At 60.4% G+C, this 57671-nt stretch carries 48 protein-coding genes (1 of these 48 running past the window's edge); 36 read left to right on the plus strand and 12 right to left on the minus strand.

Annotated elements, in window-relative coordinates; all coding sequences use genetic code 11:
* Window positions 1-254: 254 nt before the first annotated feature.
* Entirely contained in the window at window positions 255-527 is a 273-nt protein-coding gene (locus tag ACV1FX_RS31930; protein ID WP_473121513.1) for a hypothetical protein, read from the minus strand.
* On the opposite strand from ACV1FX_RS31930, the gene ACV1FX_RS31935 reads away from it, so the two are divergent.
* Both ACV1FX_RS31935 and ACV1FX_RS31940 read left to right on the plus strand, forming a co-directional pair.
* Window positions 518-1492, plus strand: a complete 975-nt coding sequence (locus tag ACV1FX_RS31935) for a tyrosine-type recombinase/integrase (RefSeq protein ID WP_473121514.1) — start codon at window positions 518-520, stop codon at window positions 1490-1492. The genes ACV1FX_RS31930 and ACV1FX_RS31935 overlap by 10 nt on opposite strands.
* A 1482-nt stretch (window positions 1493-2974) precedes the next feature.
* Window positions 2975-3277 (plus strand): DUF6894 family protein, encoded by a 303-nt coding sequence (locus tag ACV1FX_RS31940; RefSeq protein WP_473121515.1) that lies wholly within the window; start codon window positions 2975-2977, stop codon window positions 3275-3277.
* A gap of 216 nt (window positions 3278-3493) precedes the next feature.
* Here the strand turns inward: ACV1FX_RS31940 and ACV1FX_RS31945 are convergent, their stop codons facing one another.
* From ACV1FX_RS31945 to ACV1FX_RS31965, 5 genes are all read right to left on the minus strand, one after another.
* Window positions 3494-3937, minus strand: a complete 444-nt coding sequence (locus ACV1FX_RS31945; RefSeq protein ID WP_473121516.1) for a hypothetical protein — start codon at window positions 3935-3937, stop codon at window positions 3494-3496.
* A gap of 222 nt (window positions 3938-4159) precedes the next feature.
* On the minus strand, window positions 4160-5716 hold the full coding sequence (locus tag ACV1FX_RS31950; protein ID WP_473121517.1) for an AMP-binding protein: 1557 nt from the start codon (window positions 5714-5716) through the stop codon (window positions 4160-4162).
* Window positions 5717-5799: 83 nt separating this feature from the next.
* Window positions 5800-6771 carry an NAD(P)H-dependent flavin oxidoreductase gene (locus tag ACV1FX_RS31955; protein ID WP_473121518.1) on the minus strand — a complete coding sequence of 324 codons (972 nt, stop codon included), beginning with the start codon at window positions 6769-6771 and terminating at the stop codon, window positions 5800-5802.
* A gap of 97 nt (window positions 6772-6868) precedes the next feature.
* Window positions 6869-8083 (minus strand): ABC transporter substrate-binding protein, encoded by a 1215-nt coding sequence (locus tag ACV1FX_RS31960; protein WP_473121519.1) that lies wholly within the window; start codon window positions 8081-8083, stop codon window positions 6869-6871.
* 528 nt (window positions 8084-8611) lie between these two features.
* Window positions 8612-10018, minus strand: a complete 1407-nt coding sequence (locus ACV1FX_RS31965) for a helix-turn-helix domain-containing protein (RefSeq protein WP_473121520.1) — start codon at window positions 10016-10018, stop codon at window positions 8612-8614.
* Between ACV1FX_RS31965 and ACV1FX_RS31970 the strand changes: the two genes are divergently transcribed.
* From ACV1FX_RS31970 to scpA, 6 genes are all read left to right on the plus strand, one after another.
* Window positions 10012-10731, plus strand: coding sequence for a biotin transporter BioY (locus ACV1FX_RS31970; RefSeq protein WP_473121521.1), 720 nt, complete (start codon window positions 10012-10014; stop codon window positions 10729-10731). The two genes, ACV1FX_RS31965 and ACV1FX_RS31970, sit on opposite strands and share 7 nt — an antisense overlap.
* Window positions 10724-12256: an acyl-CoA carboxylase subunit beta gene (locus ACV1FX_RS31975; protein ID WP_473121522.1), complete on the plus strand. Its 1533-nt coding sequence runs from the start codon at window positions 10724-10726 to the stop codon at window positions 12254-12256. The genes ACV1FX_RS31970 and ACV1FX_RS31975 overlap by 8 nt, the downstream gene beginning before the upstream one ends.
* Window positions 12257-12263: 7 nt before the next feature.
* Entirely contained in the window at window positions 12264-14279 is a 2016-nt protein-coding gene (locus ACV1FX_RS31980; RefSeq protein WP_473121523.1) for an acetyl-CoA carboxylase biotin carboxylase subunit, read from the plus strand.
* Window positions 14280-14332: 53 nt separating this feature from the next.
* Window positions 14333-15442, plus strand: coding sequence for a CaiB/BaiF CoA transferase family protein (locus ACV1FX_RS31985; protein WP_473121524.1), 1110 nt, complete (start codon window positions 14333-14335; stop codon window positions 15440-15442).
* A gap of 82 nt (window positions 15443-15524) precedes the next feature.
* Window positions 15525-17390, plus strand: a complete 1866-nt coding sequence (locus tag ACV1FX_RS31990) for a methylmalonyl-CoA mutase family protein (RefSeq protein ID WP_473121525.1) — start codon at window positions 15525-15527, stop codon at window positions 17388-17390.
* 47 nt (window positions 17391-17437) lie between these two features.
* The gene (gene scpA, locus ACV1FX_RS31995) at window positions 17438-19591 is read left to right on the plus strand and encodes a methylmalonyl-CoA mutase (protein WP_473121526.1); all 2154 of its coding nucleotides are present in this window, start codon (window positions 17438-17440) and stop codon (window positions 19589-19591) included.
* A gap of 453 nt (window positions 19592-20044) precedes the next feature.
* On the opposite strand, the gene ACV1FX_RS32000 is transcribed toward scpA, so the two are convergent.
* Window positions 20045-21586, minus strand: a complete 1542-nt coding sequence (locus ACV1FX_RS32000) for an acyl-CoA synthetase (protein ID WP_473121527.1) — start codon at window positions 21584-21586, stop codon at window positions 20045-20047.
* Window positions 21587-21862: 276 nt separating this feature from the next.
* On the opposite strand from ACV1FX_RS32000, the gene ACV1FX_RS32005 reads away from it, so the two are divergent.
* Window positions 21863-22537, plus strand: coding sequence for a TetR/AcrR family transcriptional regulator (locus ACV1FX_RS32005; protein WP_473121528.1), 675 nt, complete (start codon window positions 21863-21865; stop codon window positions 22535-22537).
* A gap of 755 nt (window positions 22538-23292) precedes the next feature.
* Here ACV1FX_RS32005 and ACV1FX_RS32010 read toward each other — a convergent pair.
* Genes ACV1FX_RS32010 through hglS form a run of 3 tightly spaced genes read right to left on the minus strand, consistent with a single transcriptional unit; the run spans window position 23293 to window position 27574 of the window.
* Window positions 23293-24567 (minus strand): pyridoxal phosphate-dependent aminotransferase, encoded by a 1275-nt coding sequence (locus ACV1FX_RS32010; RefSeq protein WP_473121529.1) that lies wholly within the window; start codon window positions 24565-24567, stop codon window positions 23293-23295.
* An 11-nt stretch (window positions 24568-24578) separates the two neighbouring features.
* Complete coding sequence (gene amaB, locus ACV1FX_RS32015) at window positions 24579-26141, minus strand: L-piperidine-6-carboxylate dehydrogenase (RefSeq protein WP_473121530.1); 1563 nt, start codon at window positions 26139-26141, stop codon at window positions 24579-24581.
* Between the two features lie 35 nt (window positions 26142-26176).
* Window positions 26177-27574 carry a 2-oxoadipate dioxygenase/decarboxylase HglS gene (gene hglS, locus ACV1FX_RS32020; RefSeq protein WP_473121531.1) on the minus strand — a complete coding sequence of 466 codons (1398 nt, stop codon included), beginning with the start codon at window positions 27572-27574 and terminating at the stop codon, window positions 26177-26179.
* Between the two features lie 152 nt (window positions 27575-27726).
* On the opposite strand from hglS, the gene ACV1FX_RS32025 reads away from it, so the two are divergent.
* The 27 genes from ACV1FX_RS32025 (at window position 27727) to ACV1FX_RS32155 (ending at window position 56029) form a co-directional block, all read left to right on the plus strand.
* Entirely contained in the window at window positions 27727-28629 is a 903-nt protein-coding gene (locus ACV1FX_RS32025; protein WP_473121532.1) for a LysR family transcriptional regulator, read from the plus strand.
* A gap of 539 nt (window positions 28630-29168) precedes the next feature.
* A complete protein-coding gene (locus ACV1FX_RS32030; RefSeq protein WP_473121533.1) occupies window positions 29169-30728 on the plus strand; it encodes an AMP-binding protein in 1560 nt (519 codons plus the stop codon).
* A 12-nt stretch (window positions 30729-30740) separates the two neighbouring features.
* Entirely contained in the window at window positions 30741-31550 is an 810-nt protein-coding gene (locus ACV1FX_RS32035; protein ID WP_473121534.1) for an enoyl-CoA hydratase/isomerase family protein, read from the plus strand.
* Window positions 31551-31673: 123 nt separating this feature from the next.
* Window positions 31674-32729 carry a hypothetical protein gene (locus ACV1FX_RS32040; protein ID WP_473121535.1) on the plus strand — a complete coding sequence of 352 codons (1056 nt, stop codon included), beginning with the start codon at window positions 31674-31676 and terminating at the stop codon, window positions 32727-32729.
* 44 nt (window positions 32730-32773) lie between these two features.
* Window positions 32774-33835, plus strand: coding sequence for an ABC transporter substrate-binding protein (locus ACV1FX_RS32045; protein ID WP_473121536.1), 1062 nt, complete (start codon window positions 32774-32776; stop codon window positions 33833-33835).
* A gap of 72 nt (window positions 33836-33907) precedes the next feature.
* Window positions 33908-34738 carry an ABC transporter permease gene (locus ACV1FX_RS32050; protein WP_473121537.1) on the plus strand — a complete coding sequence of 277 codons (831 nt, stop codon included), beginning with the start codon at window positions 33908-33910 and terminating at the stop codon, window positions 34736-34738.
* A gap of 76 nt (window positions 34739-34814) precedes the next feature.
* Window positions 34815-35546, plus strand: coding sequence for an ABC transporter permease (locus ACV1FX_RS32055; protein ID WP_473121538.1), 732 nt, complete (start codon window positions 34815-34817; stop codon window positions 35544-35546).
* A 10-nt stretch (window positions 35547-35556) separates the two neighbouring features.
* On the plus strand, window positions 35557-36675 hold the full coding sequence (locus ACV1FX_RS32060) for an ABC transporter ATP-binding protein (RefSeq protein ID WP_473121539.1): 1119 nt from the start codon (window positions 35557-35559) through the stop codon (window positions 36673-36675).
* Window positions 36676-36679: 4 nt separating this feature from the next.
* Window positions 36680-37492 (plus strand): IclR family transcriptional regulator, encoded by an 813-nt coding sequence (locus ACV1FX_RS32065; RefSeq protein ID WP_473121540.1) that lies wholly within the window; start codon window positions 36680-36682, stop codon window positions 37490-37492.
* Between the two features lie 96 nt (window positions 37493-37588).
* Window positions 37589-38518 (plus strand): LysR family transcriptional regulator, encoded by a 930-nt coding sequence (locus ACV1FX_RS32070; protein ID WP_473121541.1) that lies wholly within the window; start codon window positions 37589-37591, stop codon window positions 38516-38518.
* 558 nt (window positions 38519-39076) lie between these two features.
* Window positions 39077-40225, plus strand: coding sequence for an acyl-CoA dehydrogenase family protein (locus ACV1FX_RS32075; RefSeq protein ID WP_473121542.1), 1149 nt, complete (start codon window positions 39077-39079; stop codon window positions 40223-40225).
* A 29-nt stretch (window positions 40226-40254) separates the two neighbouring features.
* Complete coding sequence (locus tag ACV1FX_RS32080) at window positions 40255-41430, plus strand: acetyl-CoA C-acyltransferase (RefSeq protein WP_473121543.1); 1176 nt, start codon at window positions 40255-40257, stop codon at window positions 41428-41430.
* Window positions 41431-41454: 24 nt separating this feature from the next.
* The gene (locus ACV1FX_RS32085) at window positions 41455-42216 is read left to right on the plus strand and encodes an SDR family NAD(P)-dependent oxidoreductase (protein ID WP_473121544.1); all 762 of its coding nucleotides are present in this window, start codon (window positions 41455-41457) and stop codon (window positions 42214-42216) included.
* Window positions 42213-43388 carry an acyl-CoA dehydrogenase family protein gene (locus ACV1FX_RS32090; RefSeq protein ID WP_473121545.1) on the plus strand — a complete coding sequence of 392 codons (1176 nt, stop codon included), beginning with the start codon at window positions 42213-42215 and terminating at the stop codon, window positions 43386-43388. Before ACV1FX_RS32085 ends, ACV1FX_RS32090 begins: the two co-directional genes overlap by 4 nt.
* Window positions 43385-44452: a phosphotransferase family protein gene (locus tag ACV1FX_RS32095; protein ID WP_473121546.1), complete on the plus strand. Its 1068-nt coding sequence runs from the start codon at window positions 43385-43387 to the stop codon at window positions 44450-44452. The genes ACV1FX_RS32090 and ACV1FX_RS32095 overlap by 4 nt, the downstream gene beginning before the upstream one ends.
* Window positions 44449-45225 carry an enoyl-CoA hydratase/isomerase family protein gene (locus ACV1FX_RS32100; protein ID WP_473121547.1) on the plus strand — a complete coding sequence of 259 codons (777 nt, stop codon included), beginning with the start codon at window positions 44449-44451 and terminating at the stop codon, window positions 45223-45225. The genes ACV1FX_RS32095 and ACV1FX_RS32100 overlap by 4 nt, the downstream gene beginning before the upstream one ends.
* Before the next feature lie 13 nt (window positions 45226-45238).
* A complete protein-coding gene (locus tag ACV1FX_RS32105) occupies window positions 45239-46402 on the plus strand; it encodes an acetyl-CoA C-acetyltransferase (RefSeq protein WP_473121548.1) in 1164 nt (387 codons plus the stop codon).
* Window positions 46399-47394 carry an NAD(P)H-dependent flavin oxidoreductase gene (locus ACV1FX_RS32110; protein WP_473121549.1) on the plus strand — a complete coding sequence of 332 codons (996 nt, stop codon included), beginning with the start codon at window positions 46399-46401 and terminating at the stop codon, window positions 47392-47394. Before ACV1FX_RS32105 ends, ACV1FX_RS32110 begins: the two co-directional genes overlap by 4 nt.
* A gap of 36 nt (window positions 47395-47430) precedes the next feature.
* Complete coding sequence (locus ACV1FX_RS32115) at window positions 47431-48228, plus strand: ABC transporter ATP-binding protein (RefSeq protein WP_473121550.1); 798 nt, start codon at window positions 47431-47433, stop codon at window positions 48226-48228.
* On the plus strand, window positions 48225-48938 hold the full coding sequence (locus ACV1FX_RS32120) for an ABC transporter ATP-binding protein (protein WP_298875186.1): 714 nt from the start codon (window positions 48225-48227) through the stop codon (window positions 48936-48938). Before ACV1FX_RS32115 ends, ACV1FX_RS32120 begins: the two co-directional genes overlap by 4 nt.
* Window positions 48939-48950: 12 nt before the next feature.
* On the plus strand, window positions 48951-49829 hold the full coding sequence (locus ACV1FX_RS32125) for a branched-chain amino acid ABC transporter permease (RefSeq protein ID WP_473121551.1): 879 nt from the start codon (window positions 48951-48953) through the stop codon (window positions 49827-49829).
* Window positions 49830-49831: 2 nt separating this feature from the next.
* On the plus strand, window positions 49832-50851 hold the full coding sequence (locus ACV1FX_RS32130; protein WP_473121552.1) for a branched-chain amino acid ABC transporter permease: 1020 nt from the start codon (window positions 49832-49834) through the stop codon (window positions 50849-50851).
* Between the two features lie 21 nt (window positions 50852-50872).
* On the plus strand, window positions 50873-52084 hold the full coding sequence (locus ACV1FX_RS32135; RefSeq protein ID WP_473121553.1) for an ABC transporter substrate-binding protein: 1212 nt from the start codon (window positions 50873-50875) through the stop codon (window positions 52082-52084).
* Window positions 52085-52246: 162 nt separating this feature from the next.
* The gene (locus ACV1FX_RS32140) at window positions 52247-53392 is read left to right on the plus strand and encodes an acyl-CoA dehydrogenase family protein (RefSeq protein ID WP_473121554.1); all 1146 of its coding nucleotides are present in this window, start codon (window positions 52247-52249) and stop codon (window positions 53390-53392) included.
* Window positions 53393-53460: 68 nt separating this feature from the next.
* A complete protein-coding gene (locus ACV1FX_RS32145) occupies window positions 53461-54438 on the plus strand; it encodes an NADPH:quinone oxidoreductase family protein (protein ID WP_473121555.1) in 978 nt (325 codons plus the stop codon).
* A 34-nt stretch (window positions 54439-54472) separates the two neighbouring features.
* Window positions 54473-55144 carry a nitroreductase gene (locus ACV1FX_RS32150; RefSeq protein ID WP_473121556.1) on the plus strand — a complete coding sequence of 224 codons (672 nt, stop codon included), beginning with the start codon at window positions 54473-54475 and terminating at the stop codon, window positions 55142-55144.
* A gap of 108 nt (window positions 55145-55252) precedes the next feature.
* Window positions 55253-56029: an enoyl-CoA hydratase-related protein gene (locus ACV1FX_RS32155; RefSeq protein WP_473121557.1), complete on the plus strand. Its 777-nt coding sequence runs from the start codon at window positions 55253-55255 to the stop codon at window positions 56027-56029.
* A 256-nt stretch (window positions 56030-56285) separates the two neighbouring features.
* On the opposite strand, the gene ACV1FX_RS32160 is transcribed toward ACV1FX_RS32155, so the two are convergent.
* Together ACV1FX_RS32160 and ACV1FX_RS32165 are read right to left on the minus strand one after the other, a co-directional pair.
* Window positions 56286-57464 (minus strand): cytochrome P450, encoded by a 1179-nt coding sequence (locus ACV1FX_RS32160; RefSeq protein WP_473121558.1) that lies wholly within the window; start codon window positions 57462-57464, stop codon window positions 56286-56288.
* A 15-nt stretch (window positions 57465-57479) separates the two neighbouring features.
* Window positions 57480-57671, minus strand: the end of a protein-coding gene (locus ACV1FX_RS32165) for an ABC transporter substrate-binding protein (RefSeq protein ID WP_473121559.1). The gene runs 1020 nt beyond the window's last position; 192 of the gene's 1212 nt are visible here — the last part of the coding sequence; its start codon lies off the right edge, out of view; its stop codon occupies window positions 57480-57482.

A 57671-nucleotide genomic window follows, 5' to 3' on the forward strand; every position in this document is an offset into this window, starting at 1 on the left:
AAGCTGATGTACCTGTGGACGGCCGGCATTCGACCCGCGGCTGGATGATAGAAGCCGGATGAAGCGCGAGTTTCATGTCCGGATTCGTGAGGGCGGAGAGGTGAAATTCCTCTCCGCTACTCGACTGATGATCGTGTCGCCGCGATCCTGAAAGCCGTCGTGTCGCCGATCAGCACCGCAGACTTTCCGCCCGTCGATCTGGTCGGCTCGATTCGGAGCCTCAGTCCCGGTGCCGCCGCAGGGAAACTGTTCGATCATCCGAGTGCGTTGAAACTGACTTGAAGGGCGTTCGCCAGATCAGCGTTCCTCATGTTGCCAACTTCCCGCCGCAGCCGGTTTTCGTCGGCGATCCAAGCATCGCGAAGGAAGATCAAACCGGCTTGGCGGAAAAAGATGCCCCCGCGGAAGAGAGGAGCGATGATGTCTTGGACACGATTGCGGAAGGCGGCACGCTGGCTCCATTCGGACAGTTCACTCTTCCACGCATCGATAATTTCTTTTGGAACGCGTTCGAGCAATGCGGGCATTTGTCGGGAAGCTCTCCTCAAATACATCGCCCGCAAGATGGCATGCTGGGCTGTTGCATGCTCAGGCAGAAACGAGAACTGCACAGATTTCGGAGCGAGACCTGAAGGCGCGATGCAAGCCCATCCGAGGCATGGAGCTCACCAACATCACAGTGAACGACGTGCTGGGGATTCTGTCTCCCATCTGGATGACGATCAACCGCACGGCCCGCGAAACGCGCAGCCGGATTGAGCGCGTGCTTGACGCCGCCGAGGCCAGGGGCTTTCGGTCGGGGAAAAACCCCGCGATGTGGAAGACCTTGAAGCCGCTCTTGCCAAAGTCGAAGCGGTCGAAGCGTCATCATAGGGCTGCGCCCTACAAGGACGTCCCTAGAATCGTCCAGATGCTGCAAGCCAAGCACGACGGGGCCGATACAACGGTCAATCTCGCAGCTGAATACATCATCTTGACGGCGGTGCGGACCGGCGAGGCTCGATTGATGCGCGTGCGCGAGGTGAACTTCGCGGAGCGGCTTTGGACCATCCCGGCGGAGCGGATGAAGACAGAAGACCACCCCGAAGGCCAAGATTTCGAAGTACCGCTCTGCGACCGCGCAATCGAAATCCTGAACGCCGTCATCCCAAAGAATGCGGCTCGCGATGCCTACATGTTTGCCGGACAATGGTCAAAGGACCATACGAAGCCGCTTGGCATGAATGCCGTGCTCCACGCGCTCAAGGCGGTTTATCCCGCGATGACCACGCATGGCTGCCGGTCCAGCTTCCGCGATTGGGCGGGTGACGAAACGCGTTTCGAGCGCGAAATTGCGGAAATGGCATTGGCCCACAAGGTGGGCGATGAGACAGAGCAGGCCTACCGCCGTGGCAATGCGTTGAAGAAGCGGCGGCACTTGATGGACGCTTGGGGCCGATACGTCGCAAGCGGTTCTAACGTGATCCGATTTGCTCGTCGGGAGTCAATATAGCTCCTCCCGGCATCAGCACCGGTTTTCGGCTTAGCAGCCATCATTCGATTGCGAGCGAATGGACCGCTCGCATGAAGCGCATAGCAAATCTCGTGACTGGCTTGCTAGATCATTTCCCCGGCACATACCAGAGCATCGCCGAAGTATCCCCGCATCCTCCCATGGCTCTCGAGTGGTTGGATTGGGCGGTCGCCCGAGAGCAGCCGCCGAGCAACTGACTTTCCGACATCAGATCAGCTATTGCCACAATCACTCGTGAGGCGGATCCGGACGACGCATGTGCGAGGTTGGATCCATCCGATACCGGACACCAACCAGCACGCGGCGCTGGTGCCGGGCTAGTAGTTGTCCTTCCGAGAGCAGCTTGCCCGTAATCCCGACGATCTTACGGGTGTGAGCGTACTGGCGCGGCCGATATCGCTGCCGTCGGTGAATGAGCTCAACCATTGCTGTCCGGGCCGAGCTCTCCCGACTGAGGCTTCAGCCTTTGAGTGCAGGCAGACGGCGGGTCCTCGTCCAAGGAAGCGCGTGCATGACGAAGGCCGGCCTGACGAAACAGGCCTTGCGCTGCAATCTGGACAAGTAGCTCGACTTAGAACAGACCGGGGCTCAGATCTAACCCATACGTCATTGCAGCCGCCAGCGAGAGTAGCAGGCCGATCCCGCAAAAAATAACAAGCGTTTTAAGTGTTTCAACATCAACGTTCGTTCCGGTCGTGCGGGATAGTACCTTAGCTATTTCCGCAATCATTGCTCAACTCCGAAGGGCGACGCAGTTGCCGTTCTTGTAGGTCGATTTTCAAGTTCGTTTCGAGGCCGGCAAAGTTCGTAGATACCGCGAACGCCTGCCGCCGGGTCGACTTGAATTGCCTTATTCGTTCCAGGAAGTTGCACACCAAGACGAAGAAGCCCCCTCCGCCGCCCGACGATAATTAGAACCGTTCCTGTGTTCGCACTATGCGTTTTTGCGTTGGCCGTGCAGTATTTGTGCTCTGAGTCAGGTGTGTGGCGCGGGAAAGCGTCATTGACCTAAGCTCGAGGAATTGGCGCGCAATGCTTAGGCGGCCTACAAAACGCAGCCGCTCAAGCATCTCAATCCTATAATCGTTTGCGTCCTCATCGCCGCGAGGCGGCGAGCGGCTCCCTAATCGTGCCGGAAAAATGCATTTGTTCATAGCAACAGCAGTGCACTCGATTCAAATAATAATCTATGTGTTGGCCGGACAGGCGGTGACGGCAGCGAACGCTGCTCTCACTCTGCGATGCAATCGAGCGCGATGCATGTCCAATCACGACCTTGTCTCGGGAAGTCTCCTGGCGCTGACAGCGTCTGGCATTGCGCTCCTTTGCTCTAGTCCGCTCGCCTTTGCCTTGATTTAAAGCCAACATACCGACTGCCTTTGACGCGGCAGGAAATGATTGGCGCTCGGCCACGCAGCAGAGCCTCACAGGCAGATCACCTGAAACTGCACGAGTTGTTCGATGATCTCTGGTGAGTCGGTTGCAATGAAGAGATACTATTTTGATATCCGCGACGGTAGCCAATTCATCCGTGACGATGAAGGAGTAGAGCTGCCGGACATCGGGTCTGCACGGCACGAGGCGAGCGCAGCGCTTTCGGAAATAACCCGCGAATGGAGGAGAGGCGGGCCCCAGCATCAAATGGCTGTTGAGGTTCGCGATGATCGTGGCCCAATCTTGAAGGCAAGATTTAGCTTCGGGATCGAAGAGCCCGACCTGACAGCCCCCGATTGGAATCGAAATGCAGTATCGGACGCCGATTGACCGTCGAATTCGCGGATCTATAAGTACGCTCGTGCAGCCAAGGCCCATCCCAGGGCCTCCTCGATCTGAGACCTCAGGCGATCCAGCACGTCCTTCCATGCCGCTCTTAAGTCAAGTCGGCGTTGTCGCCAACGTCAAGCTGCACCAAAAGCCTGAAACGGCTTTCCATCTCTGATGCCCAGGAACCGCGCCAGCCATTGGGACCGTAGGCGTCAATTATGAAGCGTCCTTGCCCGGCTCGTCGCGCCTAAGCTGTTGCTGCTTGTATTCTGCTTTGACGGCAGGATCATCGTTGCTCCCCCGAACGATATCGGCATCGCCGGCACTGCCATCAAGGCCTTTGGTCGCCGCTATATGCTCTTTAAGGTCGGGCAGGACGAATGTATGGCTCAAGATACTTGTCGAGGATGCTCTTGCCGGGATCGTCGAGCTCTTTCGTGAGCGCTTGCAGGTATTCGGTCTTGTCGGTCGAAGCCCAATCGATGCTGAAGCCGGGGCGTTGTGCCAAGACCGTGTGAATGCCATGATCGTCCGCCCATTGCCGTCCAGAAACGGATGTCCGTGGGCGAGATAGCCCATGATCTCTCCAGGCTTCGGATTGTTGCCGATCTTCAAAGCATGCTCGATCGCGTTTTGAATGTACTTGGGATGTGCGAACAAAACGCCGCCCCGGCTTACGGCGGCTTGGCGCCGACGGCCTGGAACAATTGTGGCCCCCGGAGCCCCTGCTGGCTTCTGAAATGGTTCCGATGAGACTTACGCGGGCGTGCTCCAGAACGTGGCATCAATTTCTTGCTGTTTGCCGGTCGAACGTAGTTCAAGAAAAAGGCGCGTCACCGGCATCATATGGCGGTCGGCCGAAGGGGTGCCTTGCTGAGCGGGCTATCCGACCATGCGATCGCGTCCTGTCCAGAAGTTTGCTCGTAGAATCTTCTTGTCGACTTTTCCGACGCCGGTCATCGGCAACTGTTTGACAAACTGGACTTGCTTCGGCGCATGAGCAGAGCCCTTGCGTGATTTGACCAGGTTGATCAACTCGTCCGGACTGGGGTTTGAACCTTCGCGCGGAACGATGATCGCGGTGACTGCCTCTCCCCATTTTTCGTCGGGAATGCCCACCACCGCGACCATCGCGACATCTGAATGCTCCGACAGGACGTCTTCAATCTCACGCGGGAAGATGTTGAAACCACCGGAAACGATCATGTCCTTCTTGCGATCAAGGATGAACATGTAACCACGCTCGTCTTGGCGAGCGATGTCGCCGGTATGCAGCCAGCCGTTTTTCAGCGTTTCGGCCGTGACGTGGGGCTGTTTCCAGTATTCCGCCATCACATGCGGTGCTCGAACGCAGATTTCCCCCGCTTCGCCCGTTACCACCTCTTGATTGTCGTCGTCAAGAATCTTGACGTCGCACGATGATATCGGGAAGCCGCAGGACAAAAATAGCTCCGGCGTCTTCGGATCGTGATCGGCTTTTCGCAGCACCGAAACAGGATAGCACTCGGTCTGTCCATAAAGCTGAGAGAAGACAGGTCCGATCCGCTCGATGCCTTCGACCAGGCGGCTCGTGGACATCGCGGATGCGCCATATAGCAACAGCTCCAGTGATGAAAGGTCGGTTCTGGAAAGCGCGGGATGATCGAGTAGCACATAGATCATGGTCGGCACGAAGAGTGTGAAGTTGATACGCTCACGCTGGATCGTCAGCAGCACAGCTTCCGGATCGAATCCTTTCAGCAAGTGAACAGTGCCGCCGGTCATCAAGGTCGGAAGCACCTTGGTTCCTGCGACATGGCTGATCGGAGCGGCGGCAAGATACCGAGCTGCCTCCGGAATCTCGAAGTCGGCCAGGATCGCGCCGGCAAAGCCGCCATATTGGCGGTGGTATCGAAGCGCTCCTTTCGATCTCCCTGTGGTCCCGCCCGTGTAGTTGAGAATTGCGATGTCGTCGGGTCCGGCGAAGCTGCGCGGGGTTACGTGTCCGACGGCTTCGATGGCCTTCAGCAGATCGGTACCGTATTGAGCGCGACCTACGGTAAACACCGCTTTCAGCCCGGCGGCGCTCGCCGCGAGCTCGCCGCCTCGATCGTGGAACGCAGCCGCGTCGACGACCAGTATCGCGGACTCTGAGTCCTCAAGCTGAAATAGTTGATCTTGAAGGGAGCCGAGCGGGTGCAGCCAAGTCATGCCCAACCTGGCGAGCTGCGCCGCGACGCCCGCGCACCACATGTCTGCCCGGTTGGCGGTCAGGAGTGCGACGCGCGATCCTGGAGGCAGATTCATCTGCATAAAGACGCTCTGCATGCGTCCGATCAGATCGAAAGCGCCTCGATAGCTCAGTGTCCCCTCCGGCCAGCTAAGGGCTGTTCGGGAGGGGTAGCGTGCGAGCGCTCGCAGGGTTTGCTCGCAGACCGTAGGGAAAGCGTGGAGTGACATGTTTCCACCTCGTCTTGGTTGTTTCTTTTCTGGCCCTACTCATCCAAGGAAGCTGGGCGAAGTCTTCGTTTGCGGGGCGCGGATCATCGCGCCCGGCCGGCACCGCGGAACTCCGTGATGGTCTGCGCGATCAAATCATCAACGGACAGGATATTTCTGACTCCGGAAGTTGAATGCCCGCCGCTCCAGATGTCCCGCCACCTCTTCGGTCGAGCTTCCCGCGCGGCGATGTCGATGTCGTTGCCGATTTCGATCGAACCGTGTTGCGGCAGGTTGTCCGGATCGAGGCCCGCTGCTTCGATCGATGGCCTCAGCATGTTGGTCTGCAATCCCGTGAAAGCGGTAGTCAGAAGGATATCGTCCGCAGAGCTCTCTACGAGCATCTGCTTGTGTCTCTGATCAGCCATGCTCTCGCGAGTCGCGATGAACTTCGTTCCCATGTAAGCGAGATCACAGCCCAGTGCCTGCGCCGCTCGCAGAGCGACACCGTCGCTAATGCCGCCGGCGAGCACGATCACACCGTCGAAAAACGTGCGGACTGCGCGGACGAACGCGAACGGATTGAGCCAGCCGGTCTGGCCGCCAGCCCCCGCCGTCAACAGCACGAGACCGTCAACGCCTGCTTCTGCTGCTCGTTCTGCGTGCCGAATGGACGCCACATCGGCGAGAACCAACGCACCCGAGTCCCGGAGCGGCTGCAGTATCGGTTTAGGGGACCCAACCGATGTGATGACCATCTCCGGCTGGTGCTTAAGGACAACCTGCAGATCGTCTGCGAGGCGAGCATTGGACTTATGGACGATCAGATTTGGGCAGACCGGCGCATGTCGTCTCCCGGCCTCGCAGTCGTGGCGGTGCAGGCGGTCGTTGATCCGGGTTAGCCAGTCATCGAGCTCGTCGGCGCTGCGGCAATTCACCGTCGGAAACGAACCGATCACGCCGTTTCGGCTGGCCGCGACGACCAGCTCGATGCCCGAGACGAGAAACATCGGGGCTGCGATCAAGGGCAAGGCTAGGCGATCCCGAAACGGTGCCAGTTGCTTCGACGAGTCCACCTTCTCTCCTAACGATCGCATTTGGTAAGTAGCCATCTGAGAATGGAGGGTAGCCAAAAGCCGCACGGACTTCCAAATCCGTGCGGTTCGGATGCGCCTAGTTGGACAACCTGCCTTCTATGATCGGACCAAAAGTGACCCAATTGTCTCCTTCAAACTTCATCAACTGCATCTGTTCGATCGGGAAATGATCGGTAGGCGACGTGTTGAGAGTGATTCCGGGTAGCAAAGTCGAGGGTGCGAAACCATTCAGGCTTTCGGAGACCTTCATGATGTTCTCCCGGGTCAGATTATCCCCCGCCTGCTCGAGAATATATTGCAGCGTTTGAAGAGCTGCATAGGAGTAAGTAACGAGACTGCTATTCCGGTCTGCATCAGGTGCATACTTCTGCAAGAAGCGTTCGCATTCCTGAATGCCAGGGTCGTCCTTCCAACGAGGGTCTGTCGGGTCTTTGTAATACCCTGCGCTGATGATGCCTTGCGCGTAATTGAGGCCGGCTGGTTTGATCACCGCTCCTACGGAGCTCGAAACGTTGTTGAGGATATGGACAGGCTTCCAATCCAACTCTCCCATCTTCCGAATCGCCATCGCGGCAAACTTGGGCTGGCTGAGATTGAGCAGCAGATCTGCTCCTGACGCCTTCAGCTTGACGATCTGCGAATCGATCGTGGGGTCGCTAAAGTCGTAGGTCGCCTCAGCGACGATCATCGAGGTCTTGTCGCCGAGCCCGTCCTTGACGCCTTTGTATATATCTTTGCCGTACTCGTCGTTGACGACGAGGACGGCCACCTTGGCGGTGGGATGCTCCTTTACAATCCATTTTGCATAGATTCGCCCTTCCGATTGATAGGATGCATTGAAGGGCATCGTCCACGGAAACGCTTTCGGATCCTCGCCGAACCTCGTGCCCCCGGTGGCGAGCATGAGCTGCGGCACCTTCTTCTGGTTCATGTACTTCATGATGGCAAGATTCGGTGGAACGCCGAGCGTCTGGTAGAGGAATAGGACTTCGTCGCTTTCAACCAGCTTGCGGGCCTGCTCGACCGTCTTCGGTGGGCTGTAGGCGTCGTCATATGAGATCCAATTGATCTTCCGTCCGTGGATTCCGCCCTTTTCGTTGATCATCGTCACGTAGGCGGAAGCGATCTTTCCCACGATGGCGTAGGCGGAAGCGGGTCCGCTGTAGGGCAGGATATTTCCGATCTTGATCTCGGTATCGCTCGCGCCCGGGCCGTACTGCTTCTGGGCAAATGCTTCGTGCGAACCGATTGTGATGCCGGCGGCGACGGCAAAAAGTATCAAACCACGCATATTCAGCGCTCCTCCTGTCTCGTTTTTGCTTGATCGTTTGGACGCCTAGACGTCCGGCAGCTCTCTCAAAGCGGCGCCATTGTCGTTGTTGACTTCGGCATCAAAGCTTCTTCTGGTGCTGAAATTATCATGCAATATCAAGGTATTGCAGATATTTTACAGCAAGAAAAATTATGACACTGACATCATGTTACTAGAGTTGGGCTTTTGGTCAAGCACGCTGCCCGTGCGCGTGTTCTCAACTCGCTACTAAAGTGGAGGCACAACTGATGACTGCCGTAATCGAAAAGCTCGAAGTTCGGCGCGCCGGAGCCAAGCTTGGCGGCAGCAAGAAGCGCATCGAGGCCCAGCATGTCCGCGGCAAGCGGTCGCGCCCGGCATGATCCGGGCGGCCAAGATTGTCCTACGCGCGAGAAAGTCCGCTCCGTCCCCGACGTTCTCGCAGGCCTGTCAGACGCGAACCCGAATTGACGCCTCTAGGTCTCGCTTCGAGTCTCACGCAGAGATCAGCGGGCCGATATTCAGGACTTAGGAAATTTCATACGGCAGAACGTTTCGCCGATTGCGGTGGACCGTTAGCCTGCTTTTCAATGGAGGAACGGCGCGTTGCGCACAATCCGCACGTTCGCAGATGCGACAAGAGATTCCGATCGGATCGTAAGCGCCTTTGCTCGTCAGATCGAGTCCATCGGCATACACGAAATCTCGTGCGTAGGAGATTTCACATCCGAGGGCGATCGCATAGCGCGGCCGCAGCGTTCCGAACCCACCGTGTCCTTTGGCGAGTTCGGTCGCGATGCAGAGAAAGCGCACGCCGTCCGGTGTCTCGGCGAGCTGCCGAATGATGCGGCTCGGTGACTCGAACGCTTGATGTACATTCCATAGCGGGCACGCTGCGCCATAGCGCGCGAACTGCAATTTCGCCGCGCTATGGCGCTTTGTGATATTTCCCGCGCGGTCAACGCGCGCAAAAAAGACTGGTACGCCCTTTTGACCCGGCCGTTGTAGCGTGGAGAGCCGGTGGGCAACTTGCTCCAGGCTCGCGCCGAAGCGGGCCGCGATCAGGTCAAGGTCATGGCGCAACTCTTTCGAAGTTGTGAGGAATGCCTGATACGGCAGGATCAGCGCCCCTGCATAATAGTTGCGCAAGCCGGCCTTGCACACCTCGCGCCCGTCAGCAGTGCGAAACTCGGCGCGTTTCGCAATTTTTTCAATCTGGTCTTCTTGCTCGAGCGCGGCGATCTGAAACGCCATTTGAAAGCTGCGGGTCGCGGCAGGCAGATATGGGCTCAAGAAGAGGGTTCGTGATGCAGTGTCGAAACGCCTTAAGAAGCTGTCGCCAGGATCCGTTCTCCGGATCAGCACGCCGTGTCGGTTCTCCAAATGCTTTGCGAGCGCTGCGTTTGCGTCGCTGTTGGCGATGTCGAGCTCGAGTGCCAGACTCTCGGCTGAAACGTCGAGATCGTGAACATAGTTGTCGATGAAGTGAAAGAAGTCGCGAACCTCCTCATAGGGGGTTGGTTCGGTGCTCCAGCCGCCGATGTGGTCATCCAGGCTTGCGAGTTGTTCGCTATTGCGCCGGTAAGCCTGATGGCAACTGAGCAGCGCCTGCGCAAAGCTGGGTGCGTTCTGAACGACGAGCTTCAGTTCCTGGAGGCTGGGGGAGTGGGGGGAGAAAACGGGATCGGCCAATGCTTCCGATAGCATTGCGATGAGCCGATCGCTGTCGTTCGTCGATATGGAACTGAGATCTATCCCAAATCGCTCGGCCAGAAGAACCAGAACCGAGGCCGAGACCGATCGCTGGTTGTTCTCGATCTGGTTTATATAACTAACGGAAATACCTAATCTTTCCGCGAATGCCGTCTGAGTCAGCTTCGCCGCTTCGCGGACCTCGCGAACCCTTCGGCCGATATAGAGCTTGCCAGTTGACATTTTTGCAGCTTCGCAATTTACGTTTTGCAAATTTGTATCATGTGCAGTTGTGCCTCTTCAAGCCTTTCGCGAAGGCGCTTTGCCTCGTACGGAGACCGCTCCGTTCTCCAATCGAGCTCATGATGACGATTTACAATCCTGGCGTGCTCCGCAGCGCACCGCGCCGCATTTGCTTCGACTTGGCGATGGTCGTAAGTGCTTCGCTGCTCATTGCCGTCTCAGCGAAGGTTCAGGTCCCGTTCTATCCGGTGCCAATGACCATGCAGACCTTCGTGGTCTTCGGCATCAGCCTGACCCTCGGTCCGATCCGAGGCGGTCTTGCCGTACTCGCCTATCTTTTCGAGGGCATTGCAGGGTTTCCTGTCTTTGCCGGCTCTCCCGAAAAGGGCATCGGTCTCGCCTACATTCTGGGACCGACGGGTGGCTACCTGCTCGCTTGTCTCCCGGCAGCGCTGTTGGCTGGCTACCTCGCTGAGCGCGATCGGAATGGCACATTCCTCTCGATCGTAGCGAGCGCCGGGGTCTTCCTGGCAACTATTTATGTTTCGGGTCTCCTATGGCTTGGGATCGTCATCGGCTTCGATGCCCCACTGCTTCAGCTCGGCTTCTTTCCATTCATCACCGCTGACTTGCTGAAAGTGACTGCAGTCGCCCTCGCATTCCACTTCTCACGAGGTTGGACGAACAACGGCCGGGGCCAAGCCGATGCTTGAAGTGATCGAAATGCTCGAAGACCGTCGTGCCGGCGCAAAGCTCGGCGGCGGCGAGAAGCGCATCGAGGCGCAGCACGCCCGCGGCAAGCTGACCGCGCGCGAGCGCATCGAGCTCTTGCTCGACAAGGGATCGTTCGAGGAGTTCGACATGTTCGTCGAGCATCGCTCCATCGAGTTCGGCATGGAGAAGAGCAAGGTGCCGGGCGATGGCGTCGTCACCGGCTGGGGCACCGTCAATGGCCGCAAGACCTTCGTGTTCGCCAAGGATTTCACCGTGTTCGGCGGCTCGCTGTCCGAGACCCACGCGCTGAAGATCACAAAGCTCCAGGACATGGCGATGAAGGCGAGGGCGCCGATCATCGGCCTCTATGACGCCGGCGGCGCGCGCATCCAGGAGGGCGTCGCGGCGCTTGCGGGCTATTCCTACGTCTTCCGCCGCAACGTCATCGCCTCCGGCGTGATCCCGCAGATCTCCGTCATCATGGGCCCCTGCGCCGGCGGCGACGTCTATTCGCCGGCGATGACCGACTTCATCTTCATGGTGAAGAACACCAGCTACATGTTCGTTACCGGCCCCGACGTCGTGAAGACCGTGACCAACGAGGTCGTCACCGCCGAAGAGCTGGGAGGCGCCTCCGTGCACGCCACGCGCTCCTCGATCTCCGACGGCGCGTTCGAGAACGACGTCGAGGCGATCCTCCAGATGCGCCGCCTGATCGACTTCCTGCCCTCGAACAACTCGGACGGCGTGCCGGAATGGCCGAGCTTCGATTCGATCGAGCGGATCGACATGTCGCTGGACACGCTGATCCCCGACAATCCGAACAAGCCCTACGACATGAAGGAGCTGGTCCTGAAGGTCGTGGACGAGGGCGACTTCTTCGAGATCTCGGAGGCCTTCGCCAGGAACATCGTCACCGGCTTCGGCCGCATCGCGGGCCGCACCGTCGGCTTCGTCGCCAACCAGCCGATGGTGCTCGCCGGCGTGCTCGACAGCGATGCGTCACGGAAGGCGGCGCGCTTCGTTCGCTTCTGCGACGCCTTCAACATCCCGATCGTGACCTTCGTCGACGTGCCGGGTTTCCTGCCGGGCACCGCGCAGGAATATGGCGGCCTGATCAAGCACGGCGCAAAGCTGCTGTTCGCCTACTCGCAATGCACCGTGCCGCTGGTGACGATCATCACCCGCAAGGCCTATGGCGGCGCCTTCGACGTCATGGCGTCCAAGGAGATCGGCGCCGACATGAACTACGCCTGGCCGACCGCCCAGATCGCCGTGATGGGTGCCAAGGGCGCGGTGGAGATCATCTTCCGCGCAGATATCGGCGACCCCGACAAGATCGCGGCGCGAACGAAGGAATACGAGGACCGCTTCCTGTCACCGTTCATTGCGGCGGAGCGCGGCTACATCGACGACGTCATCATGCCGCATTCGACGCGGCGGCGGATCGCCCGGGCACTGGCGATGCTCAAGGACAAGAAGGTGGAGATGCCCGTGAAGAAGCACGATAATTTGCCGTTGTGAGATAGCAGTGTTCAAACGCATCCTGATCGCCAATCGCGGCGAAATCGCCTGCCGGGTCATCAAGACCGCCCGCAAGATGGGAATTCAGACGGTTGCCGTCTATTCCGAGGCCGACCGCGACGCCCTCCATGTCGAGATGGCTGATGAGGCCGTCCTGATCGGGCCGCCCGCGGCGGCCGAGAGCTATCTGGTGATCGAGAAGATCGTTGACGCCTGCAAGAAGACCGGCGCCGAGGCCGTGCATCCCGGCTACGGCTTCCTGTCCGAGCGCGAGGCGTTTCCGCGCGCGCTGGAAGCCGCCGGCATTGTCTTCATCGGGCCGAACCCCGGCGCGATCGCCGCGATGGGCGACAAGATCGAATCCAAGAAGGCGGCCGCGAAGGCCAAGGTCTCGACCGTGCCGGGTTATCTCGGCGTCATCGAGGACGACAAGCACGCGGTCAAGATCGCCGACGAGATCGGCTACCCCGTGATGATCAAGGCCTCCGCCGGTGGCGGCGGCAAGGGCATGCGCATCGCGCATTCGAAGGCCGAGGTCGCTGAGGGCTTCAACCTCGCCAAAGCCGAGGCCAAGGCCTCGTTCGGTGACGACCGCGTCTTCGTCGAAAAGTTCATCGTCGATCCCCGCCACATCGAGATCCAGGTGCTGGGCGACAAGCATGGCAACGTCATCTATCTCGGCGAGCGCGAATGCTCGATCCAGCGCCGCAACCAGAAGGTCATCGAGGAGGCGCCGTCGCCGCTGCTCGACGAAGCCACCCGCCGCAAGATGGGTGAGCAGGCGGTCGCGCTGGCCAAGGCGGTGAATTATGACTCCGCCGGCACAGTCGAGTTCGTCGCAGGCCAGGACAAGAGCTTCTTCTTCCTGGAGATGAACACGCGCCTGCAGGTCGAGCATCCCGTCACCGAGCTCATCACCGGCGTCGACCTTGTCGAGCAGATGATACGCATCGCCGCGGGCGAGAAGCTCGCGCTCACGCAGAAGGACGTTACGCTCACCGGCTGGGCCGTGGAATCGCGCCTCTACGCCGAGGACCCGTTCCGCAATTTCCTGCCGTCGATCGGGCGTCTCGTGAAGTATCGCCCGCCGGCGGAGGTGAGCAAGGACGGCATCACCGTGCGCAATGACACCGGCGTGCAGGAAGGTGGCGAGATCTCGATCCATTACGATCCGATGATCGCCAAGCTCGTCACGCATGCGCCGTCGCGCGCCGCGGCCATCGAGGCGCAGGCGACTGCGCTGGACTCGTTTTACGTCGACGGCATCAGGCACAACATTCCGTTCCTGTCGGCGCTGATGCATCATCCGCGCTGGCGCGAGGGCAATCTGTCGACCGGCTTCATCGCCGAGGAATTCCCCAAGGGCTTTGCCGTGCGCGTGCCCGAGGGCGAGGTCGCGCGTCGCATCGCCGCGGTCGGCGCCGCCATCGATCATGTGCTTGGCGAGCGCAAGCGGCAGATCTCCGGCCAGATGGGCGGCCGTGTCGTGCAGCGCGAGCGGCGCCGCGCGGTGTGGCTCGACCGGCAGGAGATCTTGCTCGAAGTTGCCCGCGAGGGTGATGCAATCGCCGTGCGCTTCCTCCACGCCGACGGCAAGGCCGGAACTGCGCATCTGTTGCAGTCCGCCTGGAAGCCGGGTGATCCGGTGTGGCAGGGCACCATCGACGGCCACTTCATCGCGGTTCAGGCGCGACCGATCGCCAATGGCATTCGCCTTGCACATCAGGGCGTCGAGGTGCCGGTTTATGTCTGGACCGAGGCCGAAGCGGCCTCTGCACGGCTGATGCCGGTGACGACGGCGTCCGATACCGGCAAGAAGCTGCTGTGCCCGATGCCTGGGCTCATCGTCTCGATTGCGGTGACCGAAGGGCAGGAGGTCAAGGCTGGTGAGACGCTGGCCGTGGTCGAAGCCATGAAGATGCAGAACGTGCTCCGCGCTGAGCAGGACGGCACGGTGAAGAAGATCCACGCCAGCGCCGGCGCGACGCTCGCGGTGGACGCGCTGATCCTGGAGTTTGCGTAAGCGCACTGTCCACGAGAGCCATCGACGATCAAAAAATTGACGGGAAATACAACATGGCAGCTGCTTCGGGCTCACAGACGGTCGGGGCAAATGGCCCTCTTGCCGGCATTCGTATCGTAGAATTCGCCGGCATCGGTCCCGGCCCCTTTGCTTGCATGATGCTCGCCGACATGGGCGCCGAGGTTGTGACCCTTGATCGTGTCGGTGCTGCCAGGAACTTGAAGGGAATTGCGGCGCGTGGTCGCAAGTGGGTCAATGTCGACCTGAAGGATGATAAGAGCAAAGGCGATGTCATCGAGCTTCTCGGTACGGCGGATGCCCTGATCGAGGGCTTCCGTCCGGGCGTGATGGAACGCCTAGGGCTCGGCCCCGACGTTGTTCTCAACCGCAATCCTCGAATTGTGTACGGGCGGATGACCGGTTGGGGGCAACATGGTCCCCTCGCGAACGCAGCGGGTCACGACATCAACTACATCTCGATCACGGGCGCGCTCTCCGCAATCGGGACACGCGAAAGGCCGATCCCGCCGCTTAATCTGGTTGGCGATTTCGGCGGAGGTGCCCTCTATCTCATCGTCGGAGTTCTTGCAGCGCTGATGGAGGCGAAAAGGTCGGGGAGGGGACAAGTCGTGGACGCCGCAATGTGCGACGGAGCAGCCTCGTTGATGACCATGTTTTTCGACATGAGCGCTGCTGGGGACTGGGTGAAAGGCCGCGAGCAAAACATGCTGGACGGAGGGGCGCATTTCTATGGCGTCTTCGAATGCGCTTGCGGCAACTTTGTTTCGATTGGATCCATTGAGCCGCAATTCTACGCGCTGTTACGACAGTATGCAGGCCTGCTTGAACCGGACTTCGATGCTCAGATGGACCGCGCAGCCTGGCCAAAGCTGAAGCAAAGGCTTGCGGCAGTTTTCAAGAGCAAGACACGCGAGCAGTGGTGCGAGATCATGGAAGGGACCGACATTTGCTTCGCTCCGGTCTTGACGATGACGGAAGCCTCGCGCCACGAGCATATGGTTTCGCGGAAGGTCTTCCTTACGCGTCACGGAGTTCTACAGCCTGCTCCGGCGCCGCGGTTCTCGAGGACCCCCTCAATGGCCTGCGACCCAGAGGAACTGTCGCTTGCGGCGGTCATGGGCTCCTGGAAGAATCGCCAGTAGGTCAATTTTCGTAACGGAGATCGTCGATGCCCTGCAGACCCGAGCCGCAATTTTGCGCCCTTGCGCAAGGGGGGCTGAGATCGTGACGCCGGATGGCCTGCCGCTGGCGGCAGAGTTTCCCAAGGCGACGGAGGCGGACTGGCGCAAGCTGGTCGACGGCGTGCTGAAGGGCGCGCCGTTCGAGAAACTGGTCGGCAAGACCCATGACGGATTAAAGATCGAGCCGCTCTTTCCGCGCGCCAAGGGCGTCGCGCCGGTGGTGGGACGGCCGGCGGCCGCGCAGTGGCAGATTATGCAGCGGATCGATCATCCTGATGCGGTGGCCGCAAATGCGCAGGCGCTGATTGATCTCGAGAACGGCGCGACGGGACTTGCATTGGTGTTCGCCGGCGGCAGTTGCAGCCACGGCTTGGGCCTGGAACCCACGGCCGATGCTGTCGCGAAAGTGTTGAAGGAGGTTTATCTCGACGCCGGCATCGGCATCGAGCTCCAGGTCGGCCCGCAATCGCGGATGGCTGCGATCCATGTCGCGGAATATGTGAAGAGCAAGGGCATCGATCCCGCCGTCTGCGACATCCGCTTCGGGCTCGATCCGCTTGCGGCCGGTGCGGTGTGGGGGCATAGCCCGTTTGCCTGGCAAGAGATCGTTCCGGTCGTCACCGGCGCGATCAAGGGTCTTGCTGAGCTCGGCTTCAAGGGACCGTTCGTCTCCGCCGACGGACGCGTGATCCACGATGCCAGCGGCTCCGAGGTTCAGGAGCTTGCCTTCGTGCTCGCCTGCGGCGTCGCTTATCTGCGTGCGATCGAAAGCGCCGGCGTTCCGCTGGAGCAGGTGCAGGGCATGGTCTACGCGCGGCTTGCCGCGGATGCCGACCAGTTCCTGACCATGGCAAAGTTCCGCGCGCTGCGATTGTTGTGGGCGCGCATCGAGACAGCCTGCGGGCTGACGCCAAAGCCGCTGTTCATTGCCGCCGATACGGCCTGGCGCATGCTCACGCAGCGCGATCCCTATGTGAACATGCTGCGCGCGACGATCGCGACATTCGCGGCGGGGCTCGCCGGCGCCAACGCGATCACCGTATTGCCGCACACGCTAGCACTCGGGCTGCCCGATCCGTTCGCGCGGCGCGTGGCCCGCAATACGCAGCTCCTGCTGCTGGAGGAGAGCAACCTTGCGAAGGTCAGCGATCCCGCTGCGGGCGCGGGCGGCATCGAGACGCTGACGGCGCAGCTCTGCGACGCCGCCTGGGCGTTGTTCCAGGAGAGCGAGAAAGCGGGCGGCGCCTTCGCGGCCCTTCAGCAGGGCCTGTTTCAGGACAAGATCGCAGCAACGCGCAAGGCGCGCGAGGCCAACATCGCCAAGCGCCGCGACGTGCTGACCGGCGCCAGCGAGTTTCCGAACCTGCATGAGAGCGAGACGGCGGTGCTGAAGGCAAGGCCGATCGCGCTCGCGCCTTACGGCGAGCAGAAGTACAAATTCGATCCACTGCCGCCGATCCGGCTGGCGCAGCCGTTCGAGGCGCTGCGCGACAAATCCGATGCGGCGCTGAAGGCGCGCGGCAAACGGCCAAGCGTGTTCCTGGCCAATCTCGGCACGCCCGCCGATTTCACCGCGCGCGCGACCTTTGCAAAGAGCTTCTTCGAGGCCGGCGGCATTCTGGCTGTCGACAGTGACGGCTTTACCGATCTGGCTGAGCTTGCGGCTGCGTTCAAGGCATCGGGCGCCGCGATTGCCTGCCTCTGTTCCAGTGACAAGGTCTATGCCAACCAGGCGGAAGCCGCAGCTAAGGCGTTACAAGCGGCCGGCGGCCGACACACCTATCTGGCAGGCCGCCCAGCCGAAGCGGAGACGGCACTGCGTGCGGCCGGCGTCGCGGGCTTCATCTTTGCCGGCACTGATGCGCTCGCAACACTGCAGGACCTCTATCAGCGGACCGAACAGGTATAAGGCAAGATTCTGCGCCTTGTGCGCTCAACGGCGATATGGACGAAACGATGACCCGTATTCCCAATTTCGGTGATGTTGCGTTCGAGAAGGTCGCAAGCCCCGCACCCGCGGGTCACGCTGAGCCGTGGCTAACGCCCGAGGGCATTCCGGTGAAGAGTGCCTACGGCGAAACCGATCTTGCGGGGCTCGATTCCCTCGACACCTATCCGGGCATCGCGCCGTTCCTGCGCGGCCCCTATCCGACCATGTATGTCAACCAGCCCTGGACGGTCAGGCAATATGCCGGCTTCTCCACGGCGGAGGATTCCAACGCGTTCTACCGCCGCAATCTCGCGGCTGGGCAGAAGGGCCTCTCGGTCGCTTTCGACCTCGCCACCCATCGCGGCTATGACTCAGATCATCCGCGCGTCGGCGGTGACGTGGGCATGGCGGGCGTGGCCATCGATTCCATCTACGACATGCGCACGCTGTTCGCAGGCATTCCGCTCGACCAGATGAGCGTGTCCATGACCATGAACGGCGCGGTGCTGCCGATCCTCGCGCTCTATGTTGCCGCCGCCGGCGAACAGGGCGTGGCGCCGGAAAAGCTGTCGGGCACCATTCAGAACGACATTCTGAAAGAGTTCATGGTGCGCAACACCTACATCTATCCGCCCGCGCCCTCGATGCGGATCATCTCAGACATCTTCGCCTACACCTCGCAGAAGATGCCGAAATACAATTCGATCTCGATCTCCGGCTATCACATGCAGGAAGCCGGCGCGACGCAGGATCTCGAGCTCGCCTATACGCTCGCCGACGGCGTCGAGTACTTGCGCGCCGGCCTTGCCGCCGGCCTCGACGTCGACCGCTTCGCGCCGCGACTATCGTTCTTCTGGGCGATCGGCATGAACTTCTTCATGGAGGTCGCCAAGCTGCGCGCGGCGCGCCTGCTCTGGGCGAAGCTGCTGAAGCCGTTCAATCCGAAAGACCCGCGCTCGCTGTCGCTGCGGACGCATTCGCAAACATCCGGCTGGTCGCTGACCGCCCAGGATGTCTTCAACAACGTGATGCGCACGACCGTCGAGGCGATGGCGGCGACGCAGGGCCACACGCAGTCGCTGCACACCAACGCGCTCGACGAGGCGCTGGCGCTGCCGACCGACTTCTCGGCGCGCATCGCCCGCAACACCCAGCTGTTCCTGCAGCAGGAGAGCGGGACCACCCGCATCATCGATCCCTGGGGCGGCTCCTATTATGTCGAGCGGCTCACGCGCGATCTCGCCGCGAAAGCCTGGGGCCACATCCAGGAGGTCGAGGAGCTCGGCGGCATGGCCAAGGCGATCGAGGCCGGCGTGCCCAAGCTGCGCATCGAGGAGGCATCGGCGAAGACCCAGGCCCGCATCGATGCTGGCAAGCAGGCGGTGATCGGCGTCAACAAGTACAAGCCATCAGATGAAGCCGCCATCGACATCCTCAAGGTGGACAACACCAATGTCCGGCGCCTGCAGATCGACAAGCTGACGCGGCTGAAATCCGAGCGCAGCCAGAAGGACGTCGAGGCCGCGCTCGCTGCGCTGACGCGCTCGGCCGGCGAAGGCAACGGCAATCTGCTCGCACTCGCCATCGATGCGGCCCGGGCGAAAGCGACCGTCGGTGAGATTTCGGAAGCGATGGAGAAGGTGTTTGGCCGGCATCGCGCCGAGATCAAATCCATCACCGGCGTCTACAAGCGGGAAGCATCCAGCATTGGCAACCAGGTCGAGAAGGTTCAGGCGCTGATCGACGCGTTCGAGGAGGCTGAGGGCCGTCGCCCGCGTATCCTGGTCGCCAAGATCGGCCAGGACGGCCACGACCGCGGCCAGAAGGTGATCGCCTCGGCCTTCGCCGACATCGGCTTCGACGTCGATATCGGGCCGCTGTTTGCGACCGCCGACGAGGCGGCGCGGCAGGCCGTCGAGAACGACGTGCACATCCTCGGCGTTTCCTCGCTCGCCGCGGCCCATCTCACTGCCGTGCCCGAACTGAAGGTCGCGCTGAAGAAGCAGGGCCGCGAGGACATCATGATCATCGTCGGCGGCGTGGTCCCGCCGCAGGATTACGACGCGCTCTATGCCGCCGGCGCCGAGGCCATCTTCCCGCCGGGCACGGTGATCGCGGACGCGGCCGAAGAGCTGATCCGCAAGCTCAATGCCCGGCTCGGACATAGCGAGGCGGCATAGCGCCCTGCCAAGCCGCTGCCACATTGAGGTTGCGCTTCGATCTATCGGTTCTGAGCAGAAAAATAGTCATCATGTCGACTCTTGAATCGATACGTCACGAGATAGATCGTGCGCGCCTTCAGGTTGGGCGTCTTCGCAGAGAGATCGCCCGTCTCCGACGCGCTGGGATACGTGTCGATGCGGCGGAGGCAATTGTGGAAAGAATGCTGGCGAAGATCGAGGAACTGCGCCTCCAACGGAACGAATTGGCAAAAGCCCGACCTAATCCTGCGAAGGGCAGAGTCGGCCACCGAAGATGCTGAGACGGACGGGGCCCGTCGCCTGCTAGGCTACAAAACACGCGACCTGCCCGCACGTACGTCGAGCTTGCCGGCCATCCGTGCGTGCAACTTATGATCCGTGGCTCGTGCGCAGCCGTCGCACGTTAGGCCTCGGTTGCCGTCTCAGCGGTTGTCAGCCCGTCTTCTCGGGCCAATAGCGCTTGCGTAACTCCTGCTTCATAAGCTTGCCCGTCTGCGAACGCGGGACCTCACGCACGAAGTCGACGCTCTTGGGCGCCTTATAACTGGCAACCCGAGCCTTCACGAAGCCGATGACTTCTTGCGCCAAGCTGTCGTTGCCTTCGATGCCGGGCATGAGTTGCACTATTGCTTTGACCTGTTCGCCCATTTCAGGATCGGGAATCCCGATAACGGCTACGTCTGCGATAGCAGGATGAATGACCAGGACGTTTTCGATCTCTTGAGGGTAGATATTGACCCCACCGGAGATGATCATGAATGCCTTGCGGTCGGTCAGGAACAGATAGCCGTCCGCATCGACATGTCCGATATCACCGACCGTCGTCCAATACGGATGTGCAGGATGTTGCGCGCCTTGTGTCTTCTCGGGCTCGTCGTGGTAGACAAACGGCATCCCGTCGCGTTCGAAATAGATGACGCCCGTCTGCCCCACTGGGACTTCGCTGCCTTCCTCGTCGCAGATATGAATTGTCCCCAGCACGGCGCGACCGACCGAGCCGGGCTTTCTGAGCCACTCCTCGGGCCCAATCACGGTCATCCCGTTCATTTCGGTGGCGGAGTAGTATTCCCACAATACCGGACCCCACCACGTCATCATCTCTCGCTTGACTTCAACGGGACACGGTGCGGCGGCGTGAATAGCGACCTGCAAACTGCTGACGTCGTATCGAGCCCGGGCTGATTCAGGCAGTTTGAGCATCCTGACGAACATGGTCGGAACCCACTGACTGTGGGTCACCTTATAGTCTTGGATGGCAGCCAAAGCCGCGTCGGCATCAAACTTGTCCATGACCAGCGCGGTACCCCCGAGCGCTTGGACGGTGGCACAGGTTCGGAGTGGTGCTGCATGATAGAGCGGCGCGGGAGACAAGTAGACGGTCCTCTCGTCGAAACCGAAGTTCGACGAGAACATCTGCACCATCGTATCGCCTGGATCGGAAACCTGCCGCTCCGGCAGCGCATGCTTTACGCCTTTGGGTCTGCCGGTTGTGCCGGAAGAATACAGCATGTCGGCGCCACGAGGTTGGGAAGATGGCATGGTGGCGCGCGCGGTTTTCAGTAGATCCTGGTATGGCTCGTAACCAGGCAGATCCCCTTCGAGGCTGATGCGACGCTTGAGACGCTCGTGTGTACCAAGTCTTGAGGCCGTCTCGACTCCACCGTGACCCACGAACAGCGCGGCAGCGCCGGAGTTGGCGAGCATGTAGTCGACTTCATCAGAGCTCAACCGATAGTTTATCGGCATCAGATACAGACCCGAACGCTGAGTGGCCCAATAGATGTCGAAAATCCAAGAGCTGTTGTCGGAGAGTACGCCGACCACATCGCCGGGCCGCAGGCCCGCGTCGAAGAGCCAATTTGCAACTCGCTGTGAACGATCCTCCAGTTCGGCATAGGTCACGACCTCACCAGTCGCGGTCATGATGAGGGCAGGGCGGTCCGGATTTGTAAGTGCATGGGTCCCCGGATACATAATCACTCCCTGGATGCCGCCCTTCCGACGAAGACGCGGAGTTGGATTTCGAGCGAAATTGGCTGGGCGAGGTTCGTGATCATCGAGCTGGTCGCCCGAGGTCGGCTCGCCCTTGCAACGGCGTTGACTGGATCTATTTCGGCAAGTCAGGCGATGCCTTTTGCGTCTTCCCGCCCTTGATTTGCTTGAAGTTCGAGCTTGAACAAGAACTGATATTGATGTCACATTACCGATTGCGAGCTGGTGGTCAAGGGACCGCGATGCTATGGATGGCAAATGCTGGAGACCGATGATTCTGCATTAGAGCCGCTGGCCCCCGCGACGGCGAAGGGGGCCGCGATGCGTGAGCGGCTGCTCAACGCCTCGGCACGCGTATTCGCTCGCAAAGGATATGAGGCCACCCGGGTCGAGGACATCGTCAAGATTGCCCGCACCTCTTACGGCAACTTCTATCGGCACTTCCGAAACAAGGATGAGATTCTACTGGCCGTTTTGAAGCCACTGGTCGACGAGATCTACGTCGCGAGCAAGCGCAGGATTGGCCGCTCGTTGAAGGCAACCGAAGCGGAGTTTGTTGAGAATACCATCGCTTATCTCAAGATCTATGCCAGGCATCGCAAGCTATTGCGTGTCATGCGGGAGGCGGCAGCTCGCGGCGAGAAGGCGACATTTCTGTCTCTCTATGTCACGGAACGTAGCCGCTTCGTTAGGCGCACCTCCACTTGGCTGACACGGCTTCAAGGGCTAGGCGAACTAAGTCGCGAACTCGATCCTGAAATGGCGGCCGAAGTGCTCGGCGCCACGATGGAGCAGGTTTCCTACATGAAACTTGATCTCGCCTCGGCGGATCCAAGCGACGCCGAGGTCGAGCACATAGGATCGCACTGCGGAAAGATCTGGTACCGAGGTGTGTTTGGCGCGGTCAAAGAAGACGCCGCTGTTCCAACCTAGGGCGTGCGTCCACGAACGCTGGTTTCTGATGGCAGGTGGAAGTCGCTCCGCTTGGCTGCATCGGCGGTCAAAGAACTATCATCTCTCAGCGTGAGGCCGGTGTGTCATGAAAAAGAGCGACGTCGTTTGTTCTGAGTGCGGCGCTGGTTTTCGTCGTCTTGAACTATCGTCACAGCCGGGCGAAATAGGCGAGTACCGCTGTCCGGTCTGCGATTCCTCCCTGGAAGTTTTCGACGGTAGCAAGTTAGTTGCCTACCGGCTGACAATTGAGCCGAGCACGAGAGCAATACGCGACCAAGGCAGCGTAACCGCGCAAGATTGCCGCCGCGCCATCGATTGATCCGGGCGCCACGTTGCCGCTGCTGGCGAGCGGCGCGTGCGGATTGTCCGCACCGACGGAAGGCGACGCGCATGGCGATAGGTGGCGAAGACGAACGTTAAAGCGACATCCCACCCGTCGCGCCGCCGGATCTTCGGCTCCGCGGCGAGCGGCCACCTTTCACCTGCCTCTCGCACAAGATCCTGATCGGTCTCGGCGCGGTGTCGGCCCTCGCTTCGCTGGAGGACTCGCCCACGCACTGCAAACCGGTAACAAGCAGCAAGCCGGCCAGGAGTTGCTCAGCACCCAGAATAGTCCTTCGGCCGAGGGCCTGGCCGCCTTGCCGAAGGACTATACTGGCCTGCCACGACCATATGTTTCGGGGCTATTGTGTATCCGCGTTGGTCGCGAGATACGACCAGGATGAGCACACCATTCAATGAGGTCGCAATTTTCTGCGCTTCGCGTCTTCCTTGCAGTCTCGCGAAAGTCTAGCGGTTGCGTGCGCAATGCGCTGGCATGCGTCCTCCAGCTCAGCTAAAGACGTCGCGTAGGAAATCCTGAAATAGGGGGCAAGCCCGAAAGCAGAACCGGGCACCACCGCAACGCCGGCGCCGCGCAGCAGATACTCGACAAAGTCCCTGTCGTTCTCCAGCGTTCGCCCGTCAGGAGTGATCTTGCCGATCATGCCGGCACAGCTTGCAAATGTGTAGAAAGCGCCCTCGGGCACGCGGCAGGTGATACCGTCGATCCTGTTCAGCGCGCCGACCACAAGATCGCGCCGCTCCTGGAACGACCGGCAGCAATCGCGGACAAAATCCTGCGGGCCATTCAACGCTTCTATGGCTGCGGCCTGGCTAACCGAGGAAGGGCAGGAGGTCGACTGGCTCTGGACGACGGCCATGGCACGGATCAGCGCGCTGGGGCCGCCACCATAGCCGATGCGCCAGCCGGTCATTGCGTAAGCCTTCGAGACACCGTTGACGGTCAGCGTCCGGTTGCGCAGCGCCGGCTCGATGGCCGCAGGCGTTGCGAAGCGAAAGCCGTCATAGACGATGTGCTCGTAGATATCATCCACCATCAGCCAGACCTGCGGGTGGGCGAGGAGGACGTCGAGGATCGGCCGATAATCGGCCTCCGAATAGGCCGCGCCGGATGGATTCGACGGCGAGTTTAGCATGACCCATCGCGTGCGAATCGTAATGGCGCGCTCGAGGTCGTCGGCCGTCAGCCGAAAGCCATTGGTCTCGGAACATTGCACCAGCACCGGCGTGCCGCCGGCGATCGCGACGATGTCGGCATACGTCACCCAGAATGGCGTCGGGATGATGACCTCGTCGCCGGGGTTGATGGTGGCCATCATGGCGTTGAAGAGCACCTGCTTGGCGCCGGCTGACGCGGTGATCTCGTCCTGCGCGAATTCGAGCCCATTGTCGCGCTTGAACTTCGCACGAATGGCGGCCTTGAGTTCCGGCGCGCCATCCAATGCGGTGTACTTGGTCGCGCCGGCGCGCATCGCGCGCTCGGCTGCATCCTTGATCGAGTCCGGCGTGTCGAAATCAGGCTCGCCTGCGCCGAGGATGATGATGTCCCGGCCCTGTCGCCTCATCTCCGCAGCGAGGCCGCTGATCTTCAGGATCTCCGACACGCCGATCGAGGAGAGGCGATGGGCGGGGCGGAATGACGCCGAACTGGGGAGGGGCGCGGTCATATATCTGCTCTTTACGCCACGTCGAACTTGACGCCCTGAGCGAGCCGCAATGTCCGGCCGAAATTGACCGTATTGGTCGCGCGGCGCATGTAGGCTTTCCAGGCATCCGAGCCCGACTCGCGTCCACCGCCAGTTTCCTTCTCGCCCCCGAAGGCGCCGCCGATCTCGGCGCCGGATGGGCCGATATTGACATTGGCAATGCCGCAGTCGGAGCCCCGCACCGACAGGAAAGCTTCCGCTTCTCGCAAATCATTAGTGAAGATCGAGGAGGAGAGCCCTTGCGGGACTGCGTTATGCACGTCGAGCACCGCATCGAAATCCCGATATTTGATCACGTAGAGAATGGGTGCGAAGGTCTCGTGCACGACAGGACCGACCTGGCCTGCGATCTCGACCAGCGCAGGGCGGACATAATACGCCTCATCGGCACCGTCGGAGAGAACGCGCTCGCCGCCGAACACCTTGCCGCCCGCGGCGCGGGCCTCGCTCAGCGCTTTCTGCATCGTGGCGAAGGCTGCCGCGTCGATCAGAGGACCGACCAGGGTGCCGTCCTTGAGCGGATCGCCGATAGTCACGGACTCATAGGCGCGCTTTAGCCGCGACAGAAATGTGTCGTAGATGCTGTCGTGGACGAAGAGGCGCCGCAGCGTCGTGCAGCGCTGGCCTGCCGTGCCCATGGCGGCAAACGCGACGCCGCGCAGCGTCAGGTCGAGATCTGCGGACGGTGCGACGATTGCGGCGTTGTTGCCGCCGAGCTCAAGGATCGCGCGCGCAAAGCGTTTTGCAAGGCGTGGTCCGACGATGTGCCCCATGGCCGTCGAGCCGGTCGCAGACACCAGCGGGACCTTGGCGTGATCGACGAGGATTTCACCGGTCTCGCGACCGCCGAAGAGGACAGCGGACAGCGCCTCCGGTGCCTTGCCGCCTTCCACCTTGAAGCGCGCGAGCGCGCGATCGAACAGCGCTTCCGTCGCAAGCGCTGTCAGCGGCGTCTTCTCGGACGGCTTCCAGACGATACTGTTGCCGCAAATCAGCCCCAGCGCCGCGTTCCAGGACCATACCGCAACAGGGAAGTTGAACGCCGAGATGATCCCGGTGACGCCGAGCGGATGCCAGCTTTCCATCATCCGGTGCTCGCTGCGCTCGGTTGCGATGGTCAGGCCATAAAGCTGGCGCGACAGGCCGACTGCGAAGTCGCAGATGTCGATCATTTCCTGGACCTCGCCGAGGCCCTCGGAGGCGATCTTGCCGGCCTCGATCGATACGAGCCTGCCGAGCGCCTGCTTGTTGGCGCGCAACTCCTCGCCAAGGAGGCGGACGAGTTCACCACGTTTCGGAGCGGGTACCAGCCGCCATTCGAGGAAAGCCTCGTGCGCCTTGTCGATGGCCACGTGTGCGTCGCCGGCACCGATCTCGTTAACGTGACCCGTGATCTCGCCGGTGATCGGCGATCGTGCGATCAGTCTGCCGCCGGTGTAACGGCCGCGCTTGACGCCGAGTGCGCTCAGGAGCGCGTCTGCCTCGCTCGCCAGTGATTTGATGGCGCGTGCTGGAGTCTGGGTGGTGGTGGTCATGGCGGTTTCTCTTGAACGGTTGAACGACGATTCGATCAGGCCATCGGCCGGCGTGCGAGCTGCGGTGACCCGAGCTGGACCAAAGCCTCTTCCAGAGAATCCCTTTCCGCCTGGGCATACAGCTTCATTTCGTCGTGCACCTTGGCTCCGAGGGCGGTTTCGAACGCAGCCCGGTTGGAACGCGCGGCGTAGTTCTGCTGCTGGTCGGTGCCGAGATTCGACTGGAAGATTCCGGCCGCGCTGACAGGGAGGAAATCCTCGTAGACGATCGGATCGTAGCGCAGAAAGCCCGCAGTCGCCAAATCATCGAGGCTGGATGGCGGAGCATGCCTCTTGCATGCCTCGATGCCCGCTCGTGTCGCCGAATAGCGGAAGAAGGCGAGCCCTTGCGAGCGAAGTTCCGACCAATCGTCCGGAAAGGCTTTGAACCGCTCGGCCAGTTCGGTGTGGTAGTCGCGTGCGGCGGCACCTGCCTGTCGTACGGAGACGAGCAATCGGTCGTAGAGCTCGCGGCCTTTGGGCGTGAGGGCAGCACCGCGTTGCTCGATCTCGCCGAAGCGGGCCGTATGCGTCCCAGCTACGCTTGTCGCATCCGCCTGCCTGAAAAGGATCGGTTCTTCGAGGGCCTTGAAGCTGGTCTGCCGCAGCAGGATCGGGCAGTCGCGGCGCGGCGGCCCTTCGATGACCACCTTCGGCGCAATGCCGCGTCGTGGCATCTTGGCCTGGACAGCATCGATGTCCAGCGTGCGCGGCGTCAGATGGTTGATGTGCGGGCCTCTGAAGCTCACGACGTCAGCGATCAGTCGATGGGCCTCATGCAGCTTCCCGTAGACTTCGAAGCTAACTGTCGCTTCGGTATGCCAACGGAAGGTATCGAGCGCTTCCCGCACAAACTCCTCCGCCTGCGCGACGGTCAAGTGCCCCTTCGTCTCGAAAATCCCCACGAGCTCGAGCGCGCGCGGTGTGAAGATGCGGCGTTCACCCAGGATTCGCTCGGCCTCGGCGCGAAGAGTGTGGTCCTCGATCAGGTCGAGGCGGAGCAGCGAGGTGAAGACCCGGAACGGATTGCGCCGGAGCGCGGCGTCGTCGATCGGCCGAAACGCCGTGGCATGAACGGGCACGCCGGCCACCGACAGGTCGTAGTAGCCGACCGGATGCATCCCCATCACCGCAAGGACGCGACGCATGTTGAACAATTCGTCGGCGCGCCCCAGGCGAATGGCGCCGTGACGCTCGATGTTCAGCCGATCGAGTTCATCGCCTCGTTCGAGGCTCGAACGCAGCTGCTCGTGCTGTCGCAGCGTTTCCCGATTGGTGTCGTCGACGAGCTCCATCAGAGTGCCGTATTGCGGCACTTCGGCCCGATACATGTCCGACATGGCACGGGAGAAGAGGGTGCGGATCTCGTCTGCGTCCGCGCGCAGCGCTGGCATCTAAATCTCCGTTGAGGGTGGATAGACCGTCATCGTTGGCCTGATCCTGGTATCATGTAAATTCGTCATGATACCGGCGATTAGACCTTGCTTGTGTGGCCAATTCAAATGATGTTTGCTCAGAAGATAATTCTGAATTGGAATGAGTGGGCATGGACCCGCAAACACCTCGTCGCTTCCTTCCCTCCACCGCCGTCCTAGCGGCGTTTGAAGCCACCGCGCGGACCGGCAGCATGACGCTCGCCGCGCGCGAGCTTCGACTGACCCAAAGCGCCGTGAGCAGGCAGATCAAAATCCTGGAAGGACAGCTCGAAGTCGAGCTTTTTATCCGTGAGCGCCAGACCGTTCGGCTGACTACTGTTGGCGAGTCCTATGCGAGCGAAGTTCGCGATGCGCTCCATAAGATCAGCACGGCCTCATTCAACCTCCACGCCAACCCGCGGGGAGGGACTTTCAATCTCGCCATCTTGCCGACATTCGGCACCCGCTGGCTCGCGCCGCGCCTGCCCGGGTTTTTGGCGGAAAATCCTGGGATCACGATCAATCTTACGACTCGATTGTCCTATTTCGATTTCCGGGCCGAGTCCCTGGACGCTGCGATTCACTTCGGTCAACCGGAGTGGCCCGGGGCCGAGATGGCTCTCTTGCGATCTGAACAAGTTGTCCCTGCGTGCAGTCCCGGGCTGAAGAGACAATATGGCTTCCGTGTTGCGGGCGATCTTCGAAAGGCCCCGCTGCTGAGCATCTCAACTCGTTTTCACGCGTGGGACCGGTGGTCATCGCTTCACGATGTGCCGGGCAGGACAGCTCAGGGCATGGTGTTCGACCAGTTTGCCACCGCAGCCCAGGCAGCGATCGCCGGTCTTGGCGTGGCGCTGCTGCCGACCTTCCTCATCCAGGATGAGCTTGCGAGCCGCAAGCTGGTCCGAGCCATCAACCTGCCTATGGAAAGTCCCGAACGATATTACCTCGTCTGGCCTTCCGAACGGGCGAAGTACCCGCCGCTCGCCGCATTCCGGGAGTGGCTGCTCGCGGAGACAGCACCTGACCGTTGATCAAGTGACGCTGGACCTTTCTCCGGCGGCACAGTCGCCAGGCTTTCAATGCCTTGTCAGCGTTTATGGCAGCGGCGCTGGCGGTCGCGGTGATTGTCTTGAGCTTCCTGACCTCTTCTCCGGTCACCGGGCCGAAAGACGCCATGTCGCCATCCGTCCAGGCTGAGCGGGCCGCGCCAAGCTTATCCAGTAACCGTGCAGCCTCATGCTTCACGTTGAGATTTGTCATGATGGTTTGTTGAAACATTCTTAGCTCTGCAGCCCGACGCCGTTATCGGTATGGCTTCGCGCTCCCAACCTTTCGATTACGAAGCTACGGATGTGGACGCGGCGATCCACTATGGTGAGCAGGTCTGGGCGCCTTCCGAGGCTAAGCTTTCGGCTTCCGCGACGCGTCAGTCCCAAATTCTAAGCGCGGCGCTATCAATTCCAAAACGATATCAATCGAGGTGCAATTGGTATTGGCCGATCAACGGCAATCGCTACACAATCGCTCAACTCGGCCGAACTGAAGCGCCGCGAACCTAGAGATGCGCTCGATGCAGACGATCCCCCAGCTTCTCCTCGCGCGTGCAAAAGACTCAGGCGATCGCGTCTTCTGCAAATTCAAGGGGCAGCAAACGACGTTTCGCAGCCTGCTCGCCAAAGTCCAGGAAATGGCAGGCGCGCTCCAAGAGGCTGGTGTGAAACGTGGCGATCGGGTCGGCTTTATGCTGACCTCTTCCGTCGAGCACATTGCCCTCTATCTGGCGGCCTCCTGGATTGGTGCTGCGGCAGTGCCATTCAGCGTTCACCTCAAGAGCGCAGGCATCGAGCTCCAGGTTTCGAGTGCAAAGCCATCCGCTTTTGTGGCCAATCGCGCTCAAACGGATGCGGTACGTGCGGCTTTCGCAACGGTCCCCAAAGCTCCCATCCTGATCTGGTTCGAGGATGGCGATAACCGAGATTCCGAACACAGTCTCAACGATCTCCTCCGCGCTAGCCGGTCGACGGTGACCCCCGTTTCGCGATCGCTCGACGATCTTCTTGCGATTAACTACACCTCCGGTACGACCGGTGCGCCCAAAGGCGCAATGTTGTCGGACCGATTTTATTGGATCGGCGCAAAAAACGCAGGCGTATTGTCCGAAGCCAACCGGGATGATGTTTTCTTCCTGTGGGAGCCCTTCTACCATGTGGCAGCTTGGATGACCGTCATGATGGCGCTTCATCATGGCCTGAGCATCTATATGGTCGAGCGATTAAGTGCCTCCAAACTCTGGGACCAGATCGCCGACGCAAAGGCTACAAAATTTCACTATCTGGGCGGTCTGATCAATATCCTCCTATCGCAGCCCGTGACTGAGGGCGAGCGTAATAACACCGTGTCGATTGCTTGGGGCGCCGCTTGCCCGAAAGACACCTGGCGTCAGTTCGAAGAACGGTTCGGGCTGATCGTCCGCGAGGGTTATGGCCTTAGCGAAGGCCAGAATTTCACCCACATCAACATGCGGGATGTCCTCGGCTCCATTGGCACACCTGTAGAAGAGTTTGACAGCTGGTTGGTTGATGACCACGGGGACCGCGTCGGACCAGGCGTCGTCGGCGAAATTGTGCTGAAGCCTAAGATGCCCGGTATCACCATGCTGGGGTATTTTGGCGATCCCGAGAAGACGGCGGAGGTGCTCCGAGCCGATGGCTGCGTCTATACGGGTGACACAGCGTCCACTGATCAAGATGGCAATTTCTACTTCAAGGGCCGTAAGAAGGATGCCTTGCGCCGGCGGGGAGAAAATGTCTCGGCATGGGAGGTTGAGCGGGTGCTCAATGCCGCTCCGAACGTTGAAGAGTCCGCGGTTTTGGGCGTAGCATCGCCCATGGGAGAGCAGGATATCTTGGCGGTTGTGAAAGCCAAGGACGGGGCTGAGGCGGACCCGCTGACTATCGCGCAGTTCTGCAGCGAGCGCCTCGCGTACTACCAAATTCCCCGCTACATTCAATTCGTCGATGAGTTCCCGCGGGGCCCGACTCAGCGCATCAAAAAGAACGATATCGTCGTTGATTTGAACGCGGCTTGGGACGCCGAGAAGGCCGGGTTTAAGCCCGTCCGGAACGTCTGAGGGAGCCGGGTCATGTCGGAAGCTCCCCAAAACCAGCCAAACTCCGACGAGCTCTTGAGCGAGGTTCGTGAGGGGGTCTTGATCCTGAAGATCAACCGCCTCAGTCGATACAACGCGTGGACGTCTGACGTTCGAGATCAACTGGCAGACCATCTTACGGCAGCGGGGGGCGATCCAGGCATCATGGCGGCGATCCTGACCGGCGCAGGCGACAAGGCATTCTGTTCAGGTCAAGATCTTTGGGAGCTACAAGCATTCAAAGATGGGTCGGAAATCGGCTCGTGGCTTGGACGCCTGACCCGCTGTTACGATGCCGTCAGACAATTTCCAAAGCCATTTATCGCTGCGGTGAATGGCGTCGCAGCCGGTTCCGGTTTCCAGGTCACCCAGTTCTGCGATCTCGTCGTTACGCACGCCGGCGTAACGATGGGCCAGACGGAAATCAATTCCGGCCTGCCGAGTATATTCGGGACGTGGCTGATGTGGGAGCGAGTGGGGCGGCGCGCTATCGAGCTCTCTCTGCAAGGCCGCTTGATGAACGCCGAAGAAGCCCGCAGCCTCGGATTCGTGCATGAGATAGTAGCGCAAGAAGGCGTGTTTAGCGCTGCTTTGAGAGCAGCGGAGCGGCTGTCCAAGCAGCCTCAAGTCGCTTACAGCCTGTCAAAACGCGCCAATACTTTGCTTGACGAAGATCGCTATCGAAAGGCGATCGCCATGGCCATGGAAGTCTATGAGCAAGCGTTCAACGTCGGTGCGCCGCAAAAGGAGATCGAGCGCTTTTTCGAACGCCGCCGTTACCGAAAGAAATTGGCCGAAGGCTGATAGCTGAAGCTGGACACAACCCGCGCCGCGAGGCGCCGAGCCACGAATACCCCGAGCGAAGTTCCCCCCGGACGGCGTTTCCAAGCGTTGCCCGAACGGTCCCCCATTGGAGATTACCCAATCATGCCTACCGATCTGTCGAGCGTCGAATTTAGCACCTATCTCTGGTCCCGCATGTACGCCGGATTGCAACTGGTCACCATGAGGGAAAAGGGCGAGTCAGGTGTTGCTGACCTCAAGTTCAATTTCATGCGCTCACACGGTGCCAAGCACTTCATCGCTGGTCTCAAGAAGCTCGGCATCGACAATGATCCGCCCGCGATCGCCGCTGCCAAGTATCACTACCTGTCGAATTGCGCAGTTGGCGCGGTTGATATGGAGTACGCCGACGAAGGCCCGAAGAAAGCTTGGATCCGCTATCTCGCGCCGGCGTGGGCGTACCCCGGCTCGGGGCTGCTCGCCATCCCGGCCTCGACGCAGATTGGGGCGTTCCGTGCTTGGCACCAGAACAACGGTACCTGGCTCGGTTGTCCGCGTCTGGGGTATGTATGCACCAAGCTTTACCAGCATGGCGCCCCTTACGATGAAGGCTATTTCATCGAATACGATCACGATATTACATACGATGAGGCTCTGAAGTTCGAGACGGTGGACCGTAGTCCGGGTTTCGATCCGGCGATCGCGCCCCGACTGAACGAGGCAGAATGGCCTCTTGAACGGCTAGCTAAGGCGAGGCGCCGCTACGCTGAAGGTTATACCGCCGGACCTGTCGGGGTCTTGGTGCGATCGTATGGCGTGCCTTATGCCGCCTACCTTGTAGCGCAAGCTGCAAGGGGCATCGGAACGCAGTACGCTCGCGAAATCGCCAGCCGGTTCGGCTGCGCCGAAAAAGATGCACCCGCTATGGCCAGGCTTCTTTCGGACATCTTGAGCAACTTGGGCATCGAGCATCAGAGCCGTAGCAAAGATGGCTCGTTCTTTATCGAACGCCAGCAGTTTGCGCCGTTACAGGACGGATTTCCGGACGAGATCCACGACGCAATCGGTGAGCTCTTTCCGGCAATCATCGCGGTTCTGTCGGACAAGGTCGATTTCAGGGTCGCGGTGAACGGCGCTGCTTCAAGCGAGAGCCGTACCGAAGTCTGGAAAATCGAAGGAAGCGCCACGCGCTTACGGTAGTCACCCACCACTAGTGTCACAACCAGAAAAAAGAGGGGAATGCGATGACTAAGTCCAAGCTCGGTATGAATCGACGCCAAATTCTTGCTGGTGCCAGCGCCATCGGCATTGGTGGGATAGTCGCTCCTGCCATTACCGGTACTGCCCTGGCTCAATCCAAAACGATCACGGTCGTGAGCTGGGGCGGCTCGCTGGTTGAGGCGATGAAGAAGCACTGGATCGCGCCCTTTACCAAAGAAACCGGCATCAATGTCGCAGTTGCGGATGGCCCGGACCTAGCGAAGCTCAAGGCCCAAGCCATCATGGGCCGCTCTGAATGGGATGTGTTCGATGCGTCTGGGGCAGTAGCATTGGCCGGGACGAAACAGGGATTCTGGGCCGCTCTCGACCGCGACGTCATCAAGTCTGACAACCTCAAGCTTCCGGCCTCAGAAGACCGCGTCGGCATGTACTTCTTCGCGGGGGGCATCGCGTTCAACCCGAAAACACACCCGGAAGGCAAGCACCCCACGAATTTCAAGGAATTTTTCGATGCGAAGGCTTTCCCCGGAAAGCGAGCGCTCCGGACGCGAGTTTCCGAGATGCTCGAAATCGCATTGATCGCCGACGGCGTAGCGCCGAAGGATCTCTACCCCCTGGATGTCGAGCGAGCGTTCCGAAAGCTCGACACGATCAAGCCGATTGTCACGAAGTGGGTTGAGCAGACGCCCCAAACGATCTCGTTGATCCAGAACGGCGAGGTCGACTATTCCTACACCTACTCCAATCGGGCCAAAGTTGCGCAGGAATCGGGCGCTTCCATCGATTTCGCCCTGCAGCAAGTGCTGCTGGGCGTGAGTTATCTGACGGTGCCCAAAGCGAGCCCCAACAAACCTGAAGCGATGCAGTTCATCGCGTTCATTTTGCGTCCTGATCGACAGGCGGCTTTTGCAGACGAACTCGGTCTCCTGCCAAACAATCAAAAGGCGGTGCCCCTCATGAGCGATGCTTCCCGCAAGTGGGTCCCAAATCTGGAAGGCCCGAATTCTGCAATACTGAACGATGAGTGGTGGGGAGAGAATTTTGACAAGCTGCAGGCTCGGTTCAAGCAGTGGCTTTTGATTTGAGCAACTGAAAGTCACCCTACTGAAATTTGGTGGGCGGATCACTCCGCTCACCAGGCAGGACGGTTCAAAAGCATGTCATCTTTCACATTGCGGCCACTAGAAGGCTGGGCCTACTTGGCCCCCGCGCTGCTGCTTCTCGCGGGTGTCTTCCTTGTTCCACTGATATTCACGCTCTCGTTTAGCTTAGATACCCCGCCGTCGGCCCAGCACTACGTCGCACTTGTCGGCGAGCCGCTTTTCCAGCGCGTCTTAGGCAACACTCTTGCGATAAGCCTGCAGGCGACCGCCTTGACGGTGCTGATTGCCTATCCTGCGGCGTTCCACCTGGCGCTCCAACCTCCTCGTAGACGGGCCCTGTTAATGGCACTCGTGATGCTTCCGTTCTGGACCAGCATCCTGGTGAAGAGCTTCGCCTTTATCGTCCTCCTTGGGGACCAGGGCGTGATCAATCGCACGCTGCGAGCCATCTTCGGCAGTGAGGCGGGCGTCACCATGCTATTCAACCGAGTGGGCGTGATGATTGGCCTTACCCACTACCTTGTTCCGTTTGTCATCTTGCCGGTTCTAGCGAGCCTTTTGGGACGCAATCAGAGCATTGAGCGCGCCATGGCGGTTATGGGCGCCGGTCCAGTTCGAATTTTCTGGAATGCGATCTTGCCCGCCAGCCTACCTGGTCTACTGGCGGGTACGCTTATGAGCTTGACGCTGTCACTAGGCTTTTTCGTAACCCCTGCCCTGCTGGGGGGGCGACAGGATATGATGATCGCCAACCTCATCGATTTTTACACCCGGGAAGTTCTCGACTGGCCAACCGCGTCTGCCATCTCGATCATCCTGCTCTGTCTCTCTGGCTTGCTCATTACCGCACTGCTCCGGGCGAAACGCGGCGAGAGTCTTCTCTAAGGGGGATACAATGGTCTCTGATCTGGCTACGACCCTTTGGCGCCGAATTGGCTCTTGCCTGGCGTGGGCGGTCTACATGTTCCTGCTGCTACCTACTCTGATCGTTATCCCGATCGCGTTCGGCGACAGCGCCGAGGTACAGTTTCCCCCGGCAACTTGGTCACTAGGACTCTTTCGGCGGTTCTTCGCTGATGAAATTTGGATGACATCGCTCTGGACGAGCATTGAAGTTGCGCTTGTCAGCTCCTTGATCGCTCTTATTGTTGGCGTGCCCGCAGCATTCGGGCTCGCAAGGGCATGGATAAGAGGCCGCTCGGCGGTGCAGCTGATATTGATGAGTCCGCTGCTTGTCCCAAGTATCGTCCTCGCCCTGGGCGTCTATCTCTATCTAGGGCGAGCCGGCCTGTCGGGAACGAAGACAGGCATCATCCTCGCCCACACGGCCTATGTCCTGCCGTTCGTAGTCGTAACAGCTAGTTCCGGATTGAAGGCGCTTGATGCGCGGATCGAACTGGCTGTGCAGGTTTTGGGCGCCAACCGGTCGCAAGTGCTGCGATATGTCGTTATTCCGCAACTTCGGCCAACCATCTTGGTGAGTTTTCTGTTCGCATTCTTGATGTCCTTCGATGAGGTCGTGCTCTCGTGGTTCCTGAGCGGCACCTCGGCCACCACCTTACCCGTCAAGATGTTCACGGCAATTCATTGGGAAGTGTCACCGGTTCTGGCTGCGGTTGCTACTCTCCTGACCATTGTATCGGCAGCAGCATGCCTCGGCGCAGCGCTCCTCCACCGAAACCCAACACACTAGGGGCTCATCCGTGAACGCCACCGCGAATTCCGAAGCTGTCCGACTCCGGGTTGATGGAGTTAGCAAGCAATATGGCGATATGACTGCCTTAGCGGCTACCGATCTCGTTATCCGAAAGGGAGAGTTCGTCAGCCTACTTGGGCCCTCAGGATCCGGTAAGACCACGCTCCTCAACATCGTTGCCGGCGCCGCAATGCCTTCAACAGGGCGAGTGCTGCTGGACGGCCGTGACATCACGCACCTGCCGTCACGCGAACGCAACCTCGGCATGGTCTTCCAGCATTACGCGCTAATCCCGCATATGACCGTTTTCGACAATGTCGCCTTTCCGTTGAAAGTGCGGGGTGTGGCCAAGAATGAGATCGCTGACCGTGTGCGGGCCGTGCTGGCCACTGTCCGACTCGACCAACTGACTGATCGGAAACCTAGTCAACTGTCTGGCGGGCAGCAGCAACGCGTGTCGATCGCTCGCTGCCTCGTCTATGATCCGCCGGTCATTTTGATGGACGAACCGCTTGGTGCTCTGGACAAGGGCTTGCGTGAAGCCATGCAGTTTGAGATCAAGCGACTTCATAGGCAGCTTGGCATCACCGCACTGTATGTCACGCACGATCAGGACGAAGCTATGGCGCTCTCCGATCGGATCTGCGTCATGAACAACGGCTCGATTGCCCAGCTTTCAGAAGCTCGCGAACTCTATTATCAGCCGACCAGCAAGTTTGTTGCGGAATTCCTGGGCGAGTCGAACGTTCTTCCGGGCAAAGTAACCTCATCAGGTTCCACCATTGAAGTTGAACTCGACGAAGGAGCAGGTTCGGTTCGGAGCACTCAGCCTTGTACTCTCAAGCCGGGCGAGCAAGCGTTTGCGATGATGCGTCCTGAGAGCATCTCAATCGTGGCAACCCCTGACCAGACCGCAGCCGATAACAAGCTGGCTTGCACCGTGGAGGGCGTTGAATTTATCGGTGGTGTTAGTCGTGTCCGGCTCCGCGCGGCCGGTAATATCGCCTTGAGCGTCAAGTTGCTGTCGAGCCACAAACCGCTCGCCACGCTCGCATCAGGAGACCACGTCTGGGCTACCTGGAGCCCTTCCGATACGATCTTGCTCGACCGCACCCACGATGCGTGAGACCATGGCTTCGCAGAATTCAGCGAGCGGTAGTTTCACGGACTATCGAGACGACCGCCTCTTTGTCGAAGCTATCGAGAAGTGCTTCATCGTCCTCGAGGCCTTTGGGTCGCGCAGCCCCGCGATGAATATAGCGCAGCTGAGCCTCAAAACAGGGTTGGGGCGCAGCGCAATCCAGCGGATTGTATACACGCTAAGTGAGCTCGGTTATCTGCAGCGTGAAGAGGAGACCAAGCGACTGAGTCTGGCGCCTAAGAGCCTCAGCCTAGGTTCGCGATATATCGCAGCAGATAACCTAATTGAACTAGCTCAGCCATTTTTGCGCGACATTGCCGAGCGGTTCGATGAGACGGTGACCCTCGCTCGTTTGGATCGGTCCGAGATCGTCGTCGTTTCCGGTGTCCCGAGTACGCAAGTTATTAGCGCCTCCGTGCCTGTCGGTGCACGGTATCCTATCGAGGGGTCTGCGTCCGGATGGGTTCTCGTGGCAGACATGCCCGAAATCGCGCAGCTGAAAATTATCGAGAAGATTCGTTCTCGCACCGGTTCGCGATGGGTGTCCAATGACGAACTGCTCAGGAGACTGGGAGAAGTTCGCCTATGTGGCTTTTCGCTTATCGAGCCGCCGCTGTTCGTGGGTGGGCTGTCTATCGCTGCGCCGATCCTTAATGTGGATGGCACCGCTTGTGCCGCCTTGGCTGTGTCTTGCCCAACAGCCCGATGGTCTATCGAGGAAGCGAACGCCCGCATCACGCCCATCATCGTTCACGCCGGGCATGCCCTATCTCGATTGAATGGCTGGCACGGCGGCGGGTGACGACTGTCCAGATCTGCAAAAGCCTTCTATGCACATGCGTGGTATACGCAGGCATGGTCGAAAGCGATCGATCGCACGGCTTGAGGATCGCAGAGAATGGATGTCCGGCATTTCAGATACTTTCTCGCGGTGGCCGAGGCGCTGAGCTTCGCAAAGGCTGCACGAGCACTGCATATGAGCCAGCCTCCCCTGTCCAAGCGCATTGCTGACATGGAGGAGGAAATTGGTGTCAAACTGTTTGATCGGACGAGCAAGAAAGTCGAGCTGACACAAGCGGGCGAGGCACTTGTTCCTTACGCTCGCGACGCCATTCTGGCGTTTGACGCGGCCGTGCGAGCAGCTCGGTCTCAATCCCCAAGTCGCAAGCGCCGGGTGCGCATTGCTCTCCCGCCAGAAACGTCTCGGGCGGTGATAGAAGAGTTAGTTCGCCGACTTGAGCAACTTCGGATCGAAGCTGAGCCTGTGGAAGCCTGCACAGCCGATCAGGAGAGCCTTCTGAGAGCAGGCGACATCGACATCGGCGTCCTTCGGCTTCCGTTCGATGATAGGGGGTTTTGGGTATCCCCCCCACTTGGCCAATCCCTTGGGATTGTGATGGATGCCGCGCATCCACTTTGTTCCCAGCCAAAGATTTTCCTAAATGATCTTAGCCCATATCCCTTGGTGCAGTTCGAGCGACGTTACGCCCCGGGCCTCTATGATGAGCTGCTCAGGTTGTGCGCTGAGGGAGGATACTCTCCGCCCAAAATTCTCCATGGCGTCAGAATGACCGCGGCTCTCCTCCGAACGGAACAAGCGGTTACGTTTACGACGCCACGGTTCCTAAAGCGCCGTGGCGATGCAGGCACCAAAGAGCTCGTGTGGCGCTCCCTCCAGCATAATCCGATCCATTGGTGGACGTCGGCAGCATGTCGCCTCGACGACCACAGGGATTCCGTAAAAGTCGCGATCGAGGTGGTTTTGGCAACTGTGGAGCAACATGAGAACTGGCTGCGGATTCCCCGACCTGAAGAATTCGCTAAATGACGGAAGGCGGCTCCTCCCTACAACTAACGACGCTTGAACGAGGCCCGCGGGTCTTGGAGACTTCTGGCGATGACCATTTTCGCAGTTGGTTGCCGCCACCGGCCTAGAGAAGAGTGTCGACTTGTAGACATGGGCTAACCGCGCAGGATTGCCGCCGCGCCATCGATTGATCCGGCCACCGCGTTGCCGCTGCTAGGCGAAGGGACATGGTGACTCCGTCGATGCGACCGCGCGCGTGTCGCTGCCCAAGGAGGCGCATTGCGCTTCTCGCGAACGCCCAGACAGCCACGCAGTCGCTTGTCCTCATAGTCTCAAAACCGAGACTGGCTCTCGCCCGTGATGTGAAGCCTTGACGGCGGGGATCGTCAGTAATATGACGTCAATATCACTTTTTAGCGCCAATCCAGAAACGCGAAAATTCAACGGGGGAGAAGCCGAGTATATCGGCAAAAATGTTAATGAACTCAAGTGCTTCATTGCATACTTTCCTCGCTCTGAGTGCGCCCCGCTCATTCGTCCGGTGCCCGGCGATGACGAATATTCGATGAGGGTCGCCTCGTGATCCTGAATGAAACTCAAGCCGCCATCCGCGACGAGGTGCGCAAGTTTGCTCAGGAGCGAATTGCTTCCCACGCTCGCGAGTACGAAGAAGCCAAAGGATACCCGGAGGAGCTCTTTCAAGAGCTCGCGAGCCTCGGTCTGATGGGAATGACTGCTCCCGAGGCTGTCGGCGGAGCTGGCGCGGACTATGTATCTTATGCGGCTTCACTCATCGAAATCGCGGCGGCTGATGGTGCCCTCTCGACGATATTGAGCATTCAAAACAGTCTGATCGTATCGGGATTGTTGAAAGACGGTACGCCGACGCAGCAAGCGCAATTTCTGCCCCTGCTCATCTCTGGACGGATGATCGGCGCATTCGCGCTAACAGAGGCGGAGGCGGGCTCAGATGCCTCCGCGTTGAGGACGCGCGCCGTTCGCGCGGGCGATGGCTACAAGCTGAACGGAGCGAAGCAGTTCATTTCGTCGGGACGTACTGCCGGGCTTACGATCGTCTTCGCCGTAACCGATCCTGCCGCTGGTAAGCGCGGGATCTCGGCTTTTCTGGTTCGTACCGACAGCCCCGGGTACGGCGTCGAGAGAGTCGAACGCAAGTTGGGGCAGGCGGCGTCCGACACTTGTGCCCTTCGGTTCGATGACGTTTTCGTCGAAGAGGGGTTGCGGCTCGGGCCGGAGGGGGCGGGCTACTCCATAGCGCTCTCCAATCTTGAAGTCGGCCGCATCGGCATTGCGGCTCAATGTGTGGGAATGGCGCGCGCCGCTCTCGACGCGGCGGTGAGGTACGCAGGCGAGCGCAAGAGTTTCGGAGCGCCAATCATCTCGCATCAGGCTGTCGGATTTCGTCTTGCGGATCTTGCCGCAAGACTTGAGGCCGCTCATCAGCTCGTGCTGCATGCGGCCGCGATGAAGGACGCCGCTCTACCTTGTCTCAAGGAAGCGTCGATGGCCAAGCTCGTAGCCTCCGAAACAGCCGAGGCGGTGGTTTCCGGCGCGCTACAGACCTTCGGCGGCTACGGCTATCTGGAGGATTTTGCGGTCGCCAAGATCTATCGCGATGTGCGCGTTTGCCAGATCTACGAAGGCACATCAGACATTCAGCGAATGGTCATTGCGCGCGATCTTGCGAAAACCGCGGCCGCAACGTGACCAGCAACGAAGTGCATCGAGGAGCGTCCATGTCCGATCCAGTCGTCATCGCGAGCTACGCACGTACGCCCATCGGGTCGTTCCAGGGATCGCTCGCTCGCTTCAAGGCCACTGAGCTGGGTGCTGCGGCAGTGAAGGCGGCGGTCGAACGGGCTGGCGTCGCGACGGAAAATGTAGACCAAGTGGTCATGGGCTGCGTATTGCCGGCGGCCCTTGGTCAGGCTCCCGCTCGGCAAGCCGCTCTCGGGGCGGGGTTGTCTCTGAGCGCTCAGGCAACGACCGTCAACAAAATGTGCGGTTCCGGGATGCAAGCCGCGATCCTGGCTCACGACGCGATTGCGGTCGGCTCCGCGGACGTTGTCATCGCGGGCGGCATGGAAAGCATGACGAACGTGCCGTATGCGCTGCCGAAGCATCGCGGCGGCGCGCGCATCGGGCATGACCGTATCATCGACACGATGATGATGGACGGACTGGAGGACGCGTACACCCCGGGCAAGGCCATGGGCGTCTTCGCGGAAGATGCTGCGCGCGAATTTCAGTTCAGTCGCAGTGCGCAGGACGAATATGCGCTCCGGTCCCTGGACCGGGCCAAGGCCGCAATTTCAGGCGGAGCATTCGCTGACGAGATAGCGGCCCTGCCGGCAGCAACCAAGACCGGATCAGTCATTGATATCGATGAGCAGCCCGGAAAGGCGAAGCCGGAGAAGATCCCTCTCCTCAAGCCGGCGTTTGCTCCTGACGGCACGATCACTCCTGCCAATGCGTCGTCCATTTCCGATGGAGCCGCCGCGCTGGTGATGACCCGGCGAAGCACTGCCGAAAGATTGGGGCTCCCGATCGCCGCGACGATCCGGGCGCATGCTGCTCACGCCCACGCGCCGGCTCTGTTCACAACCGCCCCGGTGCCCGCAATCCAGAAGGTGCTCGCCAAGGCCGGGTGGTCTGCCGCAGACGTCGATCTCTACGAGATCAATGAGGCGTTTGCTGTGGTGGCGATGATCGCCGCACGCGAACTCGACATTCCGGCTGAGAAACTCAACGTCAATGGCGGTGCGACCGCCCTCGGCCATCCCATCGGCGCCAGCGGCGCGCGCATCATTGTCACCTTGCTCGCTGCGCTCAAGGCGCGCGGTCTCAAGCGAGGCGTGGCCAGCCTTTGCATCGGCGGCGGCGAAGCGACCGCGATGGCAATCGAAGTTTGAATCTCGAAGACAGGAAAGATAAGCATGCACATCAAGGGAACTGCCGCGATCGTCACGGGCGGCGCATCCGGTCTCGGGGGGGCTGCAGCCGAGCGACTCGCGGCGGCCGGCGCCAAAGTGACGATCTTGGATCTCAACTCCGAGTTGGGGGAGGCGCACGCTAAGGCTATCGGTGGGCACTTCGTCAAAGTCGATGTGACTGACGAGGATGGCGTCGAGCAGGCGCTCGAATCCGCGGAGCGCTTGGACGGCAAAGCGCGCATCCTGGTCAACTGCGCCGGCCTGGGCCCGCCTGGCAAGGCTATCGGCCGAGACGGCAAGGCGCTGCCGCTGCGCGACTTCGCCAGAACGATCAACATCAATCTGATTGGCAGCTTCAACGTCCTGTCGAAGTTCGCCGCGCGCCTTCACGCGGCCGAGATTGCCGACGAAGAACGAGGCGTCATCATCAACACCGCGAGCGTCGCCGCATTCGATGGCCAGATCGGCCAAGCTGCGTATTCGGCATCCAAGGGCGGCATCGTCGGCATGACGTTGCCTCTCGCCCGTGAATTCGCGCGCTACGGCATCCGGGTGATGACGATCGCCCCTGGCATCTTCCTGACCCCTCTGCTGATGTCGCTTCCTGAGGAAGCGCAAAAGTCGCTGGGCAAGCAGGTTCCATTTCCGAGCCGGCTCGGTCATCCGTCCGAATTTGCCCTGATGGTCGAGTCCATCGTCGCCAATCCAATGCTGAACGGCGAGACCATCCGCCTCGACGGCGCAATCCGCATGGCGCCCAAATGATCGGGATCGGCGCAGAGCGTACTCAAGAGATCGCGGATCGCGTTGAGCGCTTCGTTCGGGACGTCGTCGTTCCGTTCGAGCGCGATCCTCGCCGTGATCATCATGACTGTCCAATGGACGAGTTGGTCACCGAGCTGCGTGAATTGGCGCGGACGGCAGGCGTATTGACGCCGCACATACTGGCCGACGGTTCGCATCTCTCACAGAGCGAGACAGCGATCGTCCTGGCCAAGACGGGCTTATCGCCGCTTGGACCGCTCGCATGCAATACGGCGGCACCCGACGAAGGCAATATGTACCTTCTGGGTAAAATCGGCTCGCCGGAGATCAAGGAGCGTTTTCTAAAGCCGCTCGTCGAGGGAAGAGCGCGGTCCGCGTTCTTCATGACCGAACCAGCCGAGGAGGGGGGAGCGGGATCGGACCCGTCGATGATGACGACGACCTGTCGTCCGGACGGCAACCAGTGGATCGTGAATGGACGCAAAGCGTTCATCACAGGGGCACGCGGAGCCAAGGTTGGCATCGTGATGGCAAAGGCCGAGGAGGGCGCATGCATGTTCCTCGTCGATTTGCCCGATCCGGCGATCACCATCGACCATGTGCCGAACACGATCGATAGTTCGATGCCGGGGGGCCATGCTGTCGTGACCATCCGAAATCTGCGTATCCCGGCCGATCAAATGCTCGGACACCCCGGCGAGGGCTTCAAATACGCGCAAATCCGCCTGTCGCCGGCCAGGTTGTCCCACTGCATGCGGTGGCTGGGCGCTTGCATTCGCGCCAACGAGATCGCGACAAGATACGCCAACCGTCGACAAGCCTTCGGGAAGACGCTGATTGATCACGAGGGAGTTGGCTTCATGCTTGCTGACAACCTCATCGATCTCAAGCAGGCCGAGTTGATGATCGCCTGGTGCGCGAGCGTTCTCGATGCGGGATCGCTCGGTACGAACGAGAGCTCGATGGCCAAAGTTGCGGTCAGCGAGGCGCTCATGCGGGTGGCCGATCGCTGCGTGCAGGTGATGGGTGGATCGGGCGTCACCAACGAAACCATCGTCGAGCAGGTCTTCCGTGAGGTTCGTGCATTTCGAATCTATGACGGTCCCACCGAGGTGCACAAATGGTCGCTTGCAAAGAAGATCAAGCGCGACTGGCAGAAGGCAAACCCGTGAGCGCTCTCGGCGAAGCGGCGAATTCCGGACTGACTGAACCCTCCGAGGGCTATCGTCTCGACGAGAACGCCTTGTCGCGATGGATGACGGCTAACGTCGATGGATTTCGAGGGCCTCTCAACGTCTCGAAATTCAAGGGAGGTCAGTCGAACCCGACCTACCGTGTTCAGTCGGCAGACGGCGTCTACGTCCTCCGGCGAAAGCCGCCGGGTTTGCTGGTATCTGGCGCGCACGCGGTTGATCGCGAGGCACGCGTTCAGAGCGCGCTGTCGCAAGGTGGGTTTCCGGTGGCGCGCATCTACGGATATTGCGCCGACAAGTCCGTCATCGGGAGCGAATTCTATCTGATGCAGCTCGTCGAAGGCCGCATCTTCTGGGACGCAACCTTTCCCGAGGTAAGCCGCGAAGATCGTCCGTCCTACTTCTACGCCATGTGCGACGTCATCGCGCAGCTGCACTCCATTAACCCAGCTTCGATTGGTCTGGGCGACTACGGAAAGCCGGGCAGCTACTTCGCGCGGCAGCTTAGTCGATGGTCACGGCAGTATCAGGAAGATCCTGAGGCTGGACGCGACGCCAACCTGGATCGTCTCGTCAAAGCGCTCCCGGAACGCATTCCCCAAGGTGACCATGTCGCAATCGTCCATGGCGACTTTCGCTGCGACAATCTCATCTTTCATCCCCGAGAACCTCGAATTATCGCCGTACTCGATTGGGAGCTTTCGACGCTCGGACATCCGCTGGCGGATTTCGCCTACCACGCGATGATGTATCGCATGCCTCCCCATATCGTCGCTGGCCTCGCGGGAGCCGATCTGGCGGTTCTCAACATTCCGGGCGAAGCGGATTACATCAAGAGGTATTGTCGGGCGACCGGACGCGAAACGATCCCGGATTGGAACTTCTACGTCGCGTTCAATTTCTTCCGACTCGCGGCGATCATGCACGGCATCGCCGGGCGTGCATTGCGCGGTACAGCCTCGTCCACGCAGGCTATCGAACGCGGCAAGACTTTTCCTGAGCTGGCTGAGTTGGCTGTCCGCGCGCTGGAGAGCCTCCCATGAGCGCGCCGATTGAGTTTTCCTGCACCGAGAAGATCGCGACCGTGACGCTGGCGCGACCAGACCACGGCAACACGATCGATCCCGCCATGGCTCGCGCTCTGCTACAGGCAGCCGAACGTTGTGCCGACGACGATGACATTCGGTGCGTTGTTCTGACCGGGCGCGGCAAGCTTTTTTGCGGGGGCGGGGACGTCAGCGCTTTTGCCGCAGCCGGCAGCGACGTCTCGGCGTTCCTGAGGGATTTGGCGGAAACACTGCACGCGGCAATCATGCGTCTTATGCGCATGAGAAAGCCGCTGATCACGCTCGTGAACGGACCCGCAGCCGGAGCCGGCATGAGCCTCGCGATGATCGGAGACTTCGCGTTGGCAGCCCGCTCGGCTCACTTCAGCCCGGCCTATTCCGCTCTGGGGCTCAGCCCGGACGGAGGAATGAGCTGGCTGCTACCGCGGGTGGTTGGCCTCAGACGAGCTCAGGAGATCATGCTGTCCAATCGTCGCGTGTCGAGCGAGGAAGCAGAGCGAATTGGTCTCGTTACGCGCATCGTCGATGGCGACCAGCTACCTGCCTCCGGCGCCGAGCTCGCTGCGAAGCTTGCGGCTGAGCCGATGGAAGCGCTCGGCGCCGCTCGGCGTCTTCTCCTCGAAAGCTACGAAAACGCGTTGGAGACGCAACTTGAGCTGGAGAAGTGGAATATTGCCCAGCTGGGTGCCTCGGAAGAATCACGTCGTCGCGTAGCGGCTTTCGTTGCTCGTCGAAATTCAAACGGATGAAAGGAATTGTCCCATGGCTGAAGCCTATATCGTCGAAGCTGTACGAACGGCAGGTGGCAGGCGCAACGGTAAGCTGGCTGGCTGGCATCCCGCCAATCTGGCGGCGGAAACGCTCAACGCGGTCGTTGACCGCTCGGGGATCGATCCTGCCGTTGTCGACGACGTGATCCTGGGTTGCGTGACGCAGGCCGGCGAACAGGCGTTCGCCTTCGCACGGAATGCGGTGCTGGCCTCCAAGCTCCCGGGATCCGTTCCGGCCGTGACGATCGACCGGCAATGCGGGAGCTCGCAGCAGGCGGTGCAGTTTGCCGCCCAGGCAGTGATGTCCGGCACGCAAGACGTCGTGATCGCCGCTGGCGCGGAGAGCATGACCCGCGTGCCGATGTTCTCGAACGTTTCCTTGCACCAGAAAGAAGGCATTGGGACCGGTCCCATCAGCGACCGCATTCAGAAGCGGTTCGGCGTGGAATCCTTCAGCCAGTTTGAGGGCGCCGAAATGATCGCAAAGAAATACGGGTTTGATCGGCTGACCTTGGATCGGTTCGCTCTCGAAAGCCATCGGCGCGCCGCAGAGGCAGCGAAATCCGGAGCCTTCAAGAATGAGATCGTTCCACTCAAGATCGAGGGCGGTGAGCACACCGTGGACGAAGGAATTCGATTTGACGCCTCTCTGGAGTCGATCGGATCGGTGAAGCTTCTGAAGGAGGGCGGTGTCGTTAGCGCCGCCAATGCAAGCCAAATCTGCGATGGTGCCTCCGCAGCACTGGTCGTCAGCGAAAAGGCTCTCAAGGAGCACAATCTGAAGCCGATCGCCCGCATCGTTGGCCTCACGGTAACGGCCGGCGATCCCGTCATCATGCTCGAGGAGCCGATCAACGCGACCCGTCGAGCTCTTGCGAAGGCCGGAATGAAAATTGACGATATCGATCTCTACGAAGTCAACGAAGCCTTCGCGCCGGTGCCCCTCGCGTGGCTTCAGGCGATCGAGGCCGATCCTGCCAAGCTGAATGTCAACGGCGGCGCGATTGCGCTCGGTCACCCGCTCGGCGCCTCGGGTACAAAGCTCCTGTCAACTCTGGTTCACGCTCTGAAGGCTCGGGGCAAGCGATATGGCCTTCAGACGATGTGTGAGGGCGGCGGCATCGCCAACGTGACCATCGTTGAGGCTTTGGGATGACCTTCCAAACCCGCTTTACGGAGCTCGTCGGTATCAGCCACCCCGTCATGCAGGGCGGCATGATGTGGGTCGGGCGAGCGGAGCTCGCCAGCGCGGTCTCCAACGCTGGCGGGTTGGGTATCATCACGGCCTTGACCCAGCCGACCCCGGACGACCTGCGGAGAGAGATCGATCGCTGCCGATCGATGACCGACAAGCCTTTCGGGGTCAACCTGACGATACTTCCCTCGGTCACGCCCCCACCTTACGCCGAGTATCGAAGGGCCATCATCGAAAGCGGGATCAAGGTGGTCGAGACTGCCGGTGCCCGGCCTCAAGAGCACGTGGATGAATTCAAGTCACATGGCATCATCGTCGTTCACAAGTGCACGTCGGTTCGACACGCCCTATCCGCGGAGAAGATGGGTGTCGACGTCGTGTCGATCGATGGCTTTGAGTGCGCTGGCCACCCCGGAGAGGATGACATCCCTGGGCTCGTATTGATCCCCGCTGCGGCAGACAAGATCTCCGTTCCGATGCTGGCCAGTGGTGGTTTCGGCGATGGTCGTGGTCTCGCAGCCGCCCTGGCTCTCGGGGCTGACGGTATCAATATGGGCACGCGCTTCTGCGCCACGGTCGAGGCGCCGATACACGAAGCAGTGAAACAGTTTCTGGTTCAGAACGACGAGCGGGCAACGAACCTTATCTTCCGCAAATTTCGGAATACGGGCCGGGTCGCCAAGAACAGCGTGTCCGACAAGGTCGTTGAGATATCGAGTGTGCCCGAAGCCGCCTTCGATGATGTCCGGCCGTTGGTCACGGGGGCGAAGGGACGCGTTGCGCTCGAGACCGGTGACCTTGACGCCGGGTTGATCTGGGCAGGGCAGGTACAGGGGCTCATTCACGACATCCCCACGTGCCAGCGCCTGATCGAGCGGATCGTTGCTGACGCCAAAGTGACGATTCGTGGGCGGCTCGCCGGGTTGCTGAAGTCCGAAAGTCTCCCGGTCTGAAGAGAGTGCCGGTGCACCGGCGTTGTGGGGAAGTGTATGATCCAAGTAAGGCAAATGGAGGATCAAGGGGCTTTGCTCTCGGTCCGAGGCGTGACGGTCGCTTTCGGCGGCATCGTCGCGCTCAACGGTGTGTCCTTTGACATGCACAAGGGACAGATCCTCGGCTTGATCGGCCCCAACGGCGCCGGCAAGACCACGCTGTTCAATTGCCTCTCCCGCCTCTACCAGCCCTCGTCCGGCGACATCCTGATGGAAGGCGCGAGCATCCTGACGCGTCCGCCGCACCGGATCGCCGAGATCGGCATCGGCCGCACCTTCCAGAACGTGGCGCTGTTTCCGAACCTCTCGGTGATGGACAATGTGCGCGTCGGCACGCATGCCCGCACCTCCAGCGACATCATCAGCGACTCGCTGCGCCTCGCCTGGATTCGCCGCGGCGAGAGCAGCGTGAACAAGAAGGTGCACGAGATCCTCGCCTATCTCGACCTCGAGGACGTCGCCCACACCACCGTCTCCGGCCTGCCCTTCGGCACGCAGAAGCGCGTCGAGCTGGCGCGGGCGCTGGCAGCGGATCCGAAGATCCTGCTGCTGGACGAGCCCGCCGGCGGTCTCAACCACGAAGAAGTCTATGTCCTCGGCGACCTCATCCGCCGCATCCGCGACGAGCGCGGCATGACGGTGCTGCTGGTCGAGCACCACATGGGCCTCGTGATGTCGATCGCCAACCACGTCGTTGCGCTGAATTTCGGCAAGAAGCTCGCGGAAGGCACGCCCGCCCAGGTGCAGGCTGATCCCGACGTCATCAAGGCTTATCTCGGGAGCAAGGACCAATGACTGTTCTGCTCAACGTCAAGGACCTGCGCGCCTATTACGGCCAGGTCCAGGCGCTCCACGGCCTCACCTTCTCGCTCAACGAGGGCTCGCTGACGACACTGCTGGGCGCCAACGGCGCCGGCAAGACCACGACGCTGCGCGCGATCTGCAACATGGTGCGTTCCACCGGTGGCATCGAGTTCGACGGCAAGCCGCTGAACAATCGCTCCACTGAAAGCATCGTGCGGTTCGGTATCGCCCATGTGCCGCAGGGCCGCGGCACCTTCACCACCATGACGGTGGAGGAAAATCTCCAGCTCGGGGCCATCACCCGCAAGGACAATGCCGGCATCGTCTCGGACATCGAGCGCATGTATGCGCATTTTCCGGTGCTGAAGCAGCGGCATACCCAGCAGGCCGGCACGCTTTCCGGCGGCGAGCAGCAGATGCTCGCGGTCGCCCGCGCACTGATGCTGCGGCCGCGGCTGATGCTGCTCGACGAGCCCTCCTTCGGCCTGGCGCCACTCGTCGTGCGCGACCTGTTCGGCATTCTCGGCAAGATCAACCGCGAGGACAAGGTGTCGATCCTGGTGGTCGAGCAGAACGCCCAGCTCGCGCTCGAGCTCGCCGACCAGGCCTATGTGATCGAGACCGGCCGCATCGTGATGTCCGGCAATGCCAAGGACATCGCGAACAACGAAGAAATCCGCAAATCCTATCTGGGTTACTGAGGAGCCGGCACGATGGAGCTTTTCACTAATCAGGTGCTGGCCGGGATTGCCACGGGCGCCATCTACGCCTGCATGGCGCTCGCCGTGGTCATGATCTACCAGGCGATCGACCATCTCAACTTCGCGCAGGGCGAGATGGCGATGTTCTCGACCTTCATCTCCTGGCAGTTGATGCAGTGGGGCGTGCCCTATTGGGGCGCTTTCATCATCACGCTGGCGTTCTCCTTCGTCGCCGGCATCGCCATCGAGCGCATCCTGTTCAAGCCGCTCGCCAAGGCGCCTGTTCTGACCAACGTCGCCGGCTTCATCGCGCTGTTTGCGATCATCAACTCGTCGGCGGGCCTGATCTGGGACTTCACCATCAAGCAATACCCGACCCCGTTCGGCTCCTCGCCGTTTCTCGGCAGCCAGCTGATCTCGACCCACCAGGCCGGCATGATCGGCGTCACCGTGCTGCTGCTGCTCGGCCTCTACTTCTTCTTCCAGTACACAAGGATCGGCCTTGCCATGCGCGCGGCCGCCTCGGTGCCTGAATCGGCGCGTCTGGTCGGTATCAACACCAGCTGGATGATCGCGCTGGGCTGGGGCATGGCGACCGCGATCGGCTCGATCGCCGGCATGCTGATCGCCCCCGTGGTGTTCCTCGAGCCCAACATGATGGGCGGCGTGCTGATCTACGGCTTTGCCGCCGCCGTGCTCGGCGGACTGACCAGCCCGTTCGGCGCCGTGGTCGGCGGCTTCCTGGTCGGCATCTTCGAGAACCTCGCCGGCACCTACATTCCCGGCGTCGGCAACGAGCTGAAACTCCCGATCGCGCTCGCGCTGATCATCTCCGTGCTGGTCGTCAAACCCGCTGGTCTGTTCGGCCGGCAAATCGTCAAGCGAGTTTGATCATGAGCGCAGCAGAAGAAGTCGTCGCCGAAGGCAACGAGGCGGTCGAGGCCGTTCCGAAGCGGGCCATGACACTGGGCACCGGCACCTCGGTGGTGGTGTTGCTGCTCCTCATTGTCGTTCCGCTGTTCGCGAAGAATTTCGTGATCTTCCAGCTGACCCAGCTGCTCTATCTGGGCCTCGCGGTGCTGGCGCTGAACATCCTGACCGGCGGCTCCGGCCAGTTCTCGCTCGGCCAGAGCGCGTTCTACGGCATCGGTGCCTATGTCACCGCTGTCATGATGGAGCAGTTCAACATCCCCTATTTCCTCTGCCTGCCGGTCGCGGGCGTGCTCTGCTTCGGCGCGGGCTTCCTGTTCGGCCAGCCGGCCTTGCGGCTCTCCGGCGTCTATCTTGCGCTTGCCACCTTCGCGCTCGCCACCGCGATGCCGCAGCTGCTCAAGCTGAACTTCCTCGAGCCGTGGACCGGCGGCGTGCAGGGCCTCGTCGTCACCAAGCCCGATGCGCCGTTCGGCCTGAAGATGTCCCAGGACATGTGGCTCTACTACTTCACGCTCGTCGTCGTGCTCGCGATCTACATCGCCTCGGTGAACCTGCTGCGCTCCCGCTCGGGCCGCGCCTTCATGGCCATCCGCGACAATGAGATCGCGGCCTCCGCCATGGGCGTCAATGTAGCGCTCTACAAAACGCTGGCCTTCGGCGTCTCCGCCGCCATCACCGGGGTCGCCGGCGGCCTCGGGGCCATCGCGGTGCAGTTCGTGGCTCCGGACAGCTACACCATCAACCTCGCGATCTTGCTGTTCCTCGGCATGGTCGTCGGCGGCGTCGGCTGGTTGCCTGGCTCCATCGTGGGAGCCGCCTTCATCATCTTCGTGCCGAACATTGCGGAGGGCTTCTCCAAAGGCCTCTCCGGCGCGATCTTCGGCGTGCTGCTGTTCCTCGTCATCTTCCTGGTGCCTCATGGCGCAAGGCAGGTCGCGATCCTAAGCGAAGGCTGGATCGCCAAAGTAAAACAGAAGTGAAACTCAACAAGGAGAGAACATATGTTTGCACGGACTATTGGGACGGCAGCGCTGGCGGCAGCCGCAATGACGCTGGCCTCCGGCGCCGCGCTCGCGCAAAAAAACTACGACACCGGGGCCACCGACACAGAGATCAAAGTCGGCAACCTCATGCCGTACAGTGGTCCAGGATCGGCCTATGGCGTCATCGGCCAGGTTGAGGCCGCTTACTTCAAGATGATCAACGACAAGGGCGGGATCAACGGTCGCAAGGTCAACTTCATCAGCTATGACGACGCGTACTCGCCTCCCAAGGCTGTCGAGCAGACGCGCAAGCTGGTGGAGAGCGATGAAGTTCTGCTCATGTTCGATCCGCTGGGGACGGCCAACAACACGGCTATCCAGAAATACCTCAACTCCAAGAAGGTCCCGCAGCTGTTCGTGGCGGCGGGCGCCACCAAGTTCAACGACCCGAAGAACTTCCCTTGGACCACCGGCTGGCAACCCTCCTACCAGAGCGAGGCGCGCGCCTACGCGAAGTACATCCTCAAGGAGAAGCCAAACGCCAAAGTCGCCGTATTCTTTCAGAACGATGATCTCGGAAAGGACTACCTGAAGGGTCTCAAGGATAAGCTCGGCGCGCAGATCATCGCAGAGGAAAGCTACGAGACGACAGAGCCGACGATCGACAGTCACATCGTCAAGCTCAAAGCGACGGGTGCCGATACGTTGGTCGATATCAGCTCCCCAAAATTCGCGGCTCAGGCGATCAAGAAGATTGCTGAAATTGAGTGGAAGCCATTGCACATTCTTAGCAATGTCTCGGCGTCGGTCGGCAGCGTGATCAAACCTGCCGGCTTCGAGAACGCGCAAGGAATCATCTCCGCCACCTACTTGAAGGATCCGGCGGATCCGCAGTGGGACAATGATCCTGGAATGAAGGAATTTCAGAGCTTTCTGAGCAAGTATTATCCCGAAGGCAACAAGCGCGATATCTTGCTGATCACCGGCTATGCGCTTGCCGAGACGTTGGCCCAGACCTTGAAGCAATGCGGCGACGATCTCACCCGCGAGAACGTCATGAAGCAGGCTGCCAACCTGAAGGACTGGCGAACCGAGGCACTCCTGCCAGGAATCTACGTGAACACCTCGCCGACCGACTTTGCTCCGATCAGTCAGCTTCGGCTGATGCGCTTTAGCGGCGGGAAGTGGGAGCTGTTTGGAGACGTGATCAACGGGGACACGACCGAGTAAATCGCGCACAGATGACCGCGACGCATGCCTTCGACACAGCATGAAGTGTGGACGTTGTCGAAGGCATGCGCGGTAGGTGCAATCGGTAGCGTTTGCACAAATACCGAACCCGGACTGCCGGAAGCGCAATCGCTGCGTTCGTAGAATCGATGAGTGAAACGCATGATCAACTATCAACCCTCTTGGCTCGATTCTGACCTTGAGATGTATCGGGACACAGTATCCCGGTTCATCGACAAGGAAATGGCGCCACAAGACGAAGAGGCGCGCGAACGAGGCAACGTCGGGCACGAACTGTGGCTGAAGGCCGGAGCGCTTGGGCTTCTCTGTTCGGACATTCCGACCGAATATGGCGGTGGCGGAGGGGACTTTCGGCACGAAGCGGTCTTTTACGATGGGATGGCGCGCCGCGGGCTGACGGGAATGAACCCTTCCGTCCACACGATCGTCGCGCATTATCTGCTGAACCACGGGACCGAGGAGCAAAGGCGCGAATACTTGCCGCGCTTGGCGCGTGGAGAGCTCGTGGGAGCGATTGCCATGACTGAGCCGGGGGCGGGCTCGGATCTCCAATCCATTCGGACCCGGGCCGAAAAGCGCGGTGATAGCTATGTGATTAACGGCTCAAAGACCTTCATTTCTAACGGTCTTCTTGCTGGTTTGGTGCTCGTCGTCGCGAAGACTAGTCCAGCCGAGCGTGCGAGCGGAATGTCTATCATTCTGGTCGAGCCTGCAAAATCTCCCGGCTTTAGGGTCGGCCGGTTGCTCGATAAGCTCGGATTGAAGGCTCAGGATACTTCTGAGCTGTTCTTCGACGAGGTCGTCGTGCCGGCCTCAAATCTGCTCGGTGGAGTGGAAGGGCGTGGCTTCTATCAATTGATGTCAGATTTGCCGTATGAGCGCACGATTATCGGCGTCATGGCCGTGGCAGCAATGGAGGGCGCTCTCGAGGCCACACTTGCCTTCGTCCGGGAGCGCAAGGCGTTCGGAAAGTCGATTGCCGAATTTCAGAACACGAAATATCGACTGGCCGAGTTGGCGACCATCACGAAGGTGACGCGCAGCTTTGTCGACGAGTGCGTCGAAGCGTTGGTTTCCGGCACGCTCGATGCGGCAACGGCATCGATGGCCAAACTCTGGGCGTCGGAGCAGCAGGGCAGGGTCATCGATGAGTGCTTGCAGCTGCACGGCGGGTACGGGTTCATGAACGAGTATCTCATTGCCCGCATGTATGCCGACGCTCGCGTGCAGCGCATCTACGGCGGAACCAGTGAAATGATGAAGGAAGTGATCTCCAGAGCGCTCTAGAGGTCGCTGAATTCTATCGCGTGAACTCGATGGTCGATCCGGATCGGCCGCTCGCTCAAGAGGATCTCATGAAAGCAGTCCTGGTCCAAAACTACGACAGCATCGAAAATATCACCATTAAGGAAGTTGCCAGGCCCGAATTGTCGGCGGGGATGGTCCGCGTCCGAATTCAGGCGGCTGCGGTCGGCTTCGTGGACGGCTTGAAAGTGCAGGGCCTGTATCAGACCAAGGACCCGTTGCCGTTTACGCCCGGATCGGAGTTTGCCGGCGTCGTCGACGAGGCGGCCGCTGATGTTGAGGGCTTAGCGCCCGGCACGCCCGTGATCGGGATGGTCATAAATGGTGGCCTTGCCGAATATATTTGCGTCCCGGCAGGCGACCTGTTCGTCACGCCGAAGGGCATAGAGCCGGAGGTCGGCGCCTCCTTCTTCGCTAATTACCTGACCGCGCTGTATGCGCTCAGCGCTCGGGGAAAGCTACAAGAAGGCGAGACACTCCTGATTCTGGGAGCTGCCGGCGGCGTCGGAATAGCTGCTGTCCAGGTCGGAAAGCTGCTGGGTGCCCGCGTCATCGCGGCGGCTTCGACTGAGGAGAAGCGACAATTTGCGATCAATTATGGTGCAGACGCGGGCCTGGATTACACACGTGAAGGGTGGCGCGACGAGTTCAAGGAGCTCACCGGTGGTCACGGTGCGGACGTGATCTATGATCCCGTTGGTGGAGATCTAAGCCTTCAGGCATTCCGTTCGATCGCTTGGAATGGACGGCACTTGGTGGTTGGTTTTGCCTCCGGAACGATTCCGGCGCTGCGGTTCAATCTGCCTCTTCTAAAGGGAGGGGCGCTGCTGGGGGTCGACCTCGCGCAGATTGGTCGTCGTGAACCGGATGTCCGAGATCGGGTCATCGCCCAGCTGTTCACTTGGTTGAGCGACAAGACGCTTGTTCCTGTCGTGGGAAAGGTCTTTGCGTTCGAGGAATTCCACGAAGCGTTCAAAGCGATGACGACGCGCTCGGCCCTAGGAAAGATGGTCGTCCGGATCGGCTGACGACACTCCTCGATTAGGTTTCGGAGAAAATGCTATGAAAGTTTCGGATGCGTTGAATTCGCGGACCTCAGTACGGGCATTCTTGGACTTCCCGGTCCCCGGAGAGATTGTCAAAGAAATCCTGGTTGCGGCCAGCCGCTCGCCTTCCGGCGGAAATCTGCAGCCGTGGCATGTCTGGGCGCTGGGCGGCCAGGAGCTTGCTCGCTTCAAGGCGTTGATGGCCGAGCGCGTCAAGGCCAGCCCGATGGGCGAGAAGTCAGAATACAACATTTACCCACCGGAACTGAAAGCGCCGTATAGAAGTCGGCGATTCAAGAACGGCGAGGATCTCTATCGCACGATTGGAATTCCGCGCGAGGACAAAGCCGCGCGCCTAAGTCAGCTTGCCAAGAATTTCAACTTTTTCGGCGCACCCGTCGGACTATTTTTCGCCATCGATCGCCAGATGGAGCCTGGGCAATGGGCCGATCTCGGTATGTATATGCAGTCCATCATGTTGCTCGCGATGGAGAAGGGATTGAGCACCTGTCCGCAAGAGGCCTGGGCGCTCTGGCACAAGACGGTTGCCGAATTCATCGAGCTGCCGCCCCATCTGATGCTCTTCTGCGGCATGGCTCTTGGTTACATAGACCGCGCACATCCGATTAACAGCTTGCGCGCTGACCGCGCCGACTTGTCGGAGTTTGCAACCATCAGGGGGTTTTGATCGCGAGTCGCTGTCCCGAGCGACTTGCGAAGCCCTACGCCGGATCACGCACGAGTAGTCCATCTCGCGTCCACCACAAGCAGTTCCATTTCGAAAGGCTAAGCTCTCATGGGGTACGAACATGTCAAGGTCGCACGCGAAAGCCAGTGCACGATCGTTACGATCAACAGGCCCGAGGCACACAACGCCTTGAACGCAGCTTGCCACGCGGAACTCGAAAACGTCTTCGACAAGTTTGCTTCCGATGACGACCAGTGGGTGGCGATCATCACGGGAGCAGGACCGAAAGCCTTCTGTGCGGGGCACGACCTGAAGCAACAGGCCGCCGGTGGAGGGCTCGTGACCCCAGCCAAAGGCTTCGGGGGTCTGACGAAGCGTTTTGATCTGGCAAAGCCGGTGATTGCAGCAGTCAACGGAGTTGCGATGGGAGGCGGATTTGAGATCGCGCTGGCGTGCGACATCGTCGTCGCCTCAGAGAATGCTGTGTTCGCTCTGCCCGAGCCACGTGTCGGCTTGGCGGCTCTCGCCGGAGGAATCCAGCGGCTGCCTCATGAAATCGGCTTGAAGCGAGCGATGGGCATGATGCTGACAGGGCGCCGGGTCAATGCGGAGGAAGCGTTCTCTCTGGGTCTCGTCAATGAGGTGGTGAGCGGCGACGTTCTTGAGGCGGCCAGACGTTGGGCCGCCGAGATCCTTGCCTGTAGCCCCATGTCGGTCCGTGCCACCAAGGAAGCGGTTCTCCGGGGGCTGTCGCGCTCCATTTCCGAGGGAGTTTCAGAGGAGTGGGAATACCCGGCCATGAAGGCGATGCTCGCTTCTGCGGATGCGGTGGAAGGGCCACAGGCGTTTGCGGAGAAACGAAAGCCAAATTGGAAGGGGCACTGAGCCTACTTCACCGTGGACTTTAGTGGCTCAAAGAATTTTGAAGTTTTTCCTGGCTTCAACCGTGACCATATATCGTTCACACGATGTTTGGAACGGTCGCAGATGTCTGCGTTGTTCCTCCCAAGACTTGCCGGGCTGTTGTAGCTCAGGTTGCGACAGCCCGGCACTTTTTCCTTGATCCAGAAGTCTCGCAATTGGCCAAAGGTCGTTGCGACCGTTTGACCTTAAAGCGGGCCGACCGCGTGCGTGATACAGCTCATGCCGCCGCCACACGCAACGGCATGCTCTCCAGCCCGCGCAGGGAATTGTTGAGCCTGCGTTTCGGCTCCGCCGCGAGCTCGATGGTCTTCACGCGCCTAGCAAGCTCGCTGAAGATCAACTCGCCTTCCAGGCGCGCGATCATCTGGCCGACGCAGGCGTGGATGCCGGCGCCGAAGCCGACGTGGCCGGTCGCAACCCGCTCGACTTCGAAGCGATCGGCTCGGTCCCACCGCGCCGGATCGCGGTTGGCGGAGGCCATGAACAGCAGCACCTTGCGGTGTGCAGGGATCACGCCGCCTCCGATCTCGACGTCGCGCGAGGTGGTGCGAAAGAACGTCTGCACCGGTGAATCGTAGCGCAGCCCTTCCTCGAAAGCATTGCGCGCTAGCTCCGGCCTGTGGTGGAGCTTGCGGTACTCATCCGGATGCGTGGCGAGCGCGAGCAGGGTGTTGCCGATGCCGTTGACGGTGGTGTCGATCCCGGCGGTGAGGAACGGCCGCACCAGATGCGTTGCCTCGTGCTCGGTGATCTCGCCCTCGTCGGCCGCTTGGTAGATCATCATGCCGAGGCTGTCGGGCCGTAGTGCATCGCGCGCACAACATTGCATGATCCAGTTCTGGGCGGCGAGGCCAGTTTCGCGCGATGCGGCCAGCATCTCGTTCTCCGGCCCGAAGCTGTTGAACACGAAGGTGCTCCAGGCCAGCAGCTTCTCGCGGCCGTCCGGCCGGATGCCGATCGCGTCCGGAAACACCTTCATCGGATAGGCTTCGGCAAGATCGGTCACGGCATCGAACGTGCCTTTGTCGATCAGCTCCGAGACTTTCTTCTCCGCCTCGCGCTGGAACGTCTCGCGCAACTTCCTCGCGACGCCCGGCGACAGCGTACGGCCCAGGACCCGGCGACCCTTGTCATGGTCGGGCGGATCGATCTGCAGCGTCAGCGGCTTTGGCAGTGCAGGGTTCATCCCGTGCAGCCCGACGCCTTCGCCACTGATGAAGGTCTTCCAGTCCTTCAGGGCCGGCTCGACCTCGGCATAGCCCGCCATGGCCCATACGCCGTAACGCTCCAATTCGAACACAGGCCCGAGCGCGCGCAGCGACGCATAGGCAGGATAGGGGTCCATCAGGAAGTCGGGAGCAAAAGGGTCGACCGGGCTGGAGGCGATGCCGCTCATGGGTCAGTTCCGCCGTTATTGCTTGCTAAGCGGGCACTGGCCTTCGCTCTCGGCGCGGAACGCGTCCTCGCCCTTGATGGTGGCGACGACCTTCAAGAGATCCCATGCGGAGGTCGATTCCTCGGGCGACTTCACCTGGAGCAAATAGAGCGGATGAATCTTGCGTCCGTCCTTGCGGATATAGCCCTTGCCGAACAGCGGATCGTC

The organism is Bradyrhizobium ingae, assembly GCF_055791185.1.

Bases quoted from the DNA above. Each gene is read 5' to 3' on its own strand.
- ACV1FX_RS32065 (WP_473121540.1), top strand. From the start codon at position 36,680: ATGGCTTCGCAGAATTCAGCGAGCGGTAGTTTCACGGACTATCGAGAC.
- ACV1FX_RS32125 (WP_473121551.1), top strand. From the start codon at position 48,951: ATGGAGCTTTTCACTAATCAGGTGCTGGCCGGGATTGCCACGGGCGCC.
- ACV1FX_RS32090 (WP_473121545.1), top strand. From the start codon at position 42,213: ATGATCGGGATCGGCGCAGAGCGTACTCAAGAGATCGCGGATCGCGTT.
- ACV1FX_RS32005 (WP_473121528.1), top strand. From the start codon at position 21,863: ATGCTGGAGACCGATGATTCTGCATTAGAGCCGCTGGCCCCCGCGACG.
- ACV1FX_RS32115 (WP_473121550.1), top strand. From the start codon at position 47,431: ATGATCCAAGTAAGGCAAATGGAGGATCAAGGGGCTTTGCTCTCGGTC.
- ACV1FX_RS32150 (WP_473121556.1), top strand. From the start codon at position 54,473: ATGAAAGTTTCGGATGCGTTGAATTCGCGGACCTCAGTACGGGCATTC.
- ACV1FX_RS32000 (WP_473121527.1), bottom strand. From the start codon at position 21,586: ATGTATCCGGGGACCCATGCACTTACAAATCCGGACCGCCCTGCCCTC.
- ACV1FX_RS32160 (WP_473121558.1), bottom strand. From the start codon at position 57,464: ATGAGCGGCATCGCCTCCAGCCCGGTCGACCCTTTTGCTCCCGACTTC.
- amaB (WP_473121530.1), bottom strand. From the start codon at position 26,141: ATGACCACCACCACCCAGACTCCAGCACGCGCCATCAAATCACTGGCG.
- ACV1FX_RS32130 (WP_473121552.1), top strand. From the start codon at position 49,832: ATGAGCGCAGCAGAAGAAGTCGTCGCCGAAGGCAACGAGGCGGTCGAG.
- ACV1FX_RS32135 (WP_473121553.1), top strand. From the start codon at position 50,873: ATGTTTGCACGGACTATTGGGACGGCAGCGCTGGCGGCAGCCGCAATG.
- ACV1FX_RS32025 (WP_473121532.1), top strand. From the start codon at position 27,727: ATGGACCCGCAAACACCTCGTCGCTTCCTTCCCTCCACCGCCGTCCTA.
- ACV1FX_RS32120 (WP_298875186.1), top strand. From the start codon at position 48,225: ATGACTGTTCTGCTCAACGTCAAGGACCTGCGCGCCTATTACGGCCAG.
- scpA (WP_473121526.1), top strand. From the start codon at position 17,438: ATGACCCGTATTCCCAATTTCGGTGATGTTGCGTTCGAGAAGGTCGCA.
- hglS (WP_473121531.1), bottom strand. From the start codon at position 27,574: ATGCCAGCGCTGCGCGCGGACGCAGACGAGATCCGCACCCTCTTCTCC.
- ACV1FX_RS32010 (WP_473121529.1), bottom strand. From the start codon at position 24,567: ATGACCGCGCCCCTCCCCAGTTCGGCGTCATTCCGCCCCGCCCATCGC.
- ACV1FX_RS32055 (WP_473121538.1), top strand. From the start codon at position 34,815: ATGTTCCTGCTGCTACCTACTCTGATCGTTATCCCGATCGCGTTCGGC.
- ACV1FX_RS32140 (WP_473121554.1), top strand. From the start codon at position 52,247: ATGATCAACTATCAACCCTCTTGGCTCGATTCTGACCTTGAGATGTAT.
- ACV1FX_RS31985 (WP_473121524.1), top strand. From the start codon at position 14,333: ATGGCAGCTGCTTCGGGCTCACAGACGGTCGGGGCAAATGGCCCTCTT.
- ACV1FX_RS32070 (WP_473121541.1), top strand. From the start codon at position 37,589: ATGGATGTCCGGCATTTCAGATACTTTCTCGCGGTGGCCGAGGCGCTG.
- ACV1FX_RS32100 (WP_473121547.1), top strand. From the start codon at position 44,449: ATGAGCGCGCCGATTGAGTTTTCCTGCACCGAGAAGATCGCGACCGTG.
- ACV1FX_RS32050 (WP_473121537.1), top strand. From the start codon at position 33,908: ATGTCATCTTTCACATTGCGGCCACTAGAAGGCTGGGCCTACTTGGCC.
- ACV1FX_RS32045 (WP_473121536.1), top strand. From the start codon at position 32,774: ATGACTAAGTCCAAGCTCGGTATGAATCGACGCCAAATTCTTGCTGGT.
- ACV1FX_RS32040 (WP_473121535.1), top strand. From the start codon at position 31,674: ATGCCTACCGATCTGTCGAGCGTCGAATTTAGCACCTATCTCTGGTCC.
- ACV1FX_RS32085 (WP_473121544.1), top strand. From the start codon at position 41,455: ATGCACATCAAGGGAACTGCCGCGATCGTCACGGGCGGCGCATCCGGT.
- ACV1FX_RS32105 (WP_473121548.1), top strand. From the start codon at position 45,239: ATGGCTGAAGCCTATATCGTCGAAGCTGTACGAACGGCAGGTGGCAGG.
- ACV1FX_RS31975 (WP_473121522.1), top strand. From the start codon at position 10,724: ATGCTTGAAGTGATCGAAATGCTCGAAGACCGTCGTGCCGGCGCAAAG.
- ACV1FX_RS31940 (WP_473121515.1), top strand. From the start codon at position 2,975: ATGATCTCTGGTGAGTCGGTTGCAATGAAGAGATACTATTTTGATATC.
- ACV1FX_RS32080 (WP_473121543.1), top strand. From the start codon at position 40,255: ATGTCCGATCCAGTCGTCATCGCGAGCTACGCACGTACGCCCATCGGG.
- ACV1FX_RS32155 (WP_473121557.1), top strand. From the start codon at position 55,253: ATGGGGTACGAACATGTCAAGGTCGCACGCGAAAGCCAGTGCACGATC.
- ACV1FX_RS31930 (WP_473121513.1), bottom strand. From the start codon at position 527: ATGCCCGCATTGCTCGAACGCGTTCCAAAAGAAATTATCGATGCGTGG.
- ACV1FX_RS32030 (WP_473121533.1), top strand. From the start codon at position 29,169: ATGCAGACGATCCCCCAGCTTCTCCTCGCGCGTGCAAAAGACTCAGGC.
- ACV1FX_RS32145 (WP_473121555.1), top strand. From the start codon at position 53,461: ATGAAAGCAGTCCTGGTCCAAAACTACGACAGCATCGAAAATATCACC.
- ACV1FX_RS31935 (WP_473121514.1), top strand. From the start codon at position 518: ATGCGGGCATTTGTCGGGAAGCTCTCCTCAAATACATCGCCCGCAAGA.
- ACV1FX_RS31965 (WP_473121520.1), bottom strand. From the start codon at position 10,018: ATGTCAACTGGCAAGCTCTATATCGGCCGAAGGGTTCGCGAGGTCCGC.
- ACV1FX_RS32035 (WP_473121534.1), top strand. From the start codon at position 30,741: ATGTCGGAAGCTCCCCAAAACCAGCCAAACTCCGACGAGCTCTTGAGC.
- ACV1FX_RS31960 (WP_473121519.1), bottom strand. From the start codon at position 8,083: ATGCGTGGTTTGATACTTTTTGCCGTCGCCGCCGGCATCACAATCGGT.
- ACV1FX_RS31950 (WP_473121517.1), bottom strand. From the start codon at position 5,716: ATGTCACTCCACGCTTTCCCTACGGTCTGCGAGCAAACCCTGCGAGCG.
- ACV1FX_RS32110 (WP_473121549.1), top strand. From the start codon at position 46,399: ATGACCTTCCAAACCCGCTTTACGGAGCTCGTCGGTATCAGCCACCCC.